Source organism: Gordonia amicalis NBRC 100051 = JCM 11271, assembly GCF_000332995.1.
GTDB classification, from domain to species: Bacteria; Actinomycetota; Actinomycetes; order Mycobacteriales; family Mycobacteriaceae; genus Gordonia; species Gordonia amicalis.
Genome location: NZ_BANS01000015.1, coordinates 56,637 through 112,884 on the forward strand (window position 1 = coordinate 56,637; position 56,248 = coordinate 112,884).

The following is a 56,248-nucleotide window of genomic DNA, read 5'->3' on the forward strand; positions in this document are numbered from 1 at the left end:
GCAGCGGTCGCGGTCAGCCTGCACGCCGATTCGACGAGCCGCGGCGCGGACGGCGCCAAGAAGGGCTTCCACATGATCGTGCCCTCGCTGCCGATCCCGGACGCCACCGTGAACCGCGTGCAGTCGGGTGAGGGGCGCAAGGCGTCGACCGTCATGCGCGATTCCTTCCTCGCTGCCGGCTTCCCGTCGGCCAACTACGCGGGGGTGAACAACGGCATCCAGACGCGTCCGGACATCGCCGCGGTCAACCTGACCAAGGTCCCGGCTGTCTTCATCGAGATGGGCAACCTGTCCAACCCGGCCGAGGCGGCCGCCCTGGCCGGACGCGATGGCCAGCTGAAGTACGCGATGGCCATCACCGACGGCATCCTGAAATACGTCAACGGCAATGCGGCCACCGGCGCCGCACCCGCACCTTCGGTGCCGCCGGCCGACGACGCCAGCGGGCTGTCCGCGGTGATCCCGTTCGTGCAGCAACTGCTCGCAACCGAGGAGCCCGAGGCCGTCGTCCAGTTGCTGGCCACCCAGGGGCAGGATGTGTCGGCACAGGTCCTCAAGGCGATGCTCACGATTCTGTACGGCCTGTTCGACGGGAAGCTGCCGATCGGCTGAGCCTGTCCGCCTCCGGCGGCTAACCTCGGCCCCATGGGCATTCGAGATCTCCTGGTGATGGACACTCCGGTGCCGTCGTTGCGCGGACGCAAGGTACTGATCACCGGGGCGGCGAGCGGGATCGGACGCGCGACCGCCGAGGCGGCCGCCGCACGGGGTGCCGAACTGGTGCTGACCGACCTACACGCCGATCAGCTCGACGAGGTCGTCGCGGGAATCCTCCGCGCCGACGGCACCGTGCTCTACCACCTCGCGGGAGACGTCTCCGACTACGACTGGGTGGCCAACTTCGCGCGGCAGGTCGACGCCGAGGTCGGCGTGATGGACGTCGTGATGAACATCGCCGGGATCTCGGCATGGGGCACGGTGGAGAATCTCGAGCACCGCCATTGGCGATCGCTCGTCGACGTCAATCTCATGGGCCCGATCCACATCATCGAATGCTTTGTGCCGCAGATGGTGCGGCGGGGGAGCGGCGGACACATCGTCAACGTGTCGTCGGCCGCGGGGCTGCTCGCCCTGCCGTGGCACGCCGCCTACAGCGCGAGCAAGTTCGGGATCCGCGGTGTCTCCGAGGTGTTGCGGTTCGATCTGCGGCGTCACGGTATCGGGGTGTCGCTGGTGTGTCCGGGCGGTGTGGACACCCCGCTGGTCGACACCGTCGAAATCGTCGGCGTCGACCGTGACGACCCGCGAGTCAAGGCCGCCATCAACAACTTCCACAAGGTCGCGGTGTCACCCGAGACCGCGGCCGCGGCGATCCTCAAGGGGATCCGCAAGAATCGGTTCATGGTCTACACGTCGTTCGACATCCGGTTCGGATACTGGTGGGCGCGGAAGTTCGCCCTGCCCTACGAGATCGCGATGCGGGTGGCCAACGATCGTTTCGACAAGCTCGCGCGGGTCAGCGGCACGACGCTCGAGGCGCGGGCACGCGACCACCATTCGGCGCAGTGAGCCGCGTCTTCCGTAAGACGCTGCGGGGCAGCGGCCCGCCGGGCGGTCACCGGGACTTCTTCGCGGCCGAGGTCGCCGGGTTGCGCTGGCTCGCCGACTCCGGCGCACCGGTGGCGAAGGTGCTCGCGGTGAGCGAGGACGCCATCGAACTCGAGTACCTCGACACGACGCGTCCGGATCGCGAGGCCGCCCGGGCCTTCGGAGCTGCGCTGGCGGGCATGCACGACGCCGGTGCCCCGCGGTTCGGTTCGCCGCCCGCGGGTTTCGACGGCCGGCTGTTCATCGGCCGGCGCCCGCTCAGTTCGATCGAATACGACTCGTGGGGCGAGTTCTACGCGCGGGAACGCGTCGAGCCGTATCTGCGTCCGGCGCGGGAGGCCGGCAATCTGACCGCTGAGGACGAGGATGCCGTTCGCGCCGCCTGCGAGCTGGTCGCGAGCGGAGGGTTCGACGACGACGAACCCGCGGCCCGCATCCACGGCGATCTGTGGAACGGCAACGTGCTCTGGACCTCCCAGGGCGTCGTGATGATAGACCCCGCCGCACACGGGGGTCACCGGGAGACCGACCTCGCGATGCTCGCGCTCTTCGGCTGCCCGCTGCTCGACGAGATCATCGACGGCTATCAGGAGACGCACCCCTTGGTGCCCGGTTGGCAGGACAGGGTCGAGGTCCACCAACTGCACCCGCTCGCGGTGCACGCCGCCGGGCACGGACCCGGCTACGGCACCGCTCTGGGCCGGGCCGCTCGGGCGTCCTCGGCGCTCGCGCGCAGATGACGCACGCGATAATCACCCGGTGTCTGATGACGATGTGCGGAGTGGTGTGTCCGGAAGTGTTCTGATCGTGTCGGCGACCCGCGCCGAGGCGCGGCATCTGCCGGCGGGTTCACGGTTGCTCATCACCGGGATCGGCAAGGTCCGGGCGACGATGGCGTTGAGTCGCGAGCTCGCCGCCGGTGCACCGGTCCGGCAGGTGATCAACATCGGCACCGCGGGGGTGCTGCGGGACGAAGTCGTCGGTCCCGGACGCGATCTGTTCATCCCGTCATCGGTGCTCGAACACGACATCAGCAGCGCCGAACTACGCGCCATGGGCTATGAGATGACCGACCGCTGGGAACTCCCGGACGGTGACGGAACGGTGCTGGCCTCGGGGGACACCTTCGTCGCCGACCCGGTGCGGCGGGCCCAACTGGCACGCCACGCCGATCTCGTCGACATGGAGGGATGCGCGGTCGCCCATGTGAGCGCGCAGTTCGGGATCCCGTGCCGGCTCGTCAAGGCCGTCACCGACAACGCCGACGAGGGTGCGATGGAGTGGCCCGAACTGGTCGACGCCGCGGCCCGAAAGCTGGGGCACTGGATCGAACTCAACGCCGGCGGCTGACGCTCGTCGGAGACCCCGCTGGTCACGACCGGTTGAAACCGCCTGGCGCGCGCGACCGGAGGTGGCGATTCGGCGCGCGTCAGGAGCGGGTGTCGGCGACGCCTGCCGGACCGCCGTCGGTGGCCGACTCGTACGTCTGGAAACCGGACGGGGCGGGGTCGGTACGAGGCGTGTCGGCCTGACCCGAGAGCGGTGCGTCCGACGGGGTGAGGTCGGGTGCGGCGAGATCCGCCACCGTCGGGCGCGCGGTTGCCGGGGTCCGCTGGGTCCGTTCGACGGTCGCCGTACGCGTCGACGAGGCCGGGCGTTCGGAGGCGGAGCCGGGACGGGAGCGCTGGGGGCGCGACTTGCTCGACGGCGCCTTGGCGGTCTGGCCGGGGCCGGCCTGCTGGGCCGTGCTGCTCTTGGCCCGACGATGCGTCGTCGCGCGCTCGGTCGACTCGCCGGTCTTGGCGCGGTCGTTCTTGTCTCGACTCGCGCGAGTCGACGCACCGCGGGACCCCGTCGGCTTCTCGCGACCACCGGAGTTCTTGTCGTCGTCGCCGCGGGTCAGGAACCATCGGACGAGCACCATGGCCAAGGTGACGAGGAAGACCGTCAGCATCCAGGGGAAATCCGCGGCGATCGGCAACAGCACCTTGAAGATCAGGCTCTTCAGACCGGACGACGCCTGCTCGGAATTGAGGCCGTACAGCGTGACGATGCTGACGAAGAACGCGATCAGCGGCGGCTGGGCGGCAGCGGTGAACAGTGCGCGGCGACGCACGGCCAGAGCAGCGAGGACGCAGCCGACGAGATAACAGAACTTGTAGATCCCGCCGAGCGAATCGTTGCTGCCGGCGTCGATCGCCGCACCGAGGGCCGTGATCCCGGTTGCCAGGAGAACGGCACCCCACCACGGCAGACCGCGGACCGCGGGCAGCACGGACTGCTGGTCCAGGGGTACCGCCGTCTGTAGGCGTTGCGGGGAAGGCACATGGTCACGGTACCGGTTCATCGGCGGAAAACGCTCCACCCCCGGACCGTGGCGTGGACGCGGCCGCCGATGTCGTCGCAGGTGTCGCGACGGATTCGGCGGACCTGCAGGTGTCGTGGATCACGCGGGGCCGCGGCGGTTCGGCGACCTCGCCCAGGGCGTCGAGTTCGGCCAGTCGTCGTGCGGTGACGCCCAGCCGGCTCTCGACCGACCCGATCGTCGAGTTGTAGGCGTCGACGGTGCGCTGCAGCGATGTGCCGAGCGAGCCCAGATGACCGAGTACACCGGCGAGCCGTTGGTGGAGTTCCATGCCGAGGGCATGGATGACCGCGGCGTCGCGGGCCATCGCGTCGTGGCGCCAGCCGAGGGCGACGGTCCGGAGCAACGCGATGAGGGTCGTCGGAGTGGCGATCACCACATTGCGTGCGAAGCCGTACTCGAGGACCTCGGAATCGGTGCGGACGGCGGCTTCGAGGACTGCGTCGGCGGGGAGGAACAGCACCACCATCTCCGGCGTGTTCTCGAAGGCCGTCCAGTAGGACTTCGCGGACAACCGGGCGATGTGTGCGCGCAGCGCCCGGGCATGCTCGCCGATCAGACGATCCCGGGCGGCGGCCTCGGTGGACTCGGCGGCACGCAGATACGCCTCGAGGGGCACCTTGGCGTCGACGACGATGTCGCGTCCGCCCGCGAGGTGGACGACGAGGTCGGGCCGGACCGTCGCGCCGGCCTTGGTCTTGTCCGGCAGCGACACCTGGGTGCTGAAGTCACAGTGTTTGGTCATCCCGGCGAGTTCGACGACCCGTTCGAGCTGCACCTCGCCCCAGCGGCCGCGCGAGTGGGAGCTGTGCAGTGCGTTGGCGAGCTGCCGGGTCTGGTCGTTGAGCGCGACGGATGCCGCGTGGATGCCGCGAACCTGCTCGGTGAGCCCGGCGTACGCGCCGATCCGATTGGACTCGACCCGACGCAGTTCGTCGGAGAGCTGGGCGAGGGTCGCGCGTAGCGGTTCCACGATGTGCTGCACCTGGCTGCCGATCGCCGTGGACTGCCGCCGTGCCGCATCCTCGGTGGCCCACGACAACGACGACGCCACCTCGCTGCGTCCCTCGCGCAGCATCTCCACCTCGGAGCGGGCGGCCGCCACCACCCCGGCGCTGCGCGCGGCATGCGCCCACCACCCGAGCGCGATGCCGAGCAGGACGCCGAACACGAGTGACAGGGCTGCAGCGATCATGCCCTGATGGTGGCGGATGCCTCCGACAAAACGCCGTCGCCGCAGCTCCGGCTCAGTCCTCCGCTGGTGCCTCGAAGTCGAGCAGCCACCTCTTGATGTCCAGTCCGTAGCGGAAGCCACCGAGCGTTCCGTCGCTGCGCTTGACCCGGTGGCACGGCACGAAGAGTGCGGCGGCATTGCGCGCACACGCGGTCGCCGCGGCGCGGATGGCGGCCGGTTCGCCCGCGCGCTCGGCGAACTCGGTGTAGGTGACCGGCCGCCCGGGTTCGACGAGACGCAGCGCGTCCCACGCCTTGTTCAGGAAGGTGCCGCCGGAGAGCTGGACCACCTCGACCCGGGACGGCGCATCGACCTCGCCCGCGTAGTACGCCGACACCGCGTCGGTGAGTCTCCCGAGCGTCACGGAACGCTGCAGTGACTCCGGACGCAACGATCGGTGGATGAGTGCGGAGAGATAGGCGGGATCGTCGGTCCACCCGGATGCGAGGACGCGCTCCGAGTCGTCGGCGATCACGGTGAACGGACCGTTCGGGGTGTCGAGGGTGGCGTAACCGGCGGCGGTGGCAGTGCCGGGGGTGACGGGGTCGTCGGCGGCCGTGGTGTGGGCGGTCGGTCCGTCGGTGACGGTGGGGGACGGTGCAGGCATGGCGTTCCTGTCGGGTCGGGGTTCGAGTCGAATCGGTGTCGGATGGGGCGTCATCGGATCAGGCGTCATCTGGGGTCCGCTCGTCATACGTCCTCGCCGGCGCCGGCGAGGCGGTGTCGCCACAGGTGCATCGTCGCGTACGACCGCCACGGTGCCCAGTGATGTGTGTCGCGCAGATCGAGTCCCAGGTCGGCCGCGGCCCGGGCGACGACCAGGTCGTTCGCGAGCAGGACGTCGGGATCGCCCGTCACTCGCATGGTGACGATGTCGGCGGTCCAGGGGCCGATTCCGGGCAGCTCGATCAGTTGCGCACGTAGGTCAGACGCATCGACCCCGGCATGCGGTTCCACCCGACCTTCGGCGAGCGCCTCGGCGACCCCGATGACGGCGTCGATCCGGCGGCGCGGTCCGCGCAACACTTCGCGTCCGTGGGCCGCGATGGCGGCCGAGGTGGGAAAAGCCTTCGGTACCCGATCGGCGCCCGAGGTGGCACCGTCGGGCAACGCTTCGCCGAGCGCGTCGACGAGCCGGTCGATCTGATGTCGTGCGGCCGCGAGACTGACCTGCTGTCCCAGCATGGTGCGGATGATCGTCTCCGCGGGGTCGAGACTGCCCGGCACGCGGAGTCCGGGCGCGGTCTCGACGACAGGGCGGAGAGTCGGGTCGTCGGCGAGGGTCTCCGCGGCGGCGGTGATGTCGGCATCGAGGTCGAGTAGCCGACGCAGACGGTTCACCGCAGCACCGAGGTCGCGCATGTCGAGTCGGGAGAGAACGACACCGACGTGGTCGTCATGGGGTTCGATCTCGGCGATCGCCGAGCCGTGCGGGAGGTTGATGACACGCCGGAACCGCCAACCGAGGGGTGCGTCGGCGTCGTCGATGACGGTCTCGACCCCCGCTGCCGCGTGTGCGGACAGAAACCAGCGCATCCACGTCCAGCGGTAGGGCGCGCGAAACGGCAGGCGCAGGCTGACACTGCCCGGAGCCGACGGTGCTTCGGCGTGTGGTCGGTCGCGACCGTTGCGGAGTCGCCGGAGTTCGGTCGGGGTGAGTCCGAAGACGGCGCGGATCGTGTCATTGAACTGCCGGATGCTGGCGAAGCCGGCGGCGAAGGCGACGTCGGACATCGGTAGCGTCGTGCACTGGATGAGCACCCGGGCGTTGGTGGCCCGGTGCGCGCGGGCGAGCGCGAGCGGACCGGCACCCAGGTGGTCGGTGAGGACACGGTTGAGATGGCGGGGTGAGTACTTCAGCCGTGCCGCGAGACCGCCGACACCCTCACGTTCGACGACCCCGTCCGCGATCAGCCGCATCGCGCGGGCGGACATGTCGGCGTTCACATTCCACAGCGGAGAACCGGGGACGGCGTCGGGAGCACATCGCCGGCAGGCACGGTAGCCCTGTTGCTGGGCCGCGGCCGCGGTCAGCACGAACGCGACATTGTGTGGTCGCGGCGTCTGCGCGGGGCACGACGGACGGCAGTAGATCCCGGTGGTCCGGACGGTGACGAAGAACTGGCCGTCGAAACGTGCATCCCGTGCCTGGAGGGCGCGATAGCAGCGGTCGAAGTCCGGAGCCGAGCCCGGGACGGTGTGTTCGACGGAAGCTGTGGTCACCTCTCCACTCTGACATTCGGCGGGATCGACTTCTGGCGGAAATCGGACGCGACATGTACGGCCGAATCTGTGATCTGAGTAACAGTGCTGTGGCACGATTGCGCCATGTCCACACGGTTCGATGGCCGACGGCGAAGCCGGCACGACGACCTGCCCCTCGCCGGGCTGCCCGGATGGGGCCTGGAGATGATTATGGGTCTCTACGGCCCCGAGACCATCAGACGCGCACTCACCGAAGAGGCCGAACAAGGCATCGCGCCCGTGCCGTGGGATGGTCAGCGGGCCGACGAGTCGCCGATCCGGCCGTTCGACGCGCCGGAGGTCGAGATGTGTGGCCGGGACGACATCCCGCCGGTCTTCAATCAGGTTGACGCCGAACTCGAGGCGCTCAATTCGCTGATCCGCTTCATCGGACGCAAACTGCGCCGACGCTGACCGGTCGCGGCATCCCTGAGCTGTTCGCATCCGCGGCGACCGTCATCCGTCGCGTCGACTCCGCGATGTCATCGTGGTGTGTGAGGATCCACGAGTGACTGACAGCTCGGACGACCAGCGTGCAGACGACGAAGCCGGAACCGGCAGCCCGGATTCCATCTCGGTGGGTGCCGACGCCGTCCTCGGGGATGATGCCGTACTCGGCGGCGTCGAGGAGAAGGCATACCCGACGCGCGCCCAGGTGATGATGGCCGGCCTGCGATCGTGCGCGACCGTGGGTCTGCAGATCGTGCTGGTGGCAGCCGCCCTGTGGGTGCTCTTCTGGGTGCTCGGCAAGTTCTGGGTGATCCTGCTGCCGGTCCTGCTCGCGATCATCGTGTGCACCATCCTGTGGCCGCCGGTGCGCTGGATGCGTAACCACGGCGTCCCGGCCGCGGCGGCGTCGTTGTTGATGATGCTGATCGGTCTCGGTGTGCTCGGAGGTGTCATCGGTCTGATCGTGCCGTCGATCGTCGACCAGGCTCCCGAACTCGCCAACCGGGCCACCGACGGTGTGAAGCATCTCCAGGACTGGGTTCAGGGGCCGCCGCTCAACATCGAGGACGAACAGCTCGACAACATCGTCAACGCCATCACGAGCAAGTTGCAGTCGAGTGCGTCGACCATCGCCTCGGGTGTGTTCAGCGGCGTGGGCACCGCGACATCGCTGCTCGTCACCGTCTTCACCACGTTCGTGCTGGTGTTCTTCTTCCTCAAGGACGGGCCGAAGTTCGTGCCGTGGCTCGACCGCTCGGTCGGCAAGCTTTCCGGCACCCACGTCGGTGAGGTCCTGACCCGGATGTGGAACAGCCTCGGTGGATTCATCCGGACGCAGGCGGTCGTCAGCTTCGTCGACGCCGCGCTCATCGGCCTCGGCTTGTTCATCCTCGGGGTTCCGCTCGCCGGCGTGTTGGTGGTGGTCACCTTCCTCGGCGGCTTCATCCCGATCGTCGGTGCGTTCGTCGCCGGAGCGCTCGCCGTGCTCATCGCCCTCGTGTCCAACGGCCTGACCACCGCGCTCATCCTGCTCGGCGTCATCCTGGCTGTGCAGCAGCTCGAGGGCAATGTGCTGCAGCCGTGGTTGCAGGCGAAGTCGATGGATCTGCACGCCGTGATCGTGCTGCTCTCGGTGACGTTGGGCGGCACCCTGTTCGGTATCACCGGTGCCTTCCTCGCGGTGCCGGCGGTCGCGTCGCTGGCGGTGGTGTTGCGCTACCTGAACGAGCGGATCGCCGAACGCGCGGGGGAGTCGCTGGCACCCGAAGGTGCGCCCGTCACCAAGCAGGTGGGCGTCCCCGACGAGGACCCGCCGAAGGAGCCGCCGAACCCGGTCAAGGGATTGCTGGACCGGGACCGACCGCCGGGTCCACGACGAGGTCCGACGCAGCGTCGGGCCTCGCGGCCGGTGCCGATAGACTGGTCGCCCGTGAGTCTCACCCTGGGAATTGTCGGTCTGCCCAACGTCGGTAAGTCGACCCTGTTCAACGCCCTGACCCGTAACGATGTGCTGGCGGCCAACTACCCGTTCGCCACCATCGAGCCCAACGTGGGCGTGGTCGAACTGCCCGACGCGCGACTGAAGCGTCTCGCGGAGATCTTCGGCAGCGAGCGCATCCTGCCCGCCACGGTGTCGTTCGTCGACATCGCCGGCATCGTCAAGGGTGCCTCCGAGGGCGAGGGCATGGGCAACCAGTTCCTCGCCAACATCCGTGAGGCCGACGCCATCTGCCAGGTGGTCCGTGTTTTCGACGACGGTGACGTCGTGCACGTCGACGGTCGCGTCGATCCGTTCGCCGACATCGAGGTCATCGAGACCGAACTGATCCTCGCCGACATGCAGACGCTGGAGAAGGCGCTCCCGCGTCTGGAGAAGGACTCGCGCAAGAACAAGGACCTCGTCGAGACCCTCGAGGCGGCCAAGAAGGCACAGGAGATCCTCGACAGCGGAAAAACGCTGTTCTCGCAGAAGGATTCGTTCGACCTGTCTTCGGTCCGCGAGCTGCACCTGATGACGGCGAAGCCGTTCCTCTACGTGTTCAACTCCGACGAGGGCGTGCTCACCGACGACGCGAAGAAGGCCGAACTGCGCGCCGCCATCGCACCGGCCGACGCGGTGTTCCTCGACGCGAAGGTCGAGAGCGAACTCCTCGAACTCGACGAGGAGGACGCCCTGGAACTGCTCGACTCCATCGGCCAGGACGAGCCCGGCCTGACTTCGCTCGCGCGCGCCGGTTTCCACACCCTCGGCCTGCAGACCTACCTCACCGCAGGTCCGAAGGAGGCGCGCGCCTGGACGATCCGCCAGGGCGACACCGCACCCAAGGCGGCCGGCGTCATCCACACCGACTTCGAGAAGGGCTTCATCAAGGCCGAGATCGTGTCCTTCGCCGACCTCGACGAGGCCGGATCGATGGCCGCCGCCAAGGCCGCCGGCAAGGTCCGCATGGAGGGCAAGGACTACATCATGCAGGACGGCGACGTGGTGGAGTTCCGCTTCAACGTGTAGCGGCGCACCGGCTCGCCCCGACGCCTATCGTGTTGGTGTGCCCAGATTTCTCGCGATCCTCAACGGCTCGGCCGGCGACATCGACAGGGTTGGGCTGACCGAGCAGCAGCAGGCCGACTTCATGGCGGCCTGGTCGGCCTGGGCACGAGCCCATCGAACGGCTCTGATCGATCCTGGTGCCCCACTGTTCCGGAAGCGTCGAGTGACCGCCGACGGCGTCGAGGAGTTCGAGGACGCCAAGGTTGCGTACGCGGTTGTCGAGGCCGATTCCCATGACGACGCGGTCCGCATCCTGGGCGAGCACCCACACCTGACACTCTTCCGTGGCAACTCGATCGAGGTCATCGAGTGCCCGGCGGTCCTGGGCTGAATGCGCCGGCGTTTCCGACGAGAGTCCATCCGAGATGAGGAAGCTCCGACGAACCTTCTTTCCGGGTCCAACGCCCAGCTGGTTGGCATGTTTGCGCAGGTGGCAGGCTATGCTCATGGGCATGCAAACGTTCCGCTTCTTCCATGTCTGACCAGCTGCCTCCGTGCCCGGAGTGTGCTCAGGAGTTCACCCACCCGCAGGGCGCGCTCCTGGTGTGCCCGATGTGCGGGCACGAGTGGTCGGCCGATGAATCGTCGGAAGTCGACGCCGCGGCCACGACCGAGATCAAGGATTCGGTCGGCAACGCCCTTGCCGATGGTGACACCGTGACCATCGTCAAGACCGTCAAGGTCAAGGGCGGTGGCGGCGGTGTCATCAAGATCGGCACGAAGGTGCGAAACATCCGGTTGATCTCCGACGGCGTGGGCGACCACGACATCGACGCGAAGGTTCCCGATTTCGGTCAGATGCAACTGAAGTCGAGCGTGGTGAAGAAGGTTCTCTGAGCCGATACCGATCCACAGCTTCGGGGAGTTACCGTGGCCGACATGGCCATCAAACTCGAGAACATCGGGATCGCGGTCCGCGACATCGAGGCGGCGATCGCGTTCTTCACCGACCTCGGCCTCAGCGTCGTCGGCCGGGACGAGGTGAGCGGCGAATGGGCCTCCACCGCAGTCGGTCTCGACGGAAACCACGCCAAGATCGCGATGCTGCGGACACCCGACGGGCAAGGCCGGCTCGAACTGTTCGAGTACCTCCATCCCGACGCCATCGAGACGACGCCGACGCTGCCCAACGAGATCGGCATGCACCGTGTCGCGTTCTCGGTCGACGACCTCGACGCGGCGCTCGAGATCGCCGCGCGGCACGGATGTCGTCCGCTTCGCGGGGTCGCGAACTACGAGAACATCTACAAGCTCACTTACGTGCGTGGGCCCAGCGGCATCATCGTGATGCTCGCGCAGGATCTGACGAAGAGCTGACGACCACCTATGGCGACCGTCATGCAGTAGCAGGAATCGATGGCTCGACATCGCCCTGGCGCCATCTGTCTCGCGGCCGGCGTTCGACGAATGTTCATTTGGTCGGCGGTTCGAGGTCTGTCAATATAGACGCATGTCGAATCAGGACCGGCTGCCCGACGTGGCGGACGAGGCGTGTTGTACGCCGTTGGTGCAGGAGCCTCTCAGCGTCGATGCGACGGTGGAGTTGGCGCGCATGTTCAAGGCGATGGGCGATCCGGTGCGATTGCGGTTGCTGAGCCTGGTGGCCAGCCATGCCGGCGGGGAGGCCTGCGTGTGCGACATCTCGGGATCGTTCGATTTGTCCCAGCCCACCATCTCGCACCATCTCAAGGTGTTGCGGCAGGCGGGTCTGCTGGACTGTGAGCGCCGGGGCACCTGGGTGTACTACTGGGTCATTCCTGCTGCGTTGCAGCAGCTCTCGTCCATTCTGAGCTCGGCGGATCCCACCGCGGACACGTTGGTGATCGCGTGAGTACCGCATCGAACACTTCCGAGCACCCCGCGGTCGTCGGCAAACTCTCCACCCTTGACCGGTTCCTGCCGGTGTGGATCGGGGTGGCGATGGTCGCCGGCCTGCTCCTGGGCCGGTTGATCCCCGGGTTGAACGATGTGCTGTCGGCCATCTCGATCGATGGCGTCTCGTTACCCATCGCGATCGGCCTGCTGATCATGATGTATCCGGTTCTGGCGAAGGTCCGCTACGACCGCCTCGACACGGTGACCGGAGACAAGCGACTCCTCATCGGATCGCTGGTCCTGAACTGGGTCGTCGGCCCTGCGTTGATGTTCGCTCTGGCCTGGATCTTCCTCGCCGACCTGCCCGAGTACCGCACCGGTCTGATCATCGTCGGGTTGGCGCGATGCATCGCGATGGTGATCATCTGGAATGATCTGGCGTGCGGTGACCGTGAAGCAGCTGCAGTGTTGGTGGCGATCAACTCGGTGTTCCAGGTCGTGATGTTCGCCGTCCTGGGCTGGTTCTACCTCTCGGTCTTGCCGGGTTGGCTGGGTCTGGAGCAGACAACGATCGATGCGTCTCCGTGGCAGATCGCCAAATCGGTGCTGGTCTTCCTGGGCATCCCGCTGGCCGCCGGATTCCTGTCCCGATATCTGGGGGAGCGGAACAGGGGTCGCGACTGGTATGAGTCGACGTTCATTCCCAGGATCAGTCCGTGGGCGCTGTACGGGTTGCTGTTCACTATCGTGATTCTCTTTGCCCTGCAAGGTGATCAGATCACCTCCCAACCGCTCGATGTCGTCCGCATCGCGATCCCGCTGCTGGTGTACTTCGCGGTGATGTGGGGCGGCGGTTATGCATTCGGTGCGGCCATGAAACTCGGGTACGAACGCACCACGACGATGGCGTTCACTGCTGCCGGCAACAACTTCGAACTGGCCATCGCGGTCGCGATCGCCACGTATGGCGCCACTTCGGGACAGGCATTGGCCGGTGTCGTGGGCCCGTTGATCGAGGTCCCGGTCCTCGTGGGGTTGGTGTACGTCTCGCTGGCGTTGCGCAAGCGCTTCATCGCCCCGCAGAAGTCCTGAGCTTGCTCGAGGGCTCGTCCCGCACCACACGCATAACCTCCTCTCACACCGAAAAGGAAGCCACGCCATGTCTGCACCGAGACCGAGTGTGTTGTTCGTCTGCGTCCACAACGCCGGCCGTTCTCAGATGGCCGCCGGGTTTCTCACCGCGCTGGGTGGCGGTCGGGTCGAGGTTCGCTCTGCGGGTTCGGCGCCGGCGGAAGCCATCAACCCCGTGGCCGTGGAGGCCATGGCCGAGGTCGGAATCGACATCTCCGACCAAGCTCCGAAGATCCTCACCCCCGACACCGTCGAGCGCTCCGACGTGGTCATCACCATGGGCTGCGGCGACGCCTGCCCGGTGTTTCCCGGGGTCGACTACCGCGACTGGGCACTCGCAGACCCCGCCGGCCAGGGTATTGACGCGGTGCGCCCAATCCGCGATCAGATCCGATCGCTGGTGGTCGACCTGCTCGCCGAGATCGTGCCCGCCGGCACGGAACAGAGCGTGCGATGAGCACATCACGATCGGTTCTGTTCGTGTGCGTGAGCAATCGAGGTAAGTCGGTCATGGCCCAAGGCCTGTCGAGCACGTTGGGCGCCGGCGCGATCAACGCCTCCTCCGCCGGAACCGACGCCGCGATCGGCAAGCATGTCAACGACCTGTCCGCTCAGGTGCTCGCCGAAGTCGGCGTGGACATCGACGGCCATACGCCACGCCAACTCACCGACGATCTGATGCGCGACGCCGACCTCACGGTCGTGCTGGGAACGTCCGCGCAAGTCACCCCGCCAGATGGGGCCGTCGTCGAGGTCTGGGAGACCGATGAACCCTCCGTACGCGGGATCGACGGCATCGAGCGCATGCGTCTGATCCGCGACGACATCGCCGCTCGCATCACCGACCTCACCGCGCGCCTGGCCGACCACGCCTGAGCCGGCGGCGGGCACCAGCAGCACTGCTGCTCGCCGACGGGTTCGGGAGATGTCAGCAGCAGGCGGTGGACGCACTCGGTGCGGGCTCGCCGGCCTCTGGGGCACCGGCAGTGCCACAACATGCCGGCGAGTCGGTCGAATCGCCGGTCGCGCTGTCGGCCAGCAGGTTTGGGCTGGTCCCGAAGGTGTCGGAGTCGGCCAGGACGGTGTAGACCTCCCACTTCTCACCTGCCGGACCCGTCACCCAGACTTTGTCCTGGGTGGCGAAACAACACGTGGTATTGATCTCTTCCTCGGTGAAGAGGCCTTCACCGCTGAGTCGGGCGATCTCGGCGTGCACCTGATCGCTGGACTCGACTTCCACACCGAGGTGGTTGATCGTGCCGCCCTTGCCCGGGTTCTCCAACAGCACCAGCTTCAGCGGCGGCTCGGCGACCGCAAAGTTCGCGTAACCCGGCTTCCGTTTGGCCGGGGCGACATTGAACAACTTCGAGTAGAACTCGACCGCTTGATTCAGATCATCAACGTTGAGTGCGAGCTGCATACGCGACATGACTACCTCCACCTGTGCGACTTATATCGAATTACTGACGCTGTCCAGAGTGCCAACCTCTTCGACATATGTCAATGATGTGGGTAGGATGGCCGTCATGCCCAAGGCGCTCCCGGTCATCGACATGATCGACCCCATCTGCTGCGAACCGGTGTCGGCCGCACCGCTCGACGATGACGCCGCACTGGAAATCGCCTTGCGACTCAAAGCGCTCGCCGATCCGGTGCGGATCAAGCTGATGTCGATCCTGCTCACCGACGGGGCCGGCGAGGTCTGCACCTGCGACCTGGCCACCGCCGTCGGACTGTCCGAACCCACGGTCAGCCACCACCTCGGTCAACTCAAGAAAGCCGGCATGGTCCGGTCCGAGCGTCGCGGCATGAACGTCTATTACCGTGCCCACGTCGACGCACTCCAGGCGCTGCGCCAGGTGCTCGACCCGGCGTGCTGCCGTTGAAAGTCAGATGCCTGCCCCGGTGATCGGCGGGTGATCTCGCTGGTGTCGGTCGATCGTCGTCGTAGGTGTGTCGTGGCTGTGAAGGTCCCGGCGCGGTGCAGGACGGCGCAGTCCCCAGTTGCCGCCTGAGGTCCCGATCGGCAATTCTTGCCAGATGAGTTCTCCCGCGGACCTCCCCTCCGGTCTCGATCTCTCGCATCTGATGGACACCGCCTATCGGCAGGCCCGGTCGGGTCTCGAGGAGGGTGGCATCCCGATCGGTGCGGCCTTGTTCGCCGCCGACGGGAGCCTCCTCGGTGAGGGTCGGAATCGCCGTGTCCAGCAGGATGATCCGTCGGCGCATGCAGAGACCGACGCCTTCCGTGCGGCCGGTCGGCAACGGGACTACTCGTCGACGATCATGGTGACGACCCTCGCGCCCTGCTGGTACTGCAGCGGACTGATCCGGCAGTTCGGCATCGGATCGGTGGTGATCGGCGAGAACCGTTCGTTTCAGGGCGGAGAGGACTGGCTCGCCGACCTCGGGGTGTCGGTCACGATCCTCGACGACGAACGTTGCACGGCGATGATGTCGGAGTTCATCGCGGCCAATCCCGGCCTGTGGAACGAGGACATCGGCGTCGTCGACGACGAGGCTGACCGCGCATGACCGCGATTGGCGATCCTCACCGTCGGCTGAATGCAGCCGCGAGCGCTGCCAGGCGATCGAGATCCGCGGCGAGCGCACCCCTGCGGTCTCGATGGCCTTTGATGAGGAACCAGTAGATGCGGTCGAAACCCGGTGCGACATGGAGCAAGTCGTAGGTCTGAAGGATGCCGCGGAATCGTACGCCGGGAGCTGCCTCCCTCTCGGCGCCGACCCAGTGCGCGCCCCGACACTCGTGGCTCCACTCGCCGACCCGGGTCACGTCGGAGACGATGTCGAAGACGGCCTCGGGTGGTGCGTCGGCATACGACTCGGTGCGACCCTGGTGGGCGAGACGGCGTGTCATGACGGGTTCTTCGCCTCGACGGTCACCGGGCCGATCCTCGACGCCGGACCATGCCCCCACATGAGCTCGGCCCGACGCCGGTAGGCGCGTGCGAAGCCGTGGACGAGGATGAACCTGGGTACGGCCGGCACCACGCCGTAGATCAGTTCCCGGTCTTCATCTCCCAGACCGTCGACGACCCAGTGACCCTCGCGGCCGAGTTCGGCGAATCCCTTTGGCTTGACGAAGAATTCGTGTTCGACGTCCCGGAACTCCGCGGTGCTGATCGCGGCCGCGACCACCGGCATCGCCTCGAGTTCCTCGCGTTCGAGATGGGGGAGCAGTACTTCTGACAGCCGTTCCAGCGCGTCGAGCAGGGTGTCCCGTGCCTGTGGGTCCCGACGGTAGGCGGAGGTGGCTTCGATCAACGCGTCGACGGCCGGAGCGATCCGGAGATGATCGGCTTCCATGTCGTCGAGAAGGGGTGCGGCGTCGGGGTTTCTCGACCGGACGAGTGGCCACAACCACTTGTCCTCGCCGGTGTGATGCATGTGGAGGAAGCCCATCATCCAGGTGATGTGGTCGGCGATGGCTCGTCGGCGGGCGTCGTCGGGATAAGGCGGTGCTCCGATGACGAGGCGGGCTCGCTGCAGGTCCCGTCGTAGTGCGCTGTGCACGATGCCCATGCTTCGTGTGTCGGCGGGTTCGCGTGTGGTGATGGACATGGCCCTGTCCTCTCGATCGAAGGGCTGAAGTCAATCGGGGCCGAGTAGTCGCACGGTGGCGTCGGCGATCCAGTTCCGATAGCGGGTGTGGCTCCACCCCGCGTTGTTGACGAGCAGGTCGTAGACCTCTGTGCTGATCACCGCCCACAATCCCTCGGCTTCATCGGTGGCGAGCGTGCGTCCGGCGACAGCCTCACCCGCTGCCCGCACATCTGAACGCTGACGGCGGTACGCCTCGACGAGCCTGGATGCGAGTTCGGGGTCGAAGGAGGCGCCTTCGCGCAGCGCCCGGTACAGACCAGCGGTGCGAGCGTAGATGTCGGCGGCCAGGGCGGCTCCGGCTGCGGCACGTTCACGGCGGTCGCCCGCGGACAGCGCGGCGAACTCCGGCCGCTGGGCGAGTGCGACAGGCCGATCGTCGCCGACGACCGCCACGTCGAACGCCGTGAGGAACAGCCGTGTCTTGGAGCCGAACTTCGCATAGACCGTCTCGAAGGACACGCCTGCCTCAGCAGCGATCTCGCGCACCCCGACGGACCAGCCGCGCTCGGCGAACAGGCGAGTGGCGGCCTCGAGGATCTGCGCGCGGGTCTGCTCCGCCTGGCTCCGCCGGAGGGTCGAGTCGTAACTCCTCCGGGTGGCCGTCGCTGCGGATGCGGGCTGATCGGACGAACCCATACCCGAAGTATGCGCCTGCTTTGTTTTCAATACAAGGGTTATCAGACGAAGTCTGCGCACCACCCGTCAGGCGGTCACGGAACCTGTCCGAACGGTTGATGCCGAAAGGGAGTCGAGATCCGTCCGGCCCGCCGTCGGAGCCGCCGCCCGACTCGGGCACCGTGGTCTGCTGCTTGTCGACGATGCTGCCGAGCTTCACCTTCACGGTGCGCGCGTCCGACCCCGAGCCGACGGTGACCGGCACGGTTTCACCCGGCGCGTGCGTGAGCACCTGCGCCATCAGATCGGCATAGTCGGCGACGGGGGTGTCGCCGACCTTCGTGATCACGTCTCCGCGAGAGATACCGGCTTTCGCCGCCGGTCCGCCGTTCTCCACCGATGACACGGTCGCGCCGTCCTCGGCGCCGATTGACGACAGCGAACCCGACACGCCGAGAACGGGTTTGGTCGCCTCACCGTTCTGCAGCAGCTGGTTCGCGATGCGCTTGGCAGTGTTGATCGGGATGGCGAAACCGAGTCCGAAGGACTGAGGTCCGCCGCTGGCTGCCTGCCCGGTGTCGACGGCGGAGTTCACGGCGACCACCTGACCCTGCAGATTCACCAGGGGCCCACCGGAGTTGCCCGGGTTGATCGGGGTATCGGTCTGCAGGCCGTTGTACACCGTGACCGCCGAACCGCTTTCGTCGGCGGCGGTCACCGTGCGCGACAATGCGCTGATGATGCCAGAGGTGACGGTGTTGGTCAGGGCGTCCGGGCTGCCGACGGCCACCACCTGCTCGCCGACCTGCAGCGCGTCCGAGTCGCCGAGCACCGCGGGGGTCAGTCCCGACGCACCGTCGAGCTTGATCACGGCGAGGTCGTACGACGGCGAACTGCCGGTGATCGTCGCGGAATGCTGCTTGCCGTCGCTGGTGGTGACCGTGATCTTGCTGGCGGAGCCGGCCCCGGCGACCACGTGGTGGTTGGTCAGGACGTATCCGTCCTGCGAGAGCACGATCCCGCTGCCCACGGCGGTTCCGCGGGCCGTCTGGACCTTGATGTCCGCCGCCGACCTCGACGCCACCTGCGCCGCGTAGGTCACCGACCCCGGCTTGACGTCGGCGGCGCTCACGGTGTTCGCCGGTTGCGAGCTCAGGGTCGGCGCCGAGGGACTGCCGTGCTGGTCGAGCAGGGCGCTGCCGCCGACTCCGATCGCGCCGCCGAGCAGGCCCGCCAGCAGGGCGGTGACGACGATCGGCTTCGTCACGCCGCCGACACGCGGAGGTGGACTCGCCGCGTGCGGCGAACCCGAATGCAGGCCGTCCCAGTGGGCATGCGGCGGTGGAGGACCACCGGGTGCGCCCAGCGGTTCAGTGGGGGTGTGGTCGGGGGACTGAGGTGCGCTCACAGCACCACAGTGCCGGGGCTTCTTGAGAGTAAGGCGGTGATTTCCTGCGAGTTTCCTGACAACTGGACGAGAGTGGCGATGACAGTCCCTGCCCGGAATCATCGGGTGCGAGATCGCGCGGAGCGACCATGATCATGGACGAAAGGAGAGCCATGATCGGCACGCTGAATGACCTGGTCGACTTCGTCGACCGGCACACCGACGAGACCGTCGACGTCTCCGGCTTCGCCCGGTCCCATGGGACGACTGAGTACCACCTGCGCCGGATGTTCGCCGCGCTCGCCGGAATTCCGTTCTCGGAGTACGTGCGTCGTCGTCGGATGACGCTCGCGGCAACCGATCTGGTGAGCAGTGACACCGGCCTGTTGGACATCGCCGTGCGCTACGGCTATTCCTCGGTCGAGGCGTTCGGCCGGGCATTCCGGTCGGTCCACGGTGCGTCCCCGGCGGACGTGCGGGTCCATGGCGGTCCTTTCGCAACACAAGCCGTACTCAGGTTCCGCCTGACCGTCGAAGGGAGCCGTCCGATGGACGTCACGATCACCGACCGACCCGCATTCGTACTCGCCGGGCACGCCGCACAGGTGCCGCTCATCTACCAGGGGGTCAATCCGCACATCCAGCAACACCTCGCGTCGATCGCCCCCGAGGAGCACGCTCGACTCAAGTCGCTCAACGACACCGAACCCGTCGGCATCCTCGCCGTCACCGACCAGAGCCGGCCCGACGCCCCGGAGGGAACACCGATCACGTACCTCCATGGTGTGGCCGTGCAGCAGGATTCGACGGTTCCGCCGGATCTGTCGACCATCGCGGTGGCTCCGGGTGCGTGGGCGACCTTCCGCTCGTCCGGGCCGTTCCCGGCGACCCTCCAGGAAACCTGGGCGGCAACGGCAACCGAGTGGTTCCCGTCGAACCCCTGGCGGTTACGTCCCGGGCCGACCTTCGTGCGCTACCTCGACTTGGGCGGAACCTACGCCGACGCGGAGATCTGGATGCCGATCGAGCGGGCGTGACCTGCGCGATTCATAGCTCGGAACCGCGCTGAGCGGGTTGGAGCCATGAAACGGGACTGGTCACCAGTTGTAGTCGAGGAACTTCCCGTCGAAGGTCACGACGACCCGGTCACCGCCCGGGTCGGCGCGACGCGAGATGTCGACCTTGAAGTTGATCGCGCTCATGATCCCGTCGCCGAACTCCTCGTGGATGAGTTCCTTAAGGGCGGGACCGTAGACGTCGAGGGCCTCGTAGAAGCGATAGATGGTGGGATCACTGGTCGCGGCCTCGTCCGGGGTGCGCGTCGGTTGCTGTCGCAGGCTCTCGGCGACGCCCTCGCCGAGACCGAGCATCTCGACGACCGCCGTGGCCTTGTCCGCGGGCACCGGGTGTTTTCCGAGGAGTGCCGCCACCGTCCACACCAGCGGCGCATCGATCTTGTCGGCGATGGTCGCCCAGGTGAGTCCCTGCCGGATCCGGGCCGCGACGATGAGGTCGGCGGCGTCGGACTTCGGCATGATCGGGGTGGTCATCGTGTCTCCTCGGTCGGCGCTGATGATGGCCCGTCGACGTGTGGAACTGGCGACGTCGCCGAATCCTGTTGGCACGTCGAGGGATACCTCCACCATGCACAGTTCCCGGCGGAATTCCAAGGTGCCGCTGGAACTCTTGCCAGATTTCACACGGGCGACACCGCGCCACGAGGAAGCGGTAATCCCCGAGAAACATCACCGCACCGAATCGCCCGGGAGAGGTCGATGTAACACCAGGACGTCCCGACGACACATCGTCGACATGTGGTCTCGATTCGATGGAGGCAAGAGTCACGAATCGAAACGCTCGGGAGAATCTCTTGTCTTATGTGAATCCGTCCGAATTCGCGGTGAAGATGGTCGACGCCGGTGAGGCGAAGGTGTTCCTGTCCACCCGCGACACGATCATCCGCGCCTACATGGCGGGCGCGATCCTGGCGCTCGCGGCCGCATTCGCCGTGACTGTCACCGTCCGCACCGGAGAACCGCTGCTCGGGGCGCTGCTGTTCCCGGTCGGCTTCTGCCTCCTGTACCTGATGGGCTTCGACCTCCTCACCGGGGTGTTCACGCTCGTCCCGCTCGCACTGATCGACAAACGACGCGGTGTGACGGTCAGATCGATGTTGCGCAACTGGAGTTGGGTGTTCCTGGGGAACTTCCTGGGCGCCTTCACGGTCGCGGTGATGATGGCGGTGATCGTCACCTACGGCTTCAGCGTCGATCCTGACGAGATAGGGCAGCAGCTCGGTCACATCGGGGAGAGCCGCACCGTCGGTTACGCCGAACACGGGGCCGCGGGGATGCTGACGCTGTTCATCCGCGGGGTCCTGTGCAACTGGATGGTGTCCACCGGCGTCGTCGGGGCGATGATGTCGACGTCGTTGCCCGGCAAGGTCCTCGCCATGTGGATGCCGATCATGCTGTTCTTCTACATGGGATTCGAGCACTCGATCGTCAACATGTTCCTGTTCCCGTCCGGCTTGATGCTCGGTGGTGACTTCTCGATCGGCGACTACCTCGTCTGGAACGAGATCCCCACGGTGATCGGCAATCTCGTCGGCGGCCTCACCTTCGTCGGGCTGACGATCTACATCACTCATGCGCGCACCGCCGCCGACCGTCGGCCCGTCTCCCACGATGAGACGACCGAGGTCGACGTCGCTGCGCCCGCGGAGATCGAGGCCGTCAAGACAGTCTGACGGGAGTTCCGGTTCCCGGGGGCGTGGTCGAGGACCCCGGGACCCGCTCGCCGTGGAGCGCCCGGGCGTACCAGGCCCCGAGCCCCAGCAGGATCAGGCCGGTCACGATGAAGACGAGGACCCGGAAGATCCCGTCGAGGGTGGCGAGGTCGAAGAGGAACAGTCTGGCCATCGCCGCGGCGACGAGCACCAGGCCTCCGGTGAGTGCGGCGGCGCGTTCGCCGCCGGTGCGGCGCCGGGCGAAAGCCAGTGTCGCGCCGGCGAGGACGACCCAGCAGGTGGTCGCGACGACATGGCCGCCGAGGAACCCGTCGGGACCGGCGATCAGGACCCCGGAGACCACGCTGATGGCGGTGACCGCGTACACCACGACCACGGCAGCAGCGCTGTAGGCCACGCGGGCGAGGTCGCCGGCGGTGAGTCGGGTCCACCCGACGGCGATCACGATGGCCCCCGCACCGGCGAGCAGGCTTCCGATCACGATCGACAGCGAGGCGTTCTCCTCGACGAGACGGGCCTGTGCGAGGACATAGGGCGGCATGTCGTCGAGCAGGGCCGCGAATCCGATGCCCCAGATCACGGTGCTCCCGCCCAGCAGGACCAGCGACGTCGCCGACCATGAACGGGCGACCAGAGCGGTCACCGTGGCGAGGCCCAGCATCGCGGAGACGGCCACCGGCCCGTCGAAGCACACGAGGATCGCAACGAACAGCACGACGAGCGAGGTCGCGGTCCAGATCTGCGCGACGACGTCGGGCAGCGGCCCGAGGCGTTCGGTCCGCACCACCGAGCAGATCGCGGTGATGCCGATGACGAGCACGGCGACCGCGGCCTGCAGTGCGACCGCACCCGCGGTGTCCATCACCTCGCCGGCGAGCAGCACCGGAACCGTCGTCGCCGACGCCAGACCGGCGAGCACCGCACGGAAACGGGTGGTGGGCATCGCCACCAGCGCACCTGCGAAACCGAGGCCGATCACGACGAGTGTGGCACCGGCGAACTGGAATCCGGTGTGCGCGGTGTTCGTGCCGCCCAGTGCGGACAGGCCGACGACGGTGAGGGGGATGGTCGGGGCCGCCAGTCGCACCGCGTGCAACCAGATCCAGTCGCGGCGCCACTGCACCCACGCCGACGCCGCGGCGAGCACGATCATGAACGCGATCAGGGTCATGTCGAGGCCCCCGGTCAGCACCGGGCCGAGGACGATGAGGGGGACCACCACGAGGAGTCCGAGATGCTCACTGCGCCAGCGGTAGGCGAGGACCAGGCCGCCCGCGGCGACGGCGCCGGCGACCGCCAGACCCGCCACGACGGGCAGCCACTCGTAGATCTTGGTGGCCGCCAGGACGTCGAGGTACCCGGCCGCGATGCCCGTTGCGGCCGTGGCGATCGCCCCGGTCCGCCCGCCTGGCTTGCGGCGCAACCAGATCGCGGTGGAGACGAGTGCAACCGCGAACATCGCGCCGCCCGCGACACGGAACTCCGGGCGCAGGATGCCGGCCTGGGCGGCCAGCACGAGCAGGAGGGCGATGCCGATCAGCGTGACGCCCACCCCGGCGGTGGCGAGGACCTTGCCGACCAGCCCCCGCTCGGCCGCTGCCGCGACCCGTTCGGACAACGGGCGCGCGGGCGGACGCGGCGGCCACGGAGCGCTCGGCGGTTGCGCCACCGGGGCGTACACGGGATGCGGCCCCGGAAGCGGCGGAACCGGACGGGCGGGCGGCCCGTAGGAAAAGCTCCCCTGATTCGGCGGACGTCCGGGTGACGACCAGGCAGTCGGCGGCTGCTGAGCCATCGGCATGGTCATCGGCGGCATGGTCATCGGCGGAGTGGGCGCCGGAGGCGTAGGCGCCGAAGCCGCGGTCGGTGGGGTGAGTGGACTCGCCTGAGCCTGTTCCGCGGACTGCTGACCGGTCTGCGCGGCGGGGTTTTCGACGATCCGCCTCAGCTCGGCGAATTCGGCCGAGACCGTGGACATCTGGCGGGCGATGGCCTCGAACTCGGTGGAGATCCGCGCGAGTGTCGCGACCCCGGGGTCGCGTCCGAACATGCTGCTGGAAGTGGTCATGCACCGACCCTGTCCGCTCGCGCTCGACGGGACATGAGTAGTGCTACTCAGCGAGGTTGAGGGTTTCGTGCGGCGGGAGGCGGGGGGTATGCCTCCGGCATGAACGATGTGCACGATCCCACGGACCGCGGTCGGCAGGATGTGGAGAAGAGGTGGCAGGGCGCCGCCTGGTTCCTCTTCGCGTTGATGCTGGTGACGCTGTCGTTTCCGGCCATGGCCGCGTGACGACCGATGGATTGCCGGCCGGTGAGGTGAACGCCTGGAGGTGACTCGGGAGGGCCGGCCGACGCGGCTGGGGCATGATGACTGCCATGTCGACCCCGTCGCGTACGAGCACGCTTGCCGTCGGCACCATGGTCCTGCTCACGGCCCTCTATTTCGCGCAGGGCCTGCCGTATGGGTTCTTCAGTCAGGCGGTGCCCGTCATCCTGCGGGAGGAGGGGTACTCGCTCACACAGATCAGCGTGTACGGATTGCTGTTCGCGCCGTGGGGCCTGAAGTTCTTGTGGGCGCCGTACGTCGACCGGTACGGGACACGACGCCGCTGGCTCCTGGCGATGCAGTTGACGTCCGCGACGATCGCGCTCGTCCTGGCCTTTCTCGACCTCTCCGGGACACTCGTCTGGTTGCTCGTCGGCATCGCGGTCATCAACCTGGCTTCCGCCACCCAGGACATCGCGACCGACGGACTGGCGGTGCAGAGCCTCGGACCCCGACAACGCGGCCTGGGCAACGGGATCCAGGTGGGCGCCTACCGGGTCGGCATGATCGTCGGGGGCGGCGGATTGTTGTGGCTCTTCTCGCTCGCGGGCTGGCGCAGTCTCTTCGTCGCGATGTCGGTGCTGCTCGTGGCGCTGACGCTGCCGGTGTGGTTTCTCGCCCGTACTCCCGCGGACACGACGACGACGCCGTCGGAGGACCGGGCGCATCGTTCGCGACCGTCGCCGGCACTGCTGCTGACGGGCTGGCTCGCCAGGCTTCGACGTCCCGGAGTCCTCGTGTTCATCCTGGTCGTCGGGGCGTTCAAGTTCGGCAACTCGATGGGATCGGCACTCGTCGGGCCGTTCATGTCCGACGTCGGGCTCAGCCTGGGGCAGATCGCTCTCGTGGAAGGCGCGTTGTCCTCAGCCGGTGCGCTCGCCGGTGCGGCCCTCGGCGGTTGGCTGGCGTTCCGCTACGGCCGGCGGCCGGCACTGCTGTTCGGCGGTGTCACCCAAACCCTCAGTCTGGCGCTCTATCTGGCGGCCGCGGCGGGCGCCGGCGGGTTCTGGCTCGTGGTGACCGCGAGTCTGGCCGAACACATCCTCGGTGGGGCGGCAACCGTCGCGGTCTTCACCCTCATGATGGATGCGTGCGAGAAGGGCTACGAAGGAAGCGATTACACGCTGTTCGCCTGTGCGGTCGTCGGCGTCCAGGGTGCGGCCGGGTTCGTGGCGGGCGTCGTGGGTGATCTGTTCGGATTCCCGGCGCTGTTCGGGATTGCCCTGGTGCTCTCGGGCATCGGCGTCGTCGTGATGATCAGGGCACTCGACCGCGGCATGGGGCCCGCGTCGATCCAGGCGCTGCGGAGAGCGGGCCCGCGGATCAGCGACGACCTGGTATGAGTGTCGCCAGGGCGTCGTCGACGACCCGTTCGAGGTCGTCCCCGAGGCTGCCGGCGAGGAACTGCTGCGCCAGCTCGGCCATGGCCCCGGTGAAGACGGCCGCCCGCACCCGCCCGGTGAGCGGATCGACCTCCCGGGCGTCGGCCTCGGCGAAGGAGAGTTCGAAGAGCATCTCCTGCGTCGCGGCGCGTCGTTGCGCGAGTACGGGATTGGTGCGTGCCTCGGTGAACAGGATGCGGCCGCGACGGGGATCCTCGGAGGCGTGACCGAGGACCGCGAGCATGCCGGCGCGGGTCCGGGCACGGACGGAACGGCCGGCAGTCGTCATCGCGGCCTCGACCACCGTGCCCAGTTCGGCGGCCGTGGCGTCGTAGACGGCACCGAGGAGCTCGTCGGTGTCGGTGAAGCTCTCGTAGAAGTACCTGGTGTTGAAACCGCAGTGACGGCACACCGCGCGCACCGACAGCTCGGTCTCGGGTCCGTCGCCCCCGAAGATGTCGAAGGCCGCGGCGACGAGGATCGCTCGTCGCTCTGCGCGGCGGTCCTCCAGGGGAACGCCGGCCCACCGGGTCGGACTGGACATCGTTTCACCATAGACGGACCGAACCGGACCTGAGCCAGGTCTGGTCACATGTGTAACCAAAGCGTTAAAGTGGACACAACCGTGACCACACGGCGACCGTGCCCGCACGGCGTCGCCGTATCGGCAGCCGGAGCCGGGACCAGCCCGCCCCCCGTGTGTCGGTACCGAGAAAGGACGACCGATGAACGTGCCTCTGGCGCCCGTACGATTGCCGTCGACCGAATGGGTTCCGCTGGACCTGCCGCACGAGATGCTCGGATCGTGGCTCAACGGCAAATTCGACGAGAACGTCCGCGCGAAGTTCTTCCGGGGGATGGAGTTCGAGAGTCCGGCCGGTGATCCCGGGTGGTTCGGTCCCGACAGCGCCACCTGGTACGTCCACTCCCACACGCCGGCGCTGATCTTCGGCCTGCAGTGCGCGTCGTACCTCGAACGTCTCGACCCCAGCATCTTCTGGATGGGGATGCACCACTCCCGTCTGGTCCGGCGGCGTGAGGACGGCACCCCGACCATGTCGATCGACCCCGACGGCGCCATGGCCCGCCTCGGGCACTCCCTGGCCTTCTTCATGGGGACCGCGTACGGATCGACGGACAGCGCTGAGCGACTGGCACGAACGGTGCGCGCCATGCACCACACGATCAAGGGGGTCCGCCCGGACGGCGCCACCTACGACGCCGACGACCCGGACTGGCTGCGATGGAACTACGCGACGGTCGTGTGGGGGTCGCGACGGCGCACGAGATCTACCACCCGCGCCCACTGCGCGGGGCCGAACTCGACCGGTACTACGGGGAGTTCGTGCGCGTGGGGCATTCGCTCGGTGGCACCGACCTGCCGGCCACCAAGGCGGAGACCCTGGAATGTCTCGAGTCGTATCTCCCGCGTCTCGCCCTCACACACGGCAACGCGATGGCCACGGGCGTCAACGTGAAGAATCCCGCGCAGGCGGCGGTGGACTGGGCGATCCGCGACACGATGCCCCGGTGGGCGAAACAGTTGATCTCCTATGTGCCGCCGAATCCGCTCGAGCGTCGGGCCCGGCGTTCGGCGGTCTGGACCATCATCAACTCGGCGCACCTGTCGATGGGGGAGGCTCCGGAGTTCGCCGCCGCGCGGCGTCCCGTCGCCGGCGGTACCGATGTGCCGCACACCCTTCCGCGCTATGAACTCGGCTCCGACCCCGAGCTCAGTCGCGCAGAGGTCGAGGCTACCTTCTCCCACTAGGCTTCTTACCAGGCCACCACGCCCGCGGGCGGCACGTCCTAATCGATGTGCCGCCCTTCGGCTTTCAAAAGTCCATTCCCACAACAACATTCGCTTTCATGAATCGGGCGTGAGCCGCACTGGAGCGGAAACAGGGATTTCATCTCACGTCACGCCGGTGTAACAAAGTCAAAATACGTTTACCCCCCATACGCCAGATCGCTACCCGAGTAGCGGCGCGTATGTCATCGGGGGGTCACCCGGCGCGCAGGTGCGCCGGGTATCTGTCACGGCCCCGCCCGAGCCGACCTGAGACGTATTGAGAAAGGCCTCCGGATGCCGTTTGATTCTTTGCCGTCCGCCGTCACCCCCACACGCCGTCGGCGGTACGGCATCCTCATCCCCGCGGCACTGTCCGCCGTCGCACTCGCGCTGAGCGCCTGTGGCAGTTCGGCCAGTGAGGACTCGGCTTCGAGCGCCGAGTCCTGCGTCGACACCTCGGGCGACACCATCAAGGTCGGCTCGCTGAACTCGCTGTCGGGCACGATGGCGATCTCCGAGGTCACCGTGCGCGACTCGATCAAGCTGGCCGTCGACCAGATCAACGACGACGGCGGCGTGCTGGGCAAGCAGATCCAGCTCATCGGTGAGGACGGTGCGTCCGAGCCCACCATCTTCGCCGAGAAGGCCGAGAAGCTGATCTCGAGCGACTGTGTCGCAGCGGTGTTCGGCGGTTGGACGTCGTCGAGCCGCAAGGCCATGCTCCCGGTCTTCGAGGACAACAACTCGCTGCTGTACTACCCGGTGCAATACGAGGGACTCGAGTCGTCGAAGAACATCTTCTACACCGGCGCCACCACCAATCAGCAGATCGTGCCGGCGCTGGAGTACCTGAAGGAGAAGGGCGTCAAGTCCCTCTACCTGGTGGGCAGCGACTACGTGTTCCCGCAGACGGCCAACCGGATCATCAAGGCCTACGCCGCGGCCAACGGCATCGAGATCAAGGGTGAGGACTACACCCCGCTCGGTTCGACCGACTTCTCGACCATCGTCAACAAGGTCCGCACCGCCGACGCCGACGCCGTGTTCAACACTCTCAACGGCGACTCCAACGTGGCCTTCTTCCGTGAGTACAAGAACGTCGGTCTGACCCCGCAGGCGATGCCGGTGGTGTCGGTCTCGATCGCCGAGGAAGAGGTCGGCGGCATCGGTGTCGAGAACATCGAGGGCCAGCTGGTCGCGTGGGACTACTACCAGACGATCGACAACCCGACGAACAAGTCCTTCGTCACGGACTACAAGGCGGCCTACGGCGCCAACAAGCCCACCTCCGATCCCATGGAGGCCGCCTATGTCTCGGTCTACCTGTGGAAGAACACCGTCGAGAAGGCGAACTCGTTCGCGGTTGCCGACGTCCAGAAGGCTGCCGGCGGAGTCACTTTCGAGGCCCCGGAGGGTCTGGTGACCATCGACGGCGAGAACAACCACATCACCAAGACCGCCCGCATCGGTGAGATCCGCGGCGACGGTCTCATCTACACGGTGTGGGATTCGGGCCAGCCGATCGAGCCGGACCCGTACCTCAAGTCCTACCCGTGGGCCGAGGGTCTCAGCAGCTGACACGACGTGACCCGTCTCGAGCCGCGCGCTCGAGGCGGGTCACGCCTGTGCCCTCACCGACACCCACGACGAACGGATGGTGACGTGGAAACCGTTATCGGACAGCTCTTCACCGGGCTCAGTCTTGGCTCGATCCTGCTGTTGGCAGCACTGGGCCTGTCCCTGACCTTCGGTCAGATGGGCGTGATCAACATGGCCCACGGGTCGTTCATCATGGCCGGCTCCTACACCGCGTACTCGGTCCAGGAGTATCTGATCTCGAATGCCGGTGTGTCCCTGATCGTCTCACTCTTCATCGGCTTCCTCGTCGGCGGTCTCATGGGTGTGCTGCTCGAGGTCACCCTCATCAAACGCATGTACGACCGACCCCTCGACACCCTGCTGGTGACGTTCGGCGTCGGACTCATCCTGCAGCAGCTCGCCCGCGACATCTTCGGTGCGCCCGCGGTCGACGTGACCGCGCCGCCGTGGCTGTCGGGCGGTGTCGACATCCTCGGTGCGGTGGTTCCCAAGACCCGCCTGTTCATCATGCTGCTGGCCGTCATCGCCGTGGTCGCGATCGCCGTCACGATGAAGTACACCCCGATGGGGCGTCGCATCCGTGCCGTCGTGCAACACCGCGACCTGGCGGAGACCAGTGGGATCTCCAGCCGCACCACGGACATCACGACCTTCTTCATCGGCTCGGGACTGGCCGGCGTCGCCGGTGTGGCGCTGACCCTCATCGGTTCGACCAGTTCGAACACCGGCATGACCTATCTGATCGACGCCTTCCTCGTGGTCGTCATCGGCGGCCTGGGCCAGATCAAGGGCGCGGTCATCGCGGCCATCGCCCTGGGCATCCTGAACTCGTTCATCGAATACAACACGACCGCATCGGTGGCCAAGGTCGCCGTGTTCGTGATCATCGTGATCTTCCTGCAGATCCGCCCCCAGGGCCTGTTCACGGTCCAGTCGAGGAGTCTCGTGTGAAGGACTATTTCAGCGGTCACTGGAAGACCTACGCCGGATTCGCCGTCGCGGCGGTGCTCCTGTTCGGAGTCGCGCCGGCGGTGCTCTCCGATTTCCGGCTCAACCTGCTCGGCAAGTTCCTGTGCTTCGGCATCGTGGCCGTCGGTATCGGTCTGGCCTGGGGTCGCGGCGGCATGCTGACCCTCGGTCAGGGTGTGTACTTCGGACTCGGCGCCTACATCATGGCGATGCATCTGAAGATCGCCGACGCGGAACTCCGCGGCGACGACGTCCCGGACTTCATGCAGATCGCCGGCATCCGGGAACTGCCCGGATACTGGAAGCCGTTCGCGTCGCCGGTGGTGACGATCCTCGGCATCCTGTTCGTGCCCACCGTGATCGCCGTCCTGCTCGGCCTGGGTGTGTTCAAGCGGAAGGTGAAGGGCGCCTACTTCGCGATCCTGTCGCAGGCGCTGGCCGCGGCTTTCGCGATCCTGCTCATCGGACAGCAGAGCACCGGTGGCAGCAACGGGCTCAACCGTTTCCGCAGCTTCTTCGGTCTCGCACTCAACGACCCGGTCAACCGGCAGTTGCTGTTCTTCATCGCGGCGGGCACCCTGCTCGTGGTCGTCGCACTCACCCGGCAGCTGATGTACAGCCGCTACGGCGAGCTGCTCGTCGCGGTGCGTGACCAGGAAGAGCGCGTTCGCTTCCTGGGCTACGACCCGGCGAACGTCAAGGTCGTCGCCTACGCGATCGCGGCACTGTTCGCGAGCATCGCCGGCGCCCTGTTCGTGCCGATCGTCGGCATCATCTCGCCCGCCGACGTCGGGATCGTCCCGTCGATCGCCTTTCTCATCGGCGTCGCGATCGGTGGGCGCACCACACTGCTCGGTCCGGTCCTGGGCGCGATCGCGGTCGCCTGGGCGCAGACCAGCCTGTCGGAGAACTTCCCGTCCGGATGGACCTACGCCCAGGGCGTTCTGTTCATCGTCGTCGTCGGCTTCTTCCCGGCCGGACTCGCCGGACTCGGCGCGGTGTTCCGGTGGCGTCGTCAGCGACCGGCCGATCCGTCGCCCACCGGTGACATCGACGAGCACACCACCAGCAAGGTAGGAGCCTCCTCATGAGCGGCACCGAGACGAGCACGATGGAACCGGTCGCCGGCGGCAACGCCGGAATGGAGAGCGACTACCTTCAGGTGCGCGGCCTCAGCGTCGAGTTCGACGGTTTCAAGGCCGTATCCAATGTGGATCTGACACTGCTGCAAGGAGATCTGCGCTTCCTGATCGGTCCCAACGGCGCGGGCAAGACGACCATCATCGACGCGATCACCGGCCTCGTCAAACCCACCGGCTCGATCCAGAAGTCGGGTGTGGAACTCGTCGGCAGGAAGGTGCACCAGATCGCGCGCCTCGGCGTCGGCCGGACCTTCCAGACCGCCAGCGTGTTCGAGGAACTGAGCGTGCTGCAGAATCTCGACATCGCCGCCGGGGCGGGACGGTCGGTGTGGACCATGCTGCGCCGCCGGCCCGCGGAGATCCCCGAGGGGATAGCCGAAGTCCTGGAGACCATCGGCCTGCAGGACCTGCGCGACACCCCCGCCGGTGTGCTCGCGCACGGGCAGAAACAGTGGCTGGAGATCGGCATGCTGCTGGTGCAGAACGCCTCGGTGCTGCTGCTCGACGAACCGGTCGCCGGGATGAGCCACGAGGAGCGCGAGGAGACCGGAAACCTGTTGCGCCGCATCGGTGGTGAGCGGACAGTCGTGGTCGTCGAACACGACATGGACTTCATGCGGGCGTTCGCGACGTCGGTGACGGTGCTCGCCCGTGGCCAGGTGCTGGCCGAGGGCAGTGTCGCCGAGGTGCAGGCCAATCCGAAGGTCCAGGAGGTCTACCTCGGAACCGCCGCCGGCGGTGAGGAACTCGAGGAGATCGCCGCCGAATCAGCGGACGGACCCACCGCGTCGACCGAGAAGAAGGGCTGAGGGGAGATGCTGAAACTCTCCGGAGTGCATGCCGGATATGGCCGGACTGAGGTCCTCCACGGGGTCGACATCGAGGTGCCCACCGACGGTGTCGTCGCGGTGATGGGCCACAACGGCGCCGGCAAGACCACGCTGCTGCGTGCCGCCGTCGGCCTCGTCAAGACCACCCGGGGCTCCATCACCTTCGACGATGTCGACATCACCAAGGCTCGTCCGAGCTCGCGGGTGAAGCACGGCATCGCCTATGTCCCGCAGGGACAGCAGAGCTTCGGTCACCTGACCACCGCGGAGAACCTGCAGGTGGTGGCCGACGGCCGCAAACGTGGCAAGGAACTCATCGCCGAGATGCTCGACATGTTCCCGGCACTGAAAGAACTGCTCGGTCGACGTGCAGGTCTGCTGTCGGGTGGCCAGCGTCAGCAACTCGCGATCGCCCGGGCCCTCATCACCGAACCGCGCATGCTCATCCTCGACGAACCCACCGAGGGCATCCAGCCCTCGGTGGTCGCCGAGATCGAACAGACCATCACCACCCTCACCCGGCGAGGCGGGCTCGGCGTGCTGCTCGTCGAGCAGCACATCGGATTCGCTCTCGAAGCGGCGCAACAGTATTACGTCCTCGAGAGCGGCCGGGTCACCTCGTCGGGCGAGGGCGGTACGGCTGCCGAGGCCACCGTGCGCGAGGCCATGACGATCTGACCGCGACCCACACGAAGGAGCGGATCACACACCTTTCACGTTGAGCAGCTGGGTCAGCACGGCCTCGACCTCGACCAGGTCCCGGGCGTCGTCCATGATCTGGTCGATCGGCTTGTAGGCGTCCGGGATCTCGTCGATCCACTCCGCGCCGTGCCGGTACTCGATCCCGGTCATCGCCGCTGCGAGATCGTCGAGGGTGAACAGCTTCTTGGCCTTGCTCCGCGAGAACCGCCGGCCCGCACCGTGAGGTGCGGAGAACAATCCCGACTCGTTCCCGAGCCCGCGCACCACATACGACTTGGTGCCCATCGATCCCGGGATGAGACCGTGGGTCCCGGTGCTCGCGTCGATGGCCCCCTTACGGGTGAGCCACACCGCCCGGTCCGCGATCTCCACTTTCTCGGTGTAGTTGTGGTGACAGTTGATCCGACGCACCTCCATCACGTCGGCCGGACGAAACGAGTTGTCTCCCAACCATTCGCCGAACACCTGAGGAACCGGTCCATCATCTCGGCCCGGTTCTCGAAGGCGAACCGCTGTGCCCACCGCAACTCCCGGATGTAGTCTCCGAACTCCGGTGTTCCGGCGGCGAGATGAGCAAGGTCGGGGTGGGCGAGCGGGATGTGCCGACGCCTGCACTGCTCCTGGGCGATCTTGATGTGCTTCTGCGCGATCTTGTTGCCGACGCCACGGCTGCCCGAGTGCAGGAACAACCAGATACTTCCCGTGCCATCGCCCTCGATCTGCTCGCACAACTCGATGAAGTGGTTGCCGCCGCCGAGTGAACCCAGCTGTTCGCGCCACTTCGGGGAGTGGGACAGGTCGACGTTCTTCTCCGCTGCGGCCTTATCCAGCTCGGCGATCCGGGACGCGGTGTGCGGGTAGAGGACGGCCTTGTTGTAGTTGCCCGGTGACAGCGGGATCGTCGACTCGACGCGACGCCGCAGGTCGGCGAGGTCGAAGCCGGCGATGTCGTCCTTGCCGATGGAGGTCTGCACGCCGATCATCCCGCAGCCGATGTCGACGCCGACCGCGGCCGGGATCACGGCGTCGATGGTCGGGATGACCGTGCCGACCGCGGATCCCTTGCCCGCGTGGGCGTCGGGCATGAGCGCGACGTGCGGATGGATGAACGGCAGTGTCGAGATCCCGTGCGCCTGCGACCGCGTCGTGTCGTCGAGGATCGAGGCGAAGCTGAGTACCTTCGGTGCGATCATCTCGGGCATTGTGTTCCCTACGAGAGATGGACCGCGATCTCCGGTCCGAGGGTGTGCGGTGCGTGGAGGGGGAGACGGTCGCCGCTCCAGAACCGGCCCGGGTCGAACCAGTTGGAGCCCTTGGTGGTGTCGAGAATGCCCATGTCGCGGTAGGTGATCGCGACGACCTCGGCGCAATACGCGGCTTCGAGGCTCACCGGCTCCGGCGCCGAGACCTCGTGCTGCCGTTGGTCACGACGTTCCCGGACCTTGCGATCGAGGTAGGGGATGCCGCGCACCAGGTCGACGGAATTGGGGATACGACCACGGAACCATCGTCCGGCGAGACGTGCGGTGGTCGGGAACGGGGTGCCGTCGAGTCGCGCGATCACCTTGAGCAGATGGTCTTCCTGCTCCCTGGTGACCTCGGGACTGAGCTGACGAATCCAGCACGCCTGCTCGTACCGCACCATCCACTGTTCGACGGCCTCGCGCGCATCGTGCAGCTGGACGCCGCGGTGGTTCGACCCGGTCCAGACGTCGGTGAGTTTGTCGCCGAGTTCGGCGTGCCAGAGGAGCGGCGGCAGATCGTCGATGCAGACAGCCATCGCGACATGGTTCACCGGCGCGTTGGTGAGGGTGCGGATGGCGCGGTCGGGGCCTGAATCGCCGCGGAACAGCCAGACGTCGCCGGTGCGGGTGGCCTCGAGCGCTGTGGTCAGCGAGACGCCGCCGGACTCGCCGGCGAGGTCGGCGCGGCGCGGTTTTCTCCTGGTGGGCACCTCAGCAGGGTAGAGCCTCGTCGGCCCTCGCAGCCATCGGTGGCGGTGACGATCGTTCCGATGCGACTTATCCTGCCCCCATGAGGAATCTGTGGAAGTGGCTCGGCCTCGCCGGTGCCGTCGGCGTGACGACCGGCGGGGTGCTGATCGCGCGGGACCAGCGGCAGCGCAACGCCTACTCGGCCGACGATGTCCGCGAACGTCTGCATCGACGCCTGGCGGAGGCCGACACCGCAGGTGGCGGAGACGAACGATCCTGAGGACACTGGTGGGCGAGGTCGGCCCCGCGGTCGGCCGGGCAAAGCCGAACCACAGATAGGGAACACCATGAGCGACAACAGCGGATTCGGCGGCGGACCGTTCAACTTCGGCCCGGAGGACTTCGACCGGTTCGCGCGTGAGGCGGGAGAGGGCCTGCGCGACGTCTTCGGGAAGCTCTTCGAGGGTCAGGCCGGTCCCGGAGCGTTCTCGATGTTCTTCGACGAGGCGGCCCGAGGCCGCACCCGGACGCAGCCGCGTCCGGAGACAGCCGGTGAGACCGGATCGGGTGTGTGGGCCGTGTTCGTCGTCGACGAGGACGGCGGGGCCCGCGTCGAGCAGGTCTATGCCACCGAACTCGATGCGCTACGTGCCAACAAGAACAACACCGACCCGCGTCGCAAGGTGCGCTTCCTGCCGTATGGCATCGCGGTCAGTGCTCTCGACGAGGCGCTCGACGCGGAACCGGGTGACGACGAGAAATCGGACTGAGCGCGGTCGGGGAAACGCATGAGGCCGGTGAGTCCGAGGTGGACTCACCGGCCTCATGGTTTCGGTGATGCAGTCACGGCACCTGAGGCGCCGGTACTGCTATCAGAGGTTCGCGCCGCAGGTCGGCCACGCGCCGGGGCCCTGGGTGGCGAGGACGTTCTCCGCAACGCGGATCTGCTCCTCACGCGAGGCGTCTGCCGGGTTACCGGTGCCACCGTTGGCCTGCCAGGTGCTCATCGAGAACTGCAGGCCGCCGTAGTAGCCGTTGCCGGTGTTGATGGACCAGTCGCCACCGCTCTCGCACTGGGCGACAGCGTCCCAGTTGCCGGAGTCGGCCGAGGCGGTGGACGCCAGCATGCCGAACGGTGCTGCGGTGAGTGCGCCGACGACAGCGGCACGGGCGACGAGCTTGGTCATATGCGTCTTGGTCATTCGCATGGTCTTCGTTCCTCCTATCACCACCCGGGGTTGGCAAGGTGGTTGATTTCGGACCGGGGCCGACCATACGGCTTGGTAACGTTAAGGTCACGTCATCCTCGTGACCTGCGGGATTTTGGTAACGCACGGATAACGGTGTTAGCTTTGGGGTAAAAGCCCAGCGCACCGCGGCATTCCGCGGAGGGGCGCGGAGCCCGGTGTTCGGACGCGTTCGATGACGAAGGTCACACACAAAATGTGGTGCGGACCACTTGCTCGCGGGGTGTTTGCGCGACTAGGGACGCCGTCTCACGGCGATGCGTCCACCGCCTGCAGGGGCGTAGGCGACGCCCCGCGAGAACCAGCGCTCCGCGCGGTCGTCGGTCGGGAGCAGCTCGAAGTCGCTCAGCACGGTCCGGAGCACCACGTCCATCTCCATTGTCGCGAAAGCGGCGCCGATGCAGCGCCGGGTCCCGCCGCCGAAGGGCAACCAGGCCGCTGGCGGCGCGGTGCCCAGGAAGCGGGTCGGATCGAACCGTTCCGGATTGCCGAACTCACGGCTGTCGGCGTGGAGCAGGGCGATGGAGACCATCACGTTGTATCCACGCGGGATGCGCCAGCGGCCGAGTTCGAGGTGGTCGGCGACCACGTGCCGGGCGGCGAAGTCGATGACGGGACGGCTGCGCTGGGTCTCGAGAATGGTCGCGTGCCGGTACTCGGTGCCGCCGGCGTCGACCTCGGTGACGAGTTCGGCCAGGGCGTCGGGGTGGCGACGGAGGCGTTCGAAAGCCCACGCGAGAGTCGTGCCCGTGGTCTCGTGACCCGCGGCCAGCATGGTGAGCAGCTCGTCGCCGATCTCCTCGTCGTCCATGCCCGTGCCGTCCTCATAGGTGCTGCGCAGCATCAGGGCGAGGATGTCGTCACGCTCTTCCAGGCGTGAGTCGTTGCGCGACTTGGTGATCAGGTCGCCGATGTAGGTCTTGTACTCCGCATGCATGCGGCGGTAGCGGTGGTTGGGATCGAGTGCCCGCAGGGCGTGGGGGAGATTCGGGAAGGTGGCCGCGCGCGAACCGGTGACGACCATCGGCGGGATCATCCTGCGTAGATTCTCGAGGTCCTTGCCCTGAGCGCCGCACACCGCCCGCAGGATCACGTTCAGCGTGATCCGCATCATCGGCTCCATCGAGGCGAACTCGGTCCCGTTCGGCCAGGTCGCCGCCTCGGTCCGGACCTCTTCCTCGACGATCTGCTCGTAGGTCTTCATCCGCTTGCTGTGCAGCGGCGGGGTCAGCAGTTTGCGGCGGGCGCGATGCTGCCTGCCCTCGAGGGAGAAGATCGACCCGGTGCCCAGGATGCGACCCAGGTTGGGCTGGACGTTGATGACCTTGTCGCCTGCGGTGAACAGTTCGCGCGCGCGAGCGCGGCGTCGGAGATGACGACCGCCGGGCCGAAGACGGGCAGTTTCACCGTGAAGGCCGAACCGTGCCGTCGGTGGAGGAGACCGAAGAAGTGTCTCCGGGAGGTGACCGCGGCGACGCCCTGCACAGCCGTCGGTAGGCGGGTGGCGGGCGGCAGGATCGCGTTGCCACTCATGACAGGTGTGCTCATCGGGAGTCGAGGCTTCCGGAGGAGGGTGGTACGTCGGCGTACCAGTGACGGTACGCGGGGGTATCAGGCAGGGCAAGAGGCTTATGCTCGCTGCGTGAACTCGCATCTGTGGCCGGAAGGCGCGTCGTCGACGCGGGAACGGCTCCTGGCGGCGATGCTCGACTGTGTGGCCGGGTCGGGATACCGCGAGACCACCGTCGCCGATGTCGTCCGTGTGGCGCAGACCTCGCGGCGCTCCTTCTATCAGGAGTTCACCGACAAGCAGGACTGCTTTTTCACGCTGCTGCGGACCACCAACACGTTCATGATCTCCGAGATCGCGGCTGCGATAGATCGCGCAGCGACCCCGGAAGTGCAGGTGCGGCAGGCGGTTTCAGCCTATGTCCGCACCGGGGAAGGGTACCCCGGCCTCACGCTCAGCTGGATTCGCGAATTGCCGGCCCTGGGCCGGGAGGCGAAGTCGGTGAAGGACGAGGCGATGGAGGACTGGATCAGGTTGTTCGTCAGCCTGACATCCACCCCGGAGATGGTCGCCGCGGGCGTGTCGCCGATCAGCCGGGAGCGGGCGGTGTTCCTGTGGGGCGGGGTGCGCGAGCTGACCGCCGACGCCGTGGAATCGGGCGCGCCGCTGTCGGAGATCATCGAACCCGCGACAGCGGCATGCCTCGCCCTGATCAGAGCCGGAGGAGACTAGCGCCAGGCGCCGCGCAGATACTGCGGCGGATACGGCGCCTCGTCGCGGGGGAGACCCAGTTCGTTTGCGGCGCGCTGCGGCCACGACGGTTCGCGCAGGCGACGCGTCCGAAGAGGACGGCCGTGGGACGACGGCGACGGCCTCGGTGAGGTCAGACCGAAACCGCCGGCGGCACGGGCGCCGAGGTGGGCGAGATGCCAATCGGTGGGTACACCGTCGCCGGCGAAACAGCTGTATTGACACATCGGCGCGAGCCAGATCCGGTTGGGGATCTCCACGTCGCGGAGCGTGATCGGTTCGAAGAGCGCGGTACTGGTCACAGTTGGAGTCAACCGCCCCGGCGGCCGGCTATTCCCGGACGGTAGGTTGTGACTCAGGTCGCAGTGCCGGCGGCATCCGGTGCGCAGTTCCGGCCGATCGAGGTTCTCTGGGAGAGGGGTCCGCGGATGAGCGAGACGACAGACCGGGTGACGGTCGAGGTGGACGGGCCGCTGGGTGTGATAACCCTGTGCGCCGCGCGGCGTCGGAACCCGTTGTCCACGACCACGATGAAGGCCGTGACCGCGGGACTCCGCCGCTTCGACGAGAACTCCGAGGTTCGGGTCATCGTGATCCGAGCGGAAGGCCCGGCGTTCTCGGCCGGTCACGACCTCGGTGAACTCGTCGACCGCACGCTCGACGACGAACGCGCCGTCTTCGACACCTGCGCCGAGCTGATGCGGACCGTGCACGAGGTGCGCCAACCGGTGATCGCGGAGGTCGCCGGAATGGCCTTCGCCGCGGGGTGCCAGCTGGTTGCGACCTGTGATCTCGCGGTCGCCGGACGCAGCGCGACGTTCTCGACGCCCGGCGTACGGATCGGGCTGTTCTGCTCGACGCCGATGGTCGCGCTGACCCGCGCCATCGGTCGCAAGCGGGCAATGCACATGCTGCTGACCGGCGAGGCGATCGACGCCGAGACGGCCGCCGACTGGGGGCTCCTCAGCGGCGTCGTCGACGATGCCGATCTCGCCGCCACGGTCCGGGAGCTGGCACTGAACATCGCCGGATCGAGCGCACGAACGGTGTCGATCGGTAAACAGGCCTTCTACCGGCAGATCGAACTCGACGAGGCCTCGGCCTACAAGGAGATGTCGGAGACGATGGCGACCAATGCGATGACGTGCGATGCGCAGGAAGGGATGTCGGCGTTTCTGCAGAAGCGGACGCCCGTGTGGACCGAATAACCCACAAAGCCACCACTTTTGGGCAAAGCCACCACCTTCAAGGTGGTGGCTTTGCCGATCTGTGGTGGGTTTGCGGACGCGTCAGACGCTGGTCTCCGCGGTCGCCTTGGCGAAACGCGCCAGATGGGCGTCGGCGGTACCGAATTCGTACTCGATGGCGGTGAGACGCTTGAAGAAGTGACCGATGGCCAGTTCCTCGGTCATGCCCATGCCTCCGTGCAGCTGCACCGAGTTCTGCCCGATGAAGCGTGCGGCGCGGCTGATCGTCGCCTTGGCGGCGGAGACCGCGGCGGCGCGCTCGGCGGGTTCGGCGTCGAGCGACAGGATCGCGAAGTACTGGGCGGCCACCGACTGCTCGAGCTGCAGATGCATGTCCACCATGCGGTGCTGCAGCACCTGGAAGCTGCCGATCGGGACGCCGAACTGCTCGCGCTGCTTGGCGTATTCGACGGTGTCGGTGAAGACCTTCCGCATCAGTCCGACGGCCTCGGAGACCACGGCTGCGGTGGCGGTGTCCCAGGCCTTCTCGAGCAGGTCGATGGCACCGTCGCCGGCGATGAGTGCGTCTCCGGGGAGTCGGACGTCGGTGAACGTGATGTCGGCGGCCTGCCGGTCGTCGATGGTGCGCAGCCGCTGGAGTTCGAGTCCCTGCGGCGCGCCGTCGGCGAGGTCGATGAGGAACAGCGACACACCTGCGGGGTCGTGCGGCTCGCCCGAGGTCCGGGCACTGACGATGAGGTAGTCGGCGATGGGTGCAGTGGTGACCACGGCCTTGCTGCCGTTGAGCACCCATCCCTCGCCGTCGCGGTCGGCGCTCGTCTCGATGCGCGACAGCACGCCGCCCGAACCGTCCTCCAGTGCGGCGAGCGCGCTGAGGGCCTCGCCCGCGGCGATACGACCGGCGGCTTCGAGCGCGACCGGGTTACCGGTGGAGTGCAGCAGTCCGGCACCGAGAACCACCGAGTCGACGAACGGCTCGACGACCAAGGCGTGTCCGAGTGCCTCGGTGACGACCATCAATTCCTCGGCGCCGCCGCCGAATCCGCCGATCTCCTCGGGCAGGCAGGCGCCGACGACGCCGAGGTCCTCGACGAAGGCCTTCCAGATCTTGGGCTGCCAGCCCTCGCCGACCTTCGCGGCGTCGCGGCTGACCTGCAGGTCGTAGCGTGCGTCGAGGAACTTGTTGAGTCCGTCGGACAGCAGCTGCTGTTCGGGGGTGAGTGTGAAGTCCATCAGTTTTCTCCTGTGACCCGTCAGAGACCCAGAGCCGCTTTGGCGAGGATGTTTCGTTGAATTTCGTTACTACCCGCGTAGATCGAGCCGGCGCGGTCGTTGAAGTAGTGCAGCGGAGCGACGGCCTGCCAGGGCTCACCGCTGACGTAGCCGTCGGTGGGCGGCGTGTACTGGAAGATCGGACCACCGGGGCGGGTCGCATGCGGTTGGAAGACGCGGCCGTGCGGACCCGCGGCCTCGAGCGCCAGGGTGGTGATCTCCTGGCTCAGTTCGGTTCCCAGGATCTTCAGCATCGACGCGATCGAGCCGGGGTCCTTGCCCGACGTCATCGCGGCGAGCGCACGATACTCGAGGACCTCGAGGATCTTCGCGCGGATCTGGAGGTCGGTGAGCTTGGCCGCGAACGCCGGATTCTCCGACAGCGGGCCCCCGTCGGGTGCGGTCACCGTTGCTGCGTCACGACCGAGCTGCTCGGCCATGACCTGCAGCGCAGGGGCAGCCGCGCCGCCGCCACGCTCGAAGACGAGGAGGTACTTGGCGACGGTCCAGCCGTCGTCGATCTTGCCGAGGACGTTCTTCTTGGGGACGCGCACGCCGTCGAAGAACACCTGCGCCTGGACCTGCTCGCCCGAGGCGAAGACGAGGTTCTGGACCTCGATGCCGGGCGAGTTCATGTCGATGAGCAGGAAGGTGATGCCCTGCTGCTTGCGCTCCTGGCGCGAGGTGCGGACCAGGCAGAAGATCCAGTTGGCCTCCGAGGCGTGGGTGGTCCAGATCTTGGAGCCGGTGACGACGAGGTCGTCGCCGTCGTCGACCGCGGCCATCGACAGCGACGCGAGGTCGGAACCGGACTCGGGCTCGGAGTAGCCCTGGCAGAAGAAGACGCTGCCGTCGAGGATGCCGGGCAGGAAGAAGTTCTTCTGCTCTTCGGTACCGAAGGCCATGATCGCGTGGGAGACCATGCGGATGCCCATCGGCGACAGCGACGGTGCGCCGGCCAGGATCGACTCGCGGCTGAAGATGTAGTGCTGCGACTGCGACCAGTCGCAGCCGCCGTACTCCACCGGCCACGCCGGCGCGGCCCAACCGCGCTCGTGCAGGATGGCCTGCCACGTCATCGAGGCCTCGTGGTCGGAGTAGACCGACGTGCGCAGCGTGCCCGCCGCCCGCAGGTCGGGGGTCAGCTTCTCGTCGAGGAACGCCCGTACCTCGTCGCGGAACGCGGCGTCGGCCGGAGACCAGTTCATGTCCATGAGAGGTGCGCAACCTATCTGTAAACGGTTGTGGTCAGATTGGGGTCGAATGGCAATCTACCGAATGTTCGCTCCGGAGCGTAGCCCGGCTCACGATTCGCTTTCCAGTGTGACGTCCGGGGGGTCGTCCGGGAGCGGTTCCGGCTTCGACGACGACAGCAGGACATCGGCCCAGCGGGTCGCCGGATCGATGTCGATGAGCAGTGCCTTCGCCAACAGGGTGAGCGGGACCGCGAGGATCGCGCCCAGTGGCCCGATCGCCCAGGCCCAGAAGATCAGCGACAGGAACGTCAGGGTCGTCGACAGTCCGACGGCATCTCCGACGAACTTCGGTTGGATGACCGACTGGATGATCACGTTGATGACGCTGTAGACCGCGATCACGATGAGCATCTTCACGACCCCGCCGTCGAGCAGGGCGAGGAGCGCCGGCGGGACGAGTCCGATGACGAAACCGACGTTCGGGATGTAGTTGGTGATGAACGAGAGCAGACCCCACAGAATCGGCAGCGGGACCGACAGCAATGCCAGTGCGATGCTGTCGAACACGGCGACGATCAGTCCGAAGACCGTCGACACCCACAGGTAACTCCGGGTGCCCTGCGCGAAGGCGCCGAATGCGGAGGCGATGTCGGGCCGCATGTCGCGCAGGTGTGTCATCCGGTCGTCGAATCCCACCGAGTCGGCCGCCATGAACAGCAACAGGGCGAGTACGAGGACGAGGGCCGACGCGACGCTGAGAGTGCCGGCCAGCACGTCGGTGACCACGTTGACGACCTTGCCGGTGTCTACGTGCGAGATCATGTCCTGGACCTTGTCCTGGCTCACGCCGTGGCTCGTCAGGAAGTCCTGGAAGCTCGTGATGATCTCGTTGAACTCCTCGTCGTAGCCGGGCAGTATCGTCGCGAGCCGGGCCACTGAGAACACCAGCGTCGCGAACAGCCCGATCAGGATGCCGTAGACGAGCACGACGGTCGTCAGGAACGCTGCCCAGCCGGGAAAGCCCTTGGTGCGCAACCATCTCGGCACCGGTTGAACGGCGACGGTCAGCATCAGCGCCAGGAACGTCGGCGCGGCGAACGACGAGACCGCCTTGATGCCCCCGACCGCGACCACCAGGCCGGCGATGGTGATCAGCACTATCGTCCCGCGGGGAGCGTCCAGGCCGGTGGGTCGGTGCGATAGGACGGTGCCTCGGGCGGGCGCGCGGTGGTCCTGGAGCGGTTCGTGCCCCGACGTGCCATGCTCTCGCCTCACTCTCGCCCACGACGTGGGTCGTGCCCGGAGTGCGCGACCGTCATCCAGTGTTCAGTACGACGATCTGCGGCGGAGCGCTTTCCGGCGACGACTCCGCGCCTGCTCGAACTGCGCACGGGCGCGTCGGCGGGGTGTCAGCCGCGGCTTCACCGTTGAACCCAGTGCGCGGCGCCCGGAATGACGTCGCATGCGACATCATTCTGCGCTGGTTCACCGGTAGCTCCCTCACACCTCAGGGTGCGATTGTGCTCTGTCAGCGACCCTTCCACTCCGGGGTCCGCTTCATCACGAACGCCATGATGCCCTCGAGGGTGTCGCCGCTGACGATCAGCGAGTCGAGCACGTTGGTGCTCGCGCGGACCGCCTCGACGGTGTCGGTGATCGCGTCGGACTGCTCCATCGTCGCGATCGACGCGCGGACGGAGGTGGGGGAGGCGGCGAGGATCTCCTCGGCCACCCCGCGGGCGGTCTCGAGAACCTTTCCGGCCGGGGCGATCCGGCTCACCAGGCCGGCCGCGGCGGCCTCGGTGGCGGAGATCCGGCGACCGGTCAGGATCATGTCGCGGGCGAGCGCGGGCGGGATCATCCGCGGAAGACGCACCAGACCGCCTGCGGCGGCGGCCAATCCGACCTTCACCTCGGGCAGCCCGAAGGAGGCCTCCTCGTCGGCGACGATGATGTGGCAGGCCATCGCGATCTCGCAACCGCCGCCCAGCGCGAACCCGTTGACGGCGGCGATGACCGGCTTGGGCAGGCTCGCGCGCGCGGTGAGACCGGCGAATCCGTTCTTGGGCACCGACAGTGCGGCCGGGCTCGTTGTCGCGGCGAGGTCGTTGCCCGCCGAGAACGCCTTGTCGCCCTTGCCCGTCAGGATCGCGACCCACAGGTCGTCGTCGGCGAAGTAGGCGTCGAAGACCGAGTCCAGTTCGGCGTTCGCCGCCGGGTTCAGCGCGTTGCGGGCGTCGGGACGATTGATGGTCACCTCGAGCAGGTGTCCGTCACGACGGATCTCGATGTGTTCGTAGCTGTCCCGGAAGGCCGGCGCGACCGCGGGGTACTTGGCGTTCATCGCCGCCTCGGTCAGCTTGACCCGGTTGCCCTTGTCGAAGGAGCGCACCACGATCTTCGTGCCCGCGGGATCGTCAGATGTCAACAGGTGATCGAAGAACTCGTCGTCGTCGGAGTCGAGATTGGCCACGAAGCGTGCACCGAGTCCGTCCGGCGCTGCGTGGTCGATCAGGCGACCGATCACGACGCCCGTCCGCTTGCCGCTCTTGCTCGGGATGACGGTGTAGGTCTCGAGGATCGCCGGCCCGTCGGCGTCGCCGATGGTGGGAACGCTGGGCACCGCGTCGAGCCGAGCCTGGATCTGTGCGCTGTTGTCGGCACGCCAGGGCGCCGGCGTCGTAGAGTAGATACCGGCCGCATGCTTGCTCAGCACGCCGCCGTTGGCGACGACGAGACCGAAGTCGCCGGGGGACTGCCGCACGCGCGTCACGACCTCGGCGATCGCGTGCAGCGAGTAGTTGTTGCCCGGGCCGCCGAAGAACGGCAGGCCGCCGGTGACGGTGAGGCCACGCGGGTCGTCGGTGGCGAGGCCGAGGCCGTCGAGGATGTTGAAGACCGCGATCGGGAAGCAGCTGTAGATGTCGATGACGTCGATGTCGTGGAGACCCACCTCGGCGACCTCGAGTGCGTGCCGGACCGCGGCCGGTGCGGCCGGCGCGGCACCGAGGTCGGGACGGTTCAGCGAGGTGCGCTCGACGGTCTCGGCGTGACCGTGCAGGAACACCCACTTCGACGGGTCGATGCCGGCGGCCTGTGCGGCCCGGATCGACATGACGACGACGGCGGCGGACTGGTTCACTTGGTCGCGGGCGACGATGTAGCGCGTGAACGGATCGGCCACCACTCGGTTCTCGGGGGTCACGGTCACCAACTCCGCGGCGTCGCGAACAGTCGGGGCGGCTGAATGCGGATTCGCCGCGGCGACCTTCGTGAACGGAGCGAACAGCTCACCCATCGCGGCGGCGTACTCCTCGCGGCCCAGACCGGTGTTGTGCCGGCGCGCATTCTCCAGCAGCGCGTACTGCGGGATCACCGACGCGAGACCATGGCGCACCTCGGCGACGGTGATGATGCCCTTCACGCCGAATCCGCGGTCCTCGAGCTGCCCGCCGACCTCCTCGGCGAAGCTCGGACGCTCATTGTCCGGCTTCGACTGCAGATGCCGCACGGTCGACATGACCTCGGCGCCGAAGATGACGGCTGCCTCGGAGTCGCCCGCCGCGATGACGCCGGCGAGCTCGGTGAGCATCGTCTGCGGGGTCTGCCCGCCGGTGACGGCCTGCACGGCGCGACGCGGGTCGGCGCCGACGCGCTTGGCGACGGCGCGCGGCATGTTGTCCGGCCGGCCCAGCGGCGAGGAGGACAGGGGACTGGAGATCTCGAACGAGCGGATCGCGGCGATGGTGTCGATCGACGAGGCCAGGTCGGACGCGCCGGCGTCGTCGAAGGCGGCGGTGACGGCGCGCGCCGCGAGGTCCGCTTCACCCAGCGCCTCGTACCCGGGATCGGTCAAACGCTCGGAAGCCTGGCCGACACCGACGACGACGGGGGTGTTCAGATCGAGATCAGCGATCGAGATTGGCATACGCACACAATGGCACAAACGCGTGACAGGCGTCTCAACGTGGTCCGGCATCGGCCATACCTGCGGGTTCGGTACCCAGTCTGCCGCGGCATCGAGTGCTTGGGAACGTTGCGTTCACCGCGGTTTCAATCGTGGCCGAAGGGGCGGGAGCCGACGACACTATCGGCCGACAAGTCTGTATCGAAAGGACGTTTGATGACCGCAACCGTGCCCGCAAGCACGTCGGCCGCCGGCACAACCGACGAGCGGCTCGACGAGGTGTTCGCCCCGATCTTCGCGCGTATCGCAGAAGGCGCGGTGGCTCGTGAAGACGATCGGCGACTCGCACACGACGAGGTGTCGTGGCTGCGTGAGGCCAAGTTCGGCGCGCTGCGCGTGCCGGTCGAGCTCGGCGGGTACGGCGCCTCGGTGCGCCAGCTGTTCCGGCTGCTCATCGACCTGGCCACGGCAGAGTCGAATCTCCCGCAGGCGTTGCGCGTGCACTGGTCGTTCGTCGAGGATCAGCTCGCCGCGCTGCCCGATCACGAGGCGGAGCGCTGGCTGCGCAAGGTCGCCGAGGGCACGCTCGTCGGCAACGCCATCACCGAGCCCGGTGTCGGTGCCATCGACCGCTACCAGACCCGACTCACAGCCGACGGGGACTCGTGGCGCCTCGACGGCACCAAGTACTACAGCACCGGCAGCTTGTACTCCGACCACATCCTCGTCGCCGCGGACCAGGACGGCGAGCGCGTGTCGGTGCTCGTCGACGCCGACGCCGAGGGCGTCACCCAGCACGATGACTGGGACGGCTTCGGCCAGCGTCTGACCGCAAGCGGCACCACCGAGTTCAGCGGCGTGCAGGTGTCGGGCGATCGCATCCTCGGCCCGGGCTACGGCGTCGAGGGCCGCACCTACGCCACCTCGTACCTCCAGCTCGTGCAACTGTCGGTGCTGGCCGGTATCGCGCAGCGTGCCACCGACGACGTGAGCGAGTGGGTTCGGGAGCGCACGCGCACCTTCACCCACTCGACCGCCGACCTGCCCCGCCACGACCCGCTGGTGCAGCAGGTCATCGGCCGGCTGACGGCGGCCGCCTACTCAGCGCGCACCATCGTCCTGGACATCGCCGATCAGCTCGACCGTCTCGCCGAGACCGCCTGGCAGGACGAGAAGCTCCTCGACGAGGTCGAGTTCGACGTCGCCCGCGCCCAGGCGACCGTCATCCCGCTGGTGCTCGACGCGACCACCCAGCTGTTCGAGGTCGGTGGCGCCTCGATCACCTCCGAGCGGCTGCGCCTCGACCGCCACTGGCGCAACGCGCGGGTGATCTCGGTCCACAACCCGCTGATCTTCAAACTGCAGGCCATCGGTGACCACGTCCTCAACGGCACCGAGCTGCCCTACGCGTGGAGTGCCGGCCAGAAGTAGGCGGCTACGCTGGCCCCATGCAGCGGATGGCGGCGGCGGACGCCGCGTCGTACTGGATGTCCGAGCGCATCGCCAACGACCAGTTCCTGCTGTATGGCTTTGCCACACCGGCGATTTCGCTCGACGAGTGCGCCCGGCGGCTGCTGGCGCGGGCGCGGCACGTAGACGATCTGTGCCTACGGATCCACGACGTTCCCGCCAGCGCCGACCGGCCGTACTGGGTCTCGGCCGAACCCACACCCGACCAGGTCCGCGTCGACACCACGACGCGGACCTGGTCGTCGTGTCTGGACATCGTCGGCGCGCTCGTTGCCGACCAGCTGGTGCCGTCCCGTGCGGCCTGGCGACTGCACCTGTTCGGTCCGGTGGCCCACCTGCCGGCCGGCGATGGCCCTCCGGTCACGGGAGTCGTCGTGGTACTCCAGATCTCCCACGCGCTCGGGGACGGACGTCGGGCGTCGCAGATCGCGCGGGACCTCTTCGACGCCCCGTACCTCGAGAGCGTCGGCGGCGGTGGTGGCGTCCCCGGGCTCATCCGTGACGTCGGAACGCTCGCGCTGGGCGCGTTGCGGTTTCCGGCTGAGTTCGTCTCGACGATCCGTCGCGGAATGCAGGTCGCGCAGGTTGGGGGACAGGCGAATCCGGGGAAGCCGGGGTATCCGCTGACGACGCTGAACCGCAATCCCGGGTCGCGGCGGCTCCTGCGGGTCGTCGTGCTCGACCGCGAGCGTCTCACCGCGTCCGGGTCTCCGGTCACGGTGGCGGTGCTGGTCGCGATCTCCCAGGCGCTACCGAGATATCTCGGCGACGGTTGTGAACGTCTCGGTGTGGAGCTCACCGTCGGACGATCCGACAAATCGAAGACGCGCAACAATTTTCGCAATGTGGGGATCGATCTGCACCTCGAAGCCGACGAACCGCATGAACGTGCGCGACTCATCCGCGATGAGATCGACGCCGCCCGTGCGGCCGATGCCGATCCGGCACGAGTCGCGCAGCGGCGGGTATCAGAAGCAACGCCGGCGATCCTCGCACACTGGGGCATCCGGGCCTTCGACCTCGACACCCGGCCTGAGACGGTCACCGGTGTCACCGTGGTGTCCTCGGTGGATCGGGGTGCCGCCGACGTCGACCTCGACGGCGGAGAGATCCTGTTCACCACCGGCTTTCCCGCGCTGTCGCCGGTGCAGGGACTCACACACGGAGTGCACGGCATCGGCGACCGCGTCGCGGTGTCGGTCACCACCAGCCCGGAGATCATGCCCGACGTCGACCGGTACATGGATTTGCTTCGGGCTGGTTTCGACGCGCCTCGTCGCTAGGGTCCTCGACCGACCGTCTCTCCTATGTCGAGCGGCGGTATGGTTCCCGCTCAACCGTTTCCCTTCCGCGGTGGGATTTCCTTCCCGCGGGCGCTGGCCATTGAGCGGAAAGGAAACGACCACGCGAGAATGCCTACTACCGAAAGTCATTGACAAACAATCTGATACGCCGGTCGGTACCTGTTCAGCTCGTTGAAAACCCAGCCGCCCGACCACCCGGCCCGGCGGCTACTCGGCGACGGCCGCGTGGCCCGCACAGCCACCCACCGCCGACAACAAGACGAATGGAACCGGAAGAACCCACCACCGTTCTGACACAGCCTGGCGTGGCGGGTTTCGACGCGACGCCTCGCTTTGCTCGGTGTCGGCTCAACCGGCATGGGGTTGCGTGGTGTGGCGGGTTTCGACGCGACGCCTCGCTTTGCTCGGTGTCGGCTCAACCGGCATGGGGTTGCGTGGTGTGGCGGGTTTCGACGCGACGCCTCGTGCCTACTCAACGAGCAGTGGGGACTGGCTCTCAGGCGTTCGGGCGGCCGTTGGTGTCCGCGGGGGAGGCGTCGCTGCTGCCGCCGGAACCCTTGGGGCCGCGGGTGAGTCGCTTGGGCAGACGCTCGGCGAGACCGCCGAGGGGTGCCACGGTCTGATTCAGCAGGTCCACGGTTTCGGCGAGTTCGTGCACGGTGTCCTGCATGGCGAGCAGGTTGGGTGCCAGCTGACCCATGACCTCGGTCAGCTCGGTGAACCGATCCAGCGGACCGCCCGGCGCGATGGCGCGTTCGACCGCGCCGCCCTCGCCGACGAGCTGGTCGAGGAGGCCCGCCTCCGCGGCGAAGCGGTCGAGGATGCCGCCCGGAGCGGTCATCTTCTCCAGCATGCCGTCGGGTGCGGTGAGTTTGTCGACGACGCCGCCCTCGGAGGTGAGACGTTCGAGTATGCCCTCGTTCTCGGTGAACTGGTCGACCACGCCGCCGGGGCGGGTGAGGCGGTCGAGTGGCCCGTCCTTGGCGGTCAGGCGCATCAGGATGCCGCGTTCGTCGGCCATCTGGTCGAGGAGCCCGCCCTTGGCGGTGAGTCTCTCCAGCAGACCGCCGGGTGCGGTCAGCCGGTCGATGACCCCGCCGGGGTTGAGCAGACGTTCCAGGGGGCCGCCCGAGGCCAGGATGCGTCCGAAGGGCCGCTCCGGACCCAGCAGTTCGGACAGCTGGTTGAGGAGCGCGAGGGGGGTACGCGCCGCGTTGAGTTCGTCCTCGGCGCCGATCGCCAGGCTGATCTCGTGCTGAACACTGCCCGCGGTGATCCGTGCGATCGTCACCGCGGATTCGGCTGCGGCGAGGACCACTCCGGTCACCGTGAATCCCAGCCGGAGCGGCATCTCGAGGAGCAGACGAGTCGGGTCGGTCCCGGGAGGTGCGCTTCGTTCGGGAAGAGACTCCATGGTTCCCGACACTAGGCCACCGGATCGCGATCGGGGGTCAAGGTCGGGTGATTCGCGGTCAGGTGACCCACAGCGACGCCCCTACTCCTTCGCGGCCTTCGCAGCGGCCTTGGCCGCCTTCTTGAAGTCACGGACCTTCTGCAACGAGTCGGGGTCGACGACGTCGGCGACCGACCGGTACCCCTGCTTGCTGTAGTCGCCGGCGACCTTGGTCCAGCCGGAGGGTTTCACGTCGAGCTGTTTGGCGACGAGTGCGACGAAGATCTTCGCCTTCTGCTCCCCGAATCCGGGCAGCTCACGCAACCTCTTCATGAGGTCGGCGCCACTGGTCGCCTCGGTCCAGATCCGGGCGGCGTCACCGTCGTACTGTTCGGCGACGACCTTCGCCAATGCCTGCACACGTCCGGCCATCGAGCGGCCGTACCGGTGGATGGCCGGGGGAGTGGAGCACAGATCCGCGAAGGCCTCGGGGTCTGCGTCGGCGATCTCGACCGGGTCCATCGTCCCGAAGCGGTCTCGGATCTTGGCCGGACCTGCGAAGGCCCGTTCCATCGGGAACTGCTGATCCAGCAACATCCCGACGAGCAGTGCGAACGAATCGGTCGAGAGCAGTTCGTCGGCCGCGGGTTCCTGGGCGATCTGGATCTTCGGCATGGGAACGATTCTGGCAGACGCGGTGACCGCGCGGCTCTAGACTTCCCCCATGATCAGCGGGGAGAGCAGTTCGGGGCGATGGAGAGCACGTGCGGGCATCGGTGCGGTGGTCGTCGGCATGGTGGCGGCGCTGATCGGCGTCGCCGGGCCGGGGAGCGCGAAGGCCATCCCCGATCACACCGAACCGAATTACGTCACGACGCTGGTCTGCGACAGCGTGAACCCGTGGCCGGCGGGGACGGTGAAGATCCGGGTCGACGTGTTCAACAACATCCGCTTCCCAGCGGACGGACTGCCCGGACCCGCGATCGCACTCATCGGCACCGACCGTGCGAAACCCGTTGCGCTCGAATACACCTACTACGTCGCCGTGTCGTGGCGCAATCTGCGCACCGGACGCACCGGCACGGTCTTCGTGCCCGGTCGCGGCTTCACCGTCAAGTGGCAGGTGGACATCCATCCCGGACGCGGGCCCGTCGCGTTCACGATCAAGCAGAAGCTCGGCGCGATGGCCTTCAACCCGATGGTCAATCCGCAGTACTCGTCGTGCAGCGGGCGGGCGACGGCCTGAGCCGCCCGACCCCGGTGATCAGCGTCGGCGTAGGCATTCGGCAAGACCGCCGATCAGCAGGTACTGCGCGGCGAAATAGCTGCCGAGCACCCAGGCCTCACCCGCCATCCGAAGACGAGGATCGGTGATCAGGTGACGGCGGTTGATGATGACCAGATCCGACAGCAGGAACGTGACACCGCCGATCCGTAGCCGCGGCTGCGGACCGGACATGGCGCTCGCCGTCGCCGACATCGTCGCGAGCGTGTTGCCGTAGGTGCCCAGCACCGGCAGCAGCGCCGGCCGATGACGGGCCAGGACGGCGGCCGATTCGCCGAGCAGGCCGACCCGGGGGAGGAGCTGCCGCGCCGACGGCCGGGCGCCTGCCCGCCACATCGTCGCGATGTAGCTCAACTGGGCGCCGGCGAACAGCGACGCCCCGAGGCGCAGATAGCGGTCCTTGGCGACCGGCTCGGTCTCGAACTCCTCGAGGAACATCAGCCGGTCGCCCGCCATCGAGAACGCCACCGCGCCCGCCAATCCGGCGGTGTCGACGGCGTCGCGCCCCCGTGCCCCGGCGGCCACCTTTCCGGCGAGCAGCAGCATCGGCAGCGGTTTGGTCAGGGCCGCCGCCCGCCGGTGCCCCAGCGCGCCGGTGACCGTGGCGGCCGCCGTCGTCGCCGCATAGGCCAGATCGAACAGGCGTCGGTCCGGAAGACGGCGACCCATCATCGACTCATCTCAGGATCTTGGCGATGAAGGCGCGGATGTCGTTGTCGGACAGCTTCGCCGACTGCGCACCGTCGAGGGTGAGGTAGGTGCGAGCCTGCACCAGGCGATCGGCACGTGCCTCGTTGAGGTACTTCAGCGACAGCGGTACGACGACCGAGGTGTCCTGGAGCGATTGCGTCATGATCACCGGCTTGACGAAGCCGCGGCTGGGCAGAGCGGTGGCCTCGGTGAGCAGGTTGGTCAGCTCCGTGTTCCCCGACACCGGCTTGGCGAAGAGGGAACCCATCGCGAGACCGTCGACGTCCTTGCGGAACTCGGTGATGCATTCGTTGGCCGCCTTGGCCATCCACTTCTTGCCGGTGTCGGTGAGCAGCACATCGACGTCCAGTCCCGGGCGCGCGTTGCGGATGGCGCTCAGCGTGTAGAGCGCATCCGCGGCGAGTCCGGAGGGGATGCTCGCCGACGACGGCCCGAGATTGGCCAGGAGCGCACCGAATTCGGCCGGGATCGACGTCGCCGCCGCGCCCTTGAAGTTCAGCGAGTTGCGCTGCTGCAGTTGCGGTGCGATGCGAGCCAGCGTGATCGCGGCCGCGGCACCCTGCCCCTCCCCGACGACCGCCCACGAGCGCGACAGGTTGTCGGAGACGTCGCGTGAGGCGCTGACCGCGTCGACGATGTTGCGGGCGGTGGCCTCGAGGTCGTAGTACTGCGGGGTCCCCGGTGTGCCGACGCCCGCGTAATCGGTGGAGACGACCGCGTAGCCACGGCCGAGCCACCGGCTCAGTTCGGTGGTGTCGTCCTTGATCGGACGCTCCGATGGGGCGCACTTGTCGGCGATGCCACGCGAGCCGTGGGCCCACGCGACCACCGGCCAGCCGCCGGCGGGTGCCCGCCCGGCGGGCACCATCAGCACGCCGGAGGACAGGTGGGCCTTGCCGTCGGCGCCGGTGCTCCAGTAGGTGAAGTCGTTGCCGGAGGCGGCGCCGGCCACCATGCGGGCGCGGGCGAGATCACGATTGGCGTAGACGGCACCCGGTGCCTGACCGGGGCCGCGGACGTCGATCGTCCCGGCGTTGTCGTCGGCGGGGGCGCCCGTTTCCTCGTCGGCGGCGTCGGGCGTCGCGGTGCTGGTCGACGGTGTGGTCGTGGTCGGTTCCGCGACGGCCTCGGCGGCGACGCCGAAGGTGGTCAGGCCCATGGTGAGGGCTGCGGCGAGGGCGACCGTGCGGGCGATGGAAGCACTCCGAAGGGTTGACGAGATGCCGTGCGTGTTCATGTGTCGTCTATTCGTTCTGTGTGTGGGTGGGGGAGCGTCGTCGGTGAGTGGGGGTCTCACGCGTTGACAGTGGGTCTCATGCGTTGACGATGCCGACTGCGGGGAGGAACCAGCAGTTCTGCGCGCCGTTCTGCGCGGTGCCGAAGACGGCGGAGAGGATGGTGCCCTTGCCGGTCTTCACCGGGGCGAGACGCACACCCGAGAGCAGCGGCAGGGCGGCGAGTGTGGCCTGGTTGCTGACCGGCTCGAGGTCGGCGAAGCCACCCTGCAGGGTGCTGGTGTTGAACCAGGCGACCTGCATGGTGCCGCCCTTGCCGGCCTTCGGGGAGGCGGGCACGAACGCGTACGCGGTCTCGCCGTTCTCCACCAGGTTCAGCTTGTCCGGGATCGAGACCCCCGGGAGCATGTCGAGCAGCGGCTTGAGCTGGGTGAGCGGATCGGTCTTCATCGGCCAGGGGCCGGCGACGGCACCGGCGCCGGCGGTGACCAGACCCAGCGGGTTGTCCGCGGTGGGGGTGGTGCAGAACGGCGCGACGGACGGGGTCAGGGTCTGGATGCCCAGAGACCTGAGCAGGGCGATCGGATCGGTGGCGGCCACCGGATGGGGAGCGGCGTCGGGAGCCGAGGCCGGCCGCGGCTGCGACGCGTCGAACGGCAGTGCGCCCGCCCGTCCGGAGATGTCCTGGACGGACAACTGGCCGGTACTGCCCAGGACCGCCTGCGCAGCCTGCACGGCCATCTGGTCCACGCCGGCCGACTTCAGCAGACGGACTGCTCCGGCGAGTTCGGCGTCGAACGGGATGGAGTATGCGCTCAGCATGTTCGGCGGTAGCAGGGGGAGGGAGGGCGCGGCCGAGGCCGGCGCGGTCGTGGTGACCGCGGCAGCGGCCATCGCCACGCCCACGAGGCCCACACCGCAGCGCCGGATTCCGCGTCGCCCGACGAATGGACGTGTGAACCGAGACGTGATGGACATGGCACTCCTTCAAACAGCCGAACACCCCGCCACGTGTGGCGGGTGTGACAGATGGGATTCAAGTTAAAAGAGACCACGAGTGTGACGACCTGGGCAAGTCGCGAGTCCGAGCTGTGACATCCGCGCGATCGGTGAGATACCGACATTCCCGGCGACCTGGCGTTTTCGGCTTTCAGCGCCTGAGACGCGCGCCACATGCTTCGTCACCGGCGGGCGACCGGTGCGTTGGGGGTGCGGGCGCAAAACAACGGCACCCCGGCGGTGAGCCGGGGTGCCGCTGAACGAAAGTGGATGTGCGTCAGATGATGGCGAGGCCGATCACCGGGACGATCGTGCAGGACACGACCTGCCCCTTGGTCTTGGTGGTCACGTTTCCGTGGATCGCGGAGATGACGCGGCCCTTACCGGTCCGGGCGATGCCGGTGAAGGTGCCGGGGCCGTCCTTGACGTTGATCTTCGGGTTCCGCTTGAGCGTCGTGGTGCCGGTGCGTCCGGTGTCGACGTTGAGCCAGCTTGCGATGAGCGGCTGGGCCTTGTTGTCGATCGCGGGTCCGGTGCCGAGTGCGGTGTAGACGTAGCCGCCCTCGCCGCGCTTGGGTCCGGGTGCCGGTGCTTCCTGCGGGCCCGCGGTGACCAGTGCGCGTCCGAGGGAGCCGCCGCCGGGGATGCAGCCGAGACCGAAGGTCGGGTACAGGAATTCCTGGATCTTCGGAGCGTTCGGGCCCTTCGGGATGTCCGGATCTCCCGGCTTGGTCTCGGCGGCCAGTTCACGGGCGGCCGCCTTGCGCCCGGGTTCACCGAGGAAGTCGGCGACCGAACGCCAGATCTTGGTGACCTCGGCGGGCATCCCCGGCGTGTTGGCGAAGCTCTCGGCCTGCTGGAGGAGCTGGGCGTTGACCTTGCCGTCGGGGCCGGGAGTGGCGACCGAGCCGATGATCGCCGGTGCGAACGCGCCGAGCGAGTCCAGCACGCGCTGATCGACCTTGGGAGCGGGAGCGGCCTGGGCGACGGCCGGAAGGGCGAGGCCGGCCGCGACAACGAGCGCCGATGCACTGAGGAGAAGGCGGTGGCGGCGGGTCCGGTGCGGGCTAGAGGCGGTGGAACGCAACCTCGACGGCCGTGTGAAACGCACTGGTGAGTCCTATCGGTCGTGGCGCTGCGTCGGCCGGAAAGAGCGAGCCTCGTGCGCCTCGTGGTCGTGTGGGTCGTGGTCGTGTGGGTCGCCCGGGGTCTTCAGGGTTCTTCGATCATCGCACCCCGGACGTCGCGGGTCATTCTAAGCCCCTCGGCATCTGCCGTGTCCAGGTAGTCCCGCCGGCTGCGACTGTGACGTATGTGGTTATTGATGCAATTGTTACCAAAGTGGTTATGGTCGGCGGCGCATCGTGCGTTTCGGTGGCACCTGGTTGGATGTGGGAGTGGACAGGACAGGGACAGCCGGTCGCAAGGAGTCGGATGTGAACCAACTGCAGGGCGTGAACGAGCTGCAACCCGTGGGCGGCACCGGTCGTCGGCGTGGGTGGGCGGGGATCGTCTCCCGGACGATCGCACTCACCGTCGGCGTGGGGCTGGCGTTCACGACTGCGGTGGCCTGTGCCGACGAGTCGACGGCGGGCGGCGAGGTCACTCTGCTGACCCATGAGTCCTTCGAGCTGCCCGAGTCGGTCATCGACGGCTTCCGTCAGGAGACCGGGCTCACCCTGAAGATCGTGCGTTCCGGTGATGCCGGGCAACTGGCGTCGACCGTGTCCCTGACCCCGGGCGCGCCCAAGGGAGACGCCGTCTACGGCATCGACAACACCTTCGCCTCCCGGCCGATCGAGGCGGGCGCCCTGGAATCCTATGAGTCACCGCTCGCCGCCGGCGGGGCCGCCGAGTACGCGGTCCCCGGTGCGGCCGACCAGCTGACCGCCGTCGACCGCGGTGACGTGTGCCTGAACATCGACAACACCTGGTACGAGTCGCGATCGCTGACGCCGCCGGCGAGCTTCCGTGACCTGACGAAACCGGAGTACGCATCGCAGACCGTGCTGACCGATCCGGCCACCTCCTCGCCGGGCACGGCCTTCCTGCTGACGACGGTCGGGGCCCTCGGCGACGGCTGGCAGGACTACTGGAAGTTGGTCGTCGGCGGTGGCGCGACCATCGTCGCGGGCTGGGAGGTCGCCTACAACCAGTTGTTCAGCGCCGGCGAGGGCAAGGGAGACAAGCCGATCGTGCTGTCCTATGCGTCCTCGCCCGCCGCGACGCCCGGCACCAGCGCCCTGCTCGACAGTTGCTTTCCGCAGGTCGAGTACATCGGCGTCCTCAAGGGCACCCGCAACTCGACGGGG

General features: G+C 67.5%; 54 protein-coding genes and 7 pseudogenes (2 of these 61 only partly in view). 34 read left to right on the forward strand and 27 right to left on the reverse strand.

Annotation, left to right across the window (positions count from 1 at the left end):
- The 4 genes in view from GOAMI_RS07780 to GOAMI_RS07795 are tightly spaced (at most 46 nt apart) and all read left to right on the forward strand, a layout consistent with a single transcriptional unit that may run on beyond the window.
- A protein-coding gene (locus tag GOAMI_RS07780; RefSeq protein ID WP_040004677.1) for an N-acetylmuramoyl-L-alanine amidase crosses the window boundary here: on the forward strand, positions 1-612 show its 3' portion. Its footprint begins 414 nt before the window's first position; only the last 612 of its 1,026 coding nucleotides appear in the window; its start codon lies off the left edge, out of view; it ends in the stop codon at positions 610-612.
- 33 nt (positions 613-645) lie between these two features.
- A complete protein-coding gene (locus GOAMI_RS07785) occupies positions 646-1,569 on the forward strand; it encodes an SDR family oxidoreductase (protein WP_006435911.1) in 924 nt (307 codons plus the stop codon).
- Entirely contained in the window at positions 1,566-2,348 is a 783-nt protein-coding gene (locus GOAMI_RS07790; RefSeq protein WP_006435912.1) for a fructosamine kinase family protein, read from the forward strand. Before GOAMI_RS07785 ends, GOAMI_RS07790 begins: the two co-directional genes overlap by 4 nt.
- A gap of 46 nt (positions 2,349-2,394) precedes the next feature.
- Positions 2,395-2,958, forward strand: a complete 564-nt coding sequence (locus tag GOAMI_RS07795; protein WP_006435913.1) for a nucleosidase — start codon at positions 2,395-2,397, stop codon at positions 2,956-2,958.
- A 79-nt stretch (positions 2,959-3,037) separates the two neighbouring features.
- On the opposite strand, the gene GOAMI_RS07800 is transcribed toward GOAMI_RS07795, so the two are convergent.
- The 4 genes from GOAMI_RS07800 to GOAMI_RS07815 all read right to left on the reverse strand — a co-directional run bounded on the left by GOAMI_RS07800 (position 3,038) and on the right by GOAMI_RS07815 (position 7,430).
- Positions 3,038-3,934: a DUF6542 domain-containing protein gene (locus tag GOAMI_RS07800; RefSeq protein ID WP_040004678.1), complete on the reverse strand. Its 897-nt coding sequence runs from the start codon at positions 3,932-3,934 to the stop codon at positions 3,038-3,040.
- A 4-nt stretch (positions 3,935-3,938) separates the two neighbouring features.
- On the reverse strand, positions 3,939-5,168 hold the full coding sequence (locus tag GOAMI_RS07805; RefSeq protein WP_006435915.1) for a DNA recombination protein RmuC: 1,230 nt from the start codon (positions 5,166-5,168) through the stop codon (positions 3,939-3,941).
- A gap of 52 nt (positions 5,169-5,220) precedes the next feature.
- Complete coding sequence (locus GOAMI_RS07810; protein ID WP_006435916.1) at positions 5,221-5,814, reverse strand: methylated-DNA--[protein]-cysteine S-methyltransferase; 594 nt, start codon at positions 5,812-5,814, stop codon at positions 5,221-5,223.
- Between the two features lie 83 nt (positions 5,815-5,897).
- The gene (locus GOAMI_RS07815; RefSeq protein ID WP_006435917.1) at positions 5,898-7,430 is read right to left on the reverse strand and encodes a DNA-3-methyladenine glycosylase 2 family protein; all 1,533 of its coding nucleotides are present in this window, start codon (positions 7,428-7,430) and stop codon (positions 5,898-5,900) included.
- A gap of 105 nt (positions 7,431-7,535) precedes the next feature.
- On the opposite strand from GOAMI_RS07815, the gene GOAMI_RS07820 reads away from it, so the two are divergent.
- The 10 genes and pseudogenes from GOAMI_RS07820 to GOAMI_RS07865 all read left to right on the forward strand — a co-directional run bounded on the left by GOAMI_RS07820 (position 7,536) and on the right by GOAMI_RS07865 (position 14,271).
- Positions 7,536-7,865 (forward strand): hypothetical protein, encoded by a 330-nt coding sequence (locus tag GOAMI_RS07820; protein WP_247603096.1) that lies wholly within the window; start codon positions 7,536-7,538, stop codon positions 7,863-7,865.
- 94 nt (positions 7,866-7,959) lie between these two features.
- Positions 7,960-9,258 (forward strand): annotated as a pseudogene (locus GOAMI_RS07825) (AI-2E family transporter); the annotation flags it as partial.
- A gap of 72 nt (positions 9,259-9,330) precedes the next feature.
- On the forward strand, positions 9,331-10,410 hold the full coding sequence (gene ychF, locus GOAMI_RS07830; protein WP_006435919.1) for a redox-regulated ATPase YchF: 1,080 nt from the start codon (positions 9,331-9,333) through the stop codon (positions 10,408-10,410).
- Positions 10,411-10,447: 37 nt separating this feature from the next.
- Positions 10,448-10,780, forward strand: a complete 333-nt coding sequence (locus GOAMI_RS07835; RefSeq protein ID WP_006435920.1) for a YciI family protein — start codon at positions 10,448-10,450, stop codon at positions 10,778-10,780.
- Positions 10,781-10,923: 143 nt separating this feature from the next.
- A complete protein-coding gene (locus GOAMI_RS07840) occupies positions 10,924-11,286 on the forward strand; it encodes a zinc ribbon domain-containing protein YjdM (protein ID WP_006435921.1) in 363 nt (120 codons plus the stop codon).
- Between the two features lie 42 nt (positions 11,287-11,328).
- Positions 11,329-11,766, forward strand: coding sequence for a VOC family protein (locus GOAMI_RS07845; RefSeq protein ID WP_040004680.1), 438 nt, complete (start codon positions 11,329-11,331; stop codon positions 11,764-11,766).
- A 133-nt stretch (positions 11,767-11,899) separates the two neighbouring features.
- A complete protein-coding gene (locus tag GOAMI_RS07850; RefSeq protein ID WP_006435923.1) occupies positions 11,900-12,280 on the forward strand; it encodes an ArsR/SmtB family transcription factor in 381 nt (126 codons plus the stop codon).
- Positions 12,277-13,356: an ACR3 family arsenite efflux transporter gene (gene arsB, locus GOAMI_RS07855; RefSeq protein ID WP_006435924.1), complete on the forward strand. Its 1,080-nt coding sequence runs from the start codon at positions 12,277-12,279 to the stop codon at positions 13,354-13,356. Before GOAMI_RS07850 ends, arsB begins: the two co-directional genes overlap by 4 nt.
- 67 nt (positions 13,357-13,423) lie before the next feature.
- Entirely contained in the window at positions 13,424-13,852 is a 429-nt protein-coding gene (locus tag GOAMI_RS07860) for an arsenate reductase ArsC (RefSeq protein WP_006435925.1), read from the forward strand.
- Positions 13,849-14,271 (forward strand): arsenate-mycothiol transferase ArsC, encoded by a 423-nt coding sequence (locus tag GOAMI_RS07865; protein ID WP_006435926.1) that lies wholly within the window; start codon positions 13,849-13,851, stop codon positions 14,269-14,271. The genes GOAMI_RS07860 and GOAMI_RS07865 overlap by 4 nt, the downstream gene beginning before the upstream one ends.
- A gap of 52 nt (positions 14,272-14,323) precedes the next feature.
- Here the strand turns inward: GOAMI_RS07865 and GOAMI_RS07870 are convergent, their stop codons facing one another.
- Complete coding sequence (locus GOAMI_RS07870; protein WP_006435927.1) at positions 14,324-14,824, reverse strand: ArsI/CadI family heavy metal resistance metalloenzyme; 501 nt, start codon at positions 14,822-14,824, stop codon at positions 14,324-14,326.
- A gap of 97 nt (positions 14,825-14,921) precedes the next feature.
- On the opposite strand from GOAMI_RS07870, the gene GOAMI_RS07875 reads away from it, so the two are divergent.
- A complete protein-coding gene (locus tag GOAMI_RS07875; protein ID WP_006435928.1) occupies positions 14,922-15,281 on the forward strand; it encodes an Rv2640c family ArsR-like transcriptional regulator in 360 nt (119 codons plus the stop codon).
- 154 nt (positions 15,282-15,435) lie between these two features.
- Positions 15,436-15,930: a nucleoside deaminase gene (locus GOAMI_RS07880; RefSeq protein WP_006435929.1), complete on the forward strand. Its 495-nt coding sequence runs from the start codon at positions 15,436-15,438 to the stop codon at positions 15,928-15,930.
- A 16-nt stretch (positions 15,931-15,946) separates the two neighbouring features.
- Here GOAMI_RS07880 and GOAMI_RS07885 read toward each other — a convergent pair whose 3' ends face one another.
- The 4 genes and pseudogenes from GOAMI_RS07885 to GOAMI_RS07900 all read right to left on the reverse strand — a co-directional run bounded on the left by GOAMI_RS07885 (position 15,947) and on the right by GOAMI_RS07900 (position 19,144).
- On the reverse strand, positions 15,947-16,273 hold the full coding sequence (locus GOAMI_RS07885) for an SRPBCC family protein (RefSeq protein WP_006435930.1): 327 nt from the start codon (positions 16,271-16,273) through the stop codon (positions 15,947-15,949).
- Positions 16,270-16,977, reverse strand: coding sequence for a hemerythrin domain-containing protein (locus GOAMI_RS07890; protein WP_006435931.1), 708 nt, complete (start codon positions 16,975-16,977; stop codon positions 16,270-16,272). The genes GOAMI_RS07885 and GOAMI_RS07890 overlap by 4 nt, the downstream gene beginning before the upstream one ends.
- Before the next feature lie 30 nt (positions 16,978-17,007).
- A complete protein-coding gene (locus tag GOAMI_RS07895) occupies positions 17,008-17,505 on the reverse strand; it encodes a TetR/AcrR family transcriptional regulator (protein WP_006435932.1) in 498 nt (165 codons plus the stop codon).
- A gap of 224 nt (positions 17,506-17,729) precedes the next feature.
- A pseudogene (locus GOAMI_RS07900) lies at positions 17,730-19,144 on the reverse strand (S1C family serine protease).
- 50 nt (positions 19,145-19,194) lie between these two features.
- On the opposite strand from GOAMI_RS07900, the gene GOAMI_RS07905 reads away from it, so the two are divergent.
- Positions 19,195-20,058 carry an AraC family transcriptional regulator gene (locus GOAMI_RS07905; protein WP_006435934.1) on the forward strand — a complete coding sequence of 288 codons (864 nt, stop codon included), beginning with the start codon at positions 19,195-19,197 and terminating at the stop codon, positions 20,056-20,058.
- A gap of 60 nt (positions 20,059-20,118) precedes the next feature.
- Here the strand turns inward: GOAMI_RS07905 and cynS are convergent, their stop codons facing one another.
- On the reverse strand, positions 20,119-20,571 hold the full coding sequence (gene cynS / locus GOAMI_RS07910) for a cyanase (RefSeq protein ID WP_006435935.1): 453 nt from the start codon (positions 20,569-20,571) through the stop codon (positions 20,119-20,121).
- A 320-nt stretch (positions 20,572-20,891) separates the two neighbouring features.
- Between cynS and GOAMI_RS07915 the strand changes: the two genes are divergently transcribed.
- Complete coding sequence (locus GOAMI_RS07915) at positions 20,892-21,770, forward strand: formate/nitrite transporter family protein (RefSeq protein WP_006435936.1); 879 nt, start codon at positions 20,892-20,894, stop codon at positions 21,768-21,770.
- Here the strand turns inward: GOAMI_RS07915 and GOAMI_RS07920 are convergent.
- Positions 21,757-23,838 carry a DUF2339 domain-containing protein gene (locus GOAMI_RS07920; RefSeq protein ID WP_006435937.1) on the reverse strand — a complete coding sequence of 694 codons (2,082 nt, stop codon included), beginning with the start codon at positions 23,836-23,838 and terminating at the stop codon, positions 21,757-21,759. The genes GOAMI_RS07915 and GOAMI_RS07920 overlap by 14 nt on opposite strands.
- Positions 23,839-23,937: 99 nt before the next feature.
- On the opposite strand from GOAMI_RS07920, the gene GOAMI_RS23425 reads away from it, so the two are divergent.
- Together GOAMI_RS23425 and GOAMI_RS07925 are read left to right on the forward strand one after the other, a co-directional pair.
- Positions 23,938-24,063 (forward strand): hypothetical protein, encoded by a 126-nt coding sequence (locus tag GOAMI_RS23425; RefSeq protein ID WP_255219186.1) that lies wholly within the window; start codon positions 23,938-23,940, stop codon positions 24,061-24,063.
- Between the two features lie 86 nt (positions 24,064-24,149).
- Positions 24,150-25,442, forward strand: a complete 1,293-nt coding sequence (locus tag GOAMI_RS07925) for an MFS transporter (protein ID WP_006435938.1) — start codon at positions 24,150-24,152, stop codon at positions 25,440-25,442.
- Here the strand turns inward: GOAMI_RS07925 and GOAMI_RS07930 are convergent.
- Positions 25,423-26,025: a TetR/AcrR family transcriptional regulator gene (locus tag GOAMI_RS07930; protein ID WP_006435939.1), complete on the reverse strand. Its 603-nt coding sequence runs from the start codon at positions 26,023-26,025 to the stop codon at positions 25,423-25,425. The genes GOAMI_RS07925 and GOAMI_RS07930 overlap by 20 nt on opposite strands.
- Positions 26,026-26,206: 181 nt before the next feature.
- On the opposite strand from GOAMI_RS07930, the pseudogene GOAMI_RS07935 reads away from it, so the two are divergent.
- From GOAMI_RS07935 to urtE, 6 genes and pseudogenes are all read left to right on the forward strand, one after another.
- Positions 26,207-27,252 (forward strand): annotated as a pseudogene (locus GOAMI_RS07935) (oxygenase MpaB family protein).
- A 315-nt stretch (positions 27,253-27,567) separates the two neighbouring features.
- Positions 27,568-28,851, forward strand: coding sequence for an urea ABC transporter substrate-binding protein (gene urtA / locus GOAMI_RS07940; RefSeq protein WP_006435942.1), 1,284 nt, complete (start codon positions 27,568-27,570; stop codon positions 28,849-28,851).
- An 84-nt stretch (positions 28,852-28,935) separates the two neighbouring features.
- Positions 28,936-29,823: an urea ABC transporter permease subunit UrtB gene (gene urtB / locus GOAMI_RS07945; RefSeq protein ID WP_006435943.1), complete on the forward strand. Its 888-nt coding sequence runs from the start codon at positions 28,936-28,938 to the stop codon at positions 29,821-29,823.
- Positions 29,820-30,932 (forward strand): urea ABC transporter permease subunit UrtC, encoded by a 1,113-nt coding sequence (gene urtC, locus GOAMI_RS07950; RefSeq protein ID WP_006435944.1) that lies wholly within the window; start codon positions 29,820-29,822, stop codon positions 30,930-30,932. The genes urtB and urtC overlap by 4 nt, the downstream gene beginning before the upstream one ends.
- Positions 30,929-31,792, forward strand: coding sequence for an urea ABC transporter ATP-binding protein UrtD (urtD, locus tag GOAMI_RS07955; protein ID WP_006435945.1), 864 nt, complete (start codon positions 30,929-30,931; stop codon positions 31,790-31,792). The genes urtC and urtD overlap by 4 nt, the downstream gene beginning before the upstream one ends.
- Positions 31,793-31,798: 6 nt before the next feature.
- Positions 31,799-32,491, forward strand: a complete 693-nt coding sequence (gene urtE / locus GOAMI_RS07960) for an urea ABC transporter ATP-binding subunit UrtE (RefSeq protein ID WP_006435946.1) — start codon at positions 31,799-31,801, stop codon at positions 32,489-32,491.
- A 24-nt stretch (positions 32,492-32,515) separates the two neighbouring features.
- On the opposite strand, the pseudogene GOAMI_RS07965 reads toward urtE, so the two are convergent.
- Both GOAMI_RS07965 and GOAMI_RS07970 read right to left on the reverse strand, forming a co-directional pair.
- Positions 32,516-33,717: pseudogene (locus tag GOAMI_RS07965) on the reverse strand (RtcB family protein).
- Positions 33,718-33,725: 8 nt separating this feature from the next.
- A complete protein-coding gene (locus tag GOAMI_RS07970) occupies positions 33,726-34,469 on the reverse strand; it encodes a hypothetical protein (protein ID WP_006435949.1) in 744 nt (247 codons plus the stop codon).
- Positions 34,470-34,549: 80 nt separating this feature from the next.
- Between GOAMI_RS07970 and GOAMI_RS07975 the strand changes: the two genes are divergently transcribed.
- Positions 34,550-34,729: a hypothetical protein gene (locus GOAMI_RS07975; RefSeq protein WP_006435950.1), complete on the forward strand. Its 180-nt coding sequence runs from the start codon at positions 34,550-34,552 to the stop codon at positions 34,727-34,729.
- A 67-nt stretch (positions 34,730-34,796) separates the two neighbouring features.
- Positions 34,797-35,219, forward strand: coding sequence for an Rv0313 family protein (locus GOAMI_RS07980; protein WP_006435951.1), 423 nt, complete (start codon positions 34,797-34,799; stop codon positions 35,217-35,219).
- A 102-nt stretch (positions 35,220-35,321) separates the two neighbouring features.
- Here the strand turns inward: GOAMI_RS07980 and GOAMI_RS07985 are convergent, their stop codons facing one another.
- Positions 35,322-35,657, reverse strand: a complete 336-nt coding sequence (locus GOAMI_RS07985; RefSeq protein ID WP_006435952.1) for a transglycosylase family protein — start codon at positions 35,655-35,657, stop codon at positions 35,322-35,324.
- A gap of 274 nt (positions 35,658-35,931) precedes the next feature.
- Positions 35,932-37,244 (reverse strand): annotated as a pseudogene (locus tag GOAMI_RS07990) (cytochrome P450).
- A 94-nt stretch (positions 37,245-37,338) separates the two neighbouring features.
- Between GOAMI_RS07990 and GOAMI_RS07995 the strand changes: the two are divergent.
- A complete protein-coding gene (locus tag GOAMI_RS07995; protein WP_006435954.1) occupies positions 37,339-37,938 on the forward strand; it encodes a TetR/AcrR family transcriptional regulator in 600 nt (199 codons plus the stop codon).
- Between the two features lie 102 nt (positions 37,939-38,040).
- Here GOAMI_RS07995 and GOAMI_RS08000 read toward each other — a convergent pair.
- Positions 38,041-38,258, reverse strand: a pseudogene (locus GOAMI_RS08000) (oxidoreductase); the annotation flags it as partial.
- A 126-nt stretch (positions 38,259-38,384) separates the two neighbouring features.
- Here GOAMI_RS08000 and GOAMI_RS08005 point away from each other — a divergent pair.
- Complete coding sequence (locus GOAMI_RS08005) at positions 38,385-39,164, forward strand: enoyl-CoA hydratase (protein WP_006435956.1); 780 nt, start codon at positions 38,385-38,387, stop codon at positions 39,162-39,164.
- A gap of 81 nt (positions 39,165-39,245) precedes the next feature.
- Here GOAMI_RS08005 and GOAMI_RS08010 read toward each other — a convergent pair whose 3' ends face one another.
- From GOAMI_RS08010 to GOAMI_RS08025, 4 genes and pseudogenes are all read right to left on the reverse strand, one after another.
- Positions 39,246-40,397: an acyl-CoA dehydrogenase family protein gene (locus GOAMI_RS08010; RefSeq protein WP_006435957.1), complete on the reverse strand. Its 1,152-nt coding sequence runs from the start codon at positions 40,395-40,397 to the stop codon at positions 39,246-39,248.
- Positions 40,398-40,417: 20 nt separating this feature from the next.
- The gene (locus GOAMI_RS08015; RefSeq protein ID WP_006435958.1) at positions 40,418-41,650 is read right to left on the reverse strand and encodes an acyl-CoA dehydrogenase family protein; all 1,233 of its coding nucleotides are present in this window, start codon (positions 41,648-41,650) and stop codon (positions 40,418-40,420) included.
- 90 nt (positions 41,651-41,740) lie between these two features.
- Positions 41,741-42,894, reverse strand: a pseudogene (locus GOAMI_RS08020) (AI-2E family transporter).
- Positions 42,895-43,160: 266 nt separating this feature from the next.
- Complete coding sequence (locus GOAMI_RS08025; RefSeq protein ID WP_040004666.1) at positions 43,161-45,560, reverse strand: acetyl-CoA acetyltransferase; 2,400 nt, start codon at positions 45,558-45,560, stop codon at positions 43,161-43,163.
- Positions 45,561-45,755: 195 nt separating this feature from the next.
- On the opposite strand from GOAMI_RS08025, the gene GOAMI_RS08030 reads away from it, so the two are divergent.
- Positions 45,756-46,970, forward strand: coding sequence for an acyl-CoA dehydrogenase family protein (locus tag GOAMI_RS08030; RefSeq protein WP_006435962.1), 1,215 nt, complete (start codon positions 45,756-45,758; stop codon positions 46,968-46,970).
- Positions 46,971-46,987: 17 nt separating this feature from the next.
- Positions 46,988-48,292 (forward strand): WS/DGAT domain-containing protein, encoded by a 1,305-nt coding sequence (locus tag GOAMI_RS08035; RefSeq protein ID WP_006435964.1) that lies wholly within the window; start codon positions 46,988-46,990, stop codon positions 48,290-48,292.
- Positions 48,293-48,809: 517 nt separating this feature from the next.
- Here the strand turns inward: GOAMI_RS08035 and GOAMI_RS08040 are convergent.
- Positions 48,810-49,727: a hypothetical protein gene (locus GOAMI_RS08040; protein WP_006435966.1), complete on the reverse strand. Its 918-nt coding sequence runs from the start codon at positions 49,725-49,727 to the stop codon at positions 48,810-48,812.
- Between the two features lie 81 nt (positions 49,728-49,808).
- Positions 49,809-50,381, reverse strand: a complete 573-nt coding sequence (locus GOAMI_RS08045) for an HhH-GPD-type base excision DNA repair protein (RefSeq protein ID WP_006435968.1) — start codon at positions 50,379-50,381, stop codon at positions 49,809-49,811.
- 118 nt (positions 50,382-50,499) lie between these two features.
- On the opposite strand from GOAMI_RS08045, the gene GOAMI_RS08050 reads away from it, so the two are divergent.
- Positions 50,500-50,952, forward strand: coding sequence for a hypothetical protein (locus GOAMI_RS08050; RefSeq protein WP_006435969.1), 453 nt, complete (start codon positions 50,500-50,502; stop codon positions 50,950-50,952).
- 18 nt (positions 50,953-50,970) lie between these two features.
- Here GOAMI_RS08050 and GOAMI_RS08055 read toward each other — a convergent pair whose 3' ends face one another.
- From GOAMI_RS08055 to GOAMI_RS08070, 4 genes are all read right to left on the reverse strand, one after another.
- A complete protein-coding gene (locus tag GOAMI_RS08055; protein ID WP_040004667.1) occupies positions 50,971-51,660 on the reverse strand; it encodes a lysoplasmalogenase family protein in 690 nt (229 codons plus the stop codon).
- A 7-nt stretch (positions 51,661-51,667) separates the two neighbouring features.
- Positions 51,668-52,939: an alpha/beta hydrolase family protein gene (locus GOAMI_RS08060; protein WP_006435971.1), complete on the reverse strand. Its 1,272-nt coding sequence runs from the start codon at positions 52,937-52,939 to the stop codon at positions 51,668-51,670.
- Between the two features lie 76 nt (positions 52,940-53,015).
- A complete protein-coding gene (locus GOAMI_RS08065) occupies positions 53,016-53,915 on the reverse strand; it encodes a hypothetical protein (RefSeq protein ID WP_006435972.1) in 900 nt (299 codons plus the stop codon).
- Positions 53,916-54,213: 298 nt separating this feature from the next.
- Positions 54,214-55,047 (reverse strand): Rv1157c family protein, encoded by an 834-nt coding sequence (locus GOAMI_RS08070; protein ID WP_006435973.1) that lies wholly within the window; start codon positions 55,045-55,047, stop codon positions 54,214-54,216.
- A gap of 325 nt (positions 55,048-55,372) precedes the next feature.
- Here GOAMI_RS08070 and GOAMI_RS08075 point away from each other — a divergent pair, with 325 nt between their 5' ends.
- On the forward strand, positions 55,373-56,248 hold the 5' portion of the coding sequence (locus GOAMI_RS08075) for a thiamine ABC transporter substrate-binding protein (protein ID WP_006435974.1). The gene runs 216 nt beyond the window's last position; 876 of the gene's 1,092 nt are visible here — the first part of the coding sequence; the start codon lies at positions 55,373-55,375; the stop codon falls past the right edge of the window.

Coding starts and splice junctions, on each gene's coding strand:
- urtD (WP_006435945.1), top strand. CDS start 30,929: ATGAGCGGCACCGAGACGAGCACGATGGAACCGGTCGCCGGCGGCAAC.
- GOAMI_RS08035 (WP_006435964.1), top strand. CDS start 46,988: ATGCAGCGGATGGCGGCGGCGGACGCCGCGTCGTACTGGATGTCCGAG.
- GOAMI_RS07840 (WP_006435921.1), top strand. CDS start 10,924: ATGTCTGACCAGCTGCCTCCGTGCCCGGAGTGTGCTCAGGAGTTCACC.
- GOAMI_RS08015 (WP_006435958.1), bottom strand. CDS start 41,650: ATGGACATGAACTGGTCTCCGGCCGACGCCGCGTTCCGCGACGAGGTA.
- GOAMI_RS07810 (WP_006435916.1), bottom strand. CDS start 5,814: ATGCCTGCACCGTCCCCCACCGTCACCGACGGACCGACCGCCCACACC.
- GOAMI_RS08065 (WP_006435972.1), bottom strand. CDS start 53,915: ATGTCCATCACGTCTCGGTTCACACGTCCATTCGTCGGGCGACGCGGA.
- GOAMI_RS08055 (WP_040004667.1), bottom strand. CDS start 51,660: ATGGGTCGCCGTCTTCCGGACCGACGCCTGTTCGATCTGGCCTATGCG.
- GOAMI_RS07890 (WP_006435931.1), bottom strand. CDS start 16,977: ATGTCCATCACCACACGCGAACCCGCCGACACACGAAGCATGGGCATC.
- GOAMI_RS08040 (WP_006435966.1), bottom strand. CDS start 49,727: ATGGAGTCTCTTCCCGAACGAAGCGCACCTCCCGGGACCGACCCGACT.
- GOAMI_RS07860 (WP_006435925.1), top strand. CDS start 13,424: ATGTCTGCACCGAGACCGAGTGTGTTGTTCGTCTGCGTCCACAACGCC.
- urtE (WP_006435946.1), top strand. CDS start 31,799: ATGCTGAAACTCTCCGGAGTGCATGCCGGATATGGCCGGACTGAGGTC.
- GOAMI_RS07905 (WP_006435934.1), top strand. CDS start 19,195: ATGATCGGCACGCTGAATGACCTGGTCGACTTCGTCGACCGGCACACC.
- cynS (WP_006435935.1), bottom strand. CDS start 20,571: ATGACCACCCCGATCATGCCGAAGTCCGACGCCGCCGACCTCATCGTC.
- GOAMI_RS07930 (WP_006435939.1), bottom strand. CDS start 26,025: ATGTCCAGTCCGACCCGGTGGGCCGGCGTTCCCCTGGAGGACCGCCGC.
- GOAMI_RS08025 (WP_040004666.1), bottom strand. CDS start 45,560: ATGCCAATCTCGATCGCTGATCTCGATCTGAACACCCCCGTCGTCGTC.
- GOAMI_RS07885 (WP_006435930.1), bottom strand. CDS start 16,273: ATGACACGCCGTCTCGCCCACCAGGGTCGCACCGAGTCGTATGCCGAC.
- GOAMI_RS23425 (WP_255219186.1), top strand. CDS start 23,938: ATGAACGATGTGCACGATCCCACGGACCGCGGTCGGCAGGATGTGGAG.
- GOAMI_RS07850 (WP_006435923.1), top strand. CDS start 11,900: ATGTCGAATCAGGACCGGCTGCCCGACGTGGCGGACGAGGCGTGTTGT.
- GOAMI_RS07845 (WP_040004680.1), top strand. CDS start 11,329: ATGGCCATCAAACTCGAGAACATCGGGATCGCGGTCCGCGACATCGAG.
- GOAMI_RS07985 (WP_006435952.1), bottom strand. CDS start 35,657: ATGCGAATGACCAAGACGCATATGACCAAGCTCGTCGCCCGTGCCGCT.
- GOAMI_RS07980 (WP_006435951.1), top strand. CDS start 34,797: ATGAGCGACAACAGCGGATTCGGCGGCGGACCGTTCAACTTCGGCCCG.
- urtA (WP_006435942.1), top strand. CDS start 27,568: ATGCCGTTTGATTCTTTGCCGTCCGCCGTCACCCCCACACGCCGTCGG.
- GOAMI_RS08005 (WP_006435956.1), top strand. CDS start 38,385: ATGAGCGAGACGACAGACCGGGTGACGGTCGAGGTGGACGGGCCGCTG.
- GOAMI_RS07975 (WP_006435950.1), top strand. CDS start 34,550: ATGAGGAATCTGTGGAAGTGGCTCGGCCTCGCCGGTGCCGTCGGCGTG.
- GOAMI_RS07785 (WP_006435911.1), top strand. CDS start 646: ATGGGCATTCGAGATCTCCTGGTGATGGACACTCCGGTGCCGTCGTTG.
- GOAMI_RS07805 (WP_006435915.1), bottom strand. CDS start 5,168: ATGATCGCTGCAGCCCTGTCACTCGTGTTCGGCGTCCTGCTCGGCATC.
- GOAMI_RS08030 (WP_006435962.1), top strand. CDS start 45,756: ATGACCGCAACCGTGCCCGCAAGCACGTCGGCCGCCGGCACAACCGAC.
- GOAMI_RS08045 (WP_006435968.1), bottom strand. CDS start 50,381: ATGCCGAAGATCCAGATCGCCCAGGAACCCGCGGCCGACGAACTGCTC.
- GOAMI_RS07880 (WP_006435929.1), top strand. CDS start 15,436: ATGAGTTCTCCCGCGGACCTCCCCTCCGGTCTCGATCTCTCGCATCTG.
- GOAMI_RS08010 (WP_006435957.1), bottom strand. CDS start 40,397: ATGGACTTCACACTCACCCCCGAACAGCAGCTGCTGTCCGACGGACTC.
- GOAMI_RS07870 (WP_006435927.1), bottom strand. CDS start 14,824: ATGTCGCGTATGCAGCTCGCACTCAACGTTGATGATCTGAATCAAGCG.
- GOAMI_RS07875 (WP_006435928.1), top strand. CDS start 14,922: ATGCCCAAGGCGCTCCCGGTCATCGACATGATCGACCCCATCTGCTGC.
- GOAMI_RS08060 (WP_006435971.1), bottom strand. CDS start 52,939: ATGAACACGCACGGCATCTCGTCAACCCTTCGGAGTGCTTCCATCGCC.
- GOAMI_RS07925 (WP_006435938.1), top strand. CDS start 24,150: ATGTCGACCCCGTCGCGTACGAGCACGCTTGCCGTCGGCACCATGGTC.
- GOAMI_RS07920 (WP_006435937.1), bottom strand. CDS start 23,838: ATGACCACTTCCAGCAGCATGTTCGGACGCGACCCCGGGGTCGCGACA.
- GOAMI_RS08050 (WP_006435969.1), top strand. CDS start 50,500: ATGGTGGCGGCGCTGATCGGCGTCGCCGGGCCGGGGAGCGCGAAGGCC.
- GOAMI_RS07865 (WP_006435926.1), top strand. CDS start 13,849: ATGAGCACATCACGATCGGTTCTGTTCGTGTGCGTGAGCAATCGAGGT.
- GOAMI_RS07820 (WP_247603096.1), top strand. CDS start 7,536: ATGTCCACACGGTTCGATGGCCGACGGCGAAGCCGGCACGACGACCTG.